Raw genomic sequence first — 55,306 nt, 5'->3', positions numbered from 1 at the left:
AACCAGGGCATCAAGGCCGAGGACATTCCGGTCATGGCCTTCTCGGTCGGCGAGGAAGAGCTTGCCGGTCTCGACACCGCGCCGCTGGTCGGCCATCTCGCCGCCTGGAACTACTTTGAAAGCGTCGATACGCCCGAGAACAAGAAGTTCATCGCCGACTGGCACAAGTTCATCAAGAACGACAAGCGCACCACCAACGACCCGATGGAAGCCCACTACATCGGCTTCAACATGTGGGTGAAGGCGGTCGAGAAGGCCGGCACCACCGATCCGGACAAGGTCATCGACGCCATGATCGGCGTTTCGGTGCCGAACCTGACCGGCGGCTATTCGACGATGATGCCGAACCATCACATCACCAAGCCGGTGCTGATCGGTGAAATCCAGGCCGACGGCCAGTTCGAGACGGTTTCGCGCACGCCAGGCCTGGTGATGGGCGACGAATGGTCCGACTACCTGCCTGACTCCAAGGACCTGATCTCCGATTGGCGCGCGCCTCTGTCGTGCGGCAACTTCAATGTCGCTACCGGCAAATGCGGCGGCAAGGGCACAAACTGATCCTCCCAGGTCTGACCAGGTCTGGACCGTAGGCCCATGACCTAGGACCGCCAGCGTCCGGACGGTTTCCTCCGCCGTCCGGACGCCCAATTCAACCTTCAAAGGTCGCCTGAAGCCGATGAACCTGTTCCGCGCGATTGGCCTGACGCTGTTGTTCCTGCTGGCGACTTTGTCGTCGTCGGGTGCTGGCGAAGCCGAGCTGCGCACCATCATCGCCAAATTCGCGACAGCCAAGGGTTTTTCGGAGACGGGGGCTGTCGTTCACGAGCTGGCGGCTACAGGTGATCCGGCTGTCGAACAGCCACTTGCGGCACTCGCCGACGGCAACCTCTATATCCGCAAAGCCGATTCGCTGGTTTTCGTCGGCAAGGAAGTCGGCGACGGCGTTGAGCTGCTCGACCCGCTGAGCGGTGAAAAGTCGGCGGATGCTGCCAAGGACGACATCACCAAGATCAAGGTCAACAACACGCTGCGCCGCGCCATCCGCGATGCGCTGGGCACGCTGACGCTCGGCGCCAAGGATCCGGCCGTGCGCATCGCCGCCGCCGACACCATGTTCAAGACACCCGACGCCGCAAACATCGGACCGCTCGATACGGCGATCGCCAGTGAGACGGTCGCGAGTGTCAAGGCCCTGCTCGAACAGGCCCGCGCCGCTTCGGTTCTTGTCTCGGATCGTCCGGATGCAGACAAGCTTGCCGCCGTCGCTCTGATCGGTGCGCGTGGCGACCGCGATGCGGTTTCGCTGCTTACCTCGGTCGAGGCGAATTCTTCAGGCGCGGTCAAGGACGCGGCGACGGCGGCTATTCGTAACATCAATTCGACGCTGGCATTCTGGGATGCCGGCCAGAACATCTGGTACGGCATTTCGCTGGGATCGGTGCTGCTGCTGGCGGCGATCGGGCTTGCCATCACCTTCGGCGTCATGGGCGTCATCAACATGGCGCATGGCGAGATGGTCATGCTCGGCGCCTACACGACCTTTGTCGTACAACAGGTGATCCGGACATCCTTTCCCGGCCTGTTCGACTGGTCGCTGGTGATCGCGCTGCCGCTCGCCTTTCTCGTCGCAGCGCTTGTCGGCCTGGCCATCGAGCGCGGCGTCATCCGCTTCCTCTACGGGCGGCCGCTGGAGACATTGCTGGCGACATGGGGCGTCTCGCTGATCCTGCAGCAGGCCGTGCGCTCAATCTTCGGACCGACCAATCAGGAAGTGGGCAATCCCTCCTGGATGTCGGGCTCGTTCAATATCGGTCAGCTCGCAATCACCTGGAACCGTCTGTGGATCCTGGTTTTCGCGCTCACCGTCTTCGCCGTGCTGCTCTATGTGATGAAGCGCACGTCCTGGGGCCTGCAGATGCGCGCCGTCACCGCCAACCGGCGCATGGCCGCCTCGATGGGCATCAGGACGCCTTGGGTCGACGCGCTGACCTTCGCGCTGGGTTCGGGCATTGCCGGTATCGCGGGTGTCGCGCTCAGCCAGATCGACAATGTCTCGCCCAATCTCGGCCGCGGCTACATCATCGACAGCTTCATGGTCGTCGTCTTCGGCGGCGTCGGCAATCTGTGGGGCACGCTGGTCGGCGCCTTCGCGCTCGGCATCGTCAACAAGTTCCTCGAACCCTATGCAGGCGCCGTACTCGGCAAGATCGTCGTGCTTGTGCTGATCATCCTGTTCATCCAGAAGCGCCCGCGCGGCCTGTTCGCGCTCAAGGGCAGGGCGGTGGAAGCATGATCACCGGACGCTTCTTCGCCGCGGGCGCGGACCGCCGCATCGCCATCACGATTCTCACCCTGCTGGCGGTGGCCATCATCGTGCCGCTGCTCAACCTGGCTGTGTCGCCGACCAGTGCATTCTACGTGCCGTCCTACATCGTGGCGCTGACCGGCAAGTATCTCTGCTATGCGCTGCTTGCGCTCGCGCTCGACCTTGTCTGGGGCTATTGCGGCATCCTTTCGCTCGGCCACGGCGCCTTCTTCGCTCTCGGCGGCTATGCGATGGGCATGTATCTGATGCGCCAGATCGGCTCGCGCGGCGTCTATGGCAATCCCATCCTGCCGGACTTCATGGTGTTCCTGAACTACAAGGAATTGCCCTGGTTCTGGTATGGTTTCGACCATTTCTGGTTCGCAGGTCTCATGGTGCTCACGGTGCCCGGCCTGCTTGCCTTCGTCTTCGGCTGGTTCGCCTTCCGCAGCCGTGTCACCGGCGTCTATCTCTCGATCATCACCCAGGCGATGACCTATGCGCTGCTGCTCGCCTTCTTCCGCAACGACATGGGTTTTGGCGGCAACAACGGCCTGACCGATTTCAAGGATATTCTCGGCTTCAACGTGCAGGCCGATGCAACGCGTTCGGCGCTCTTCGCCGCCAGCGCGGTGACGCTCGCGCTCGCCGTGTTCGTCACCTGGGCGATCGTCGGTTCCAAATACGGCAAGCTGTTAATGGCCGTGCGTGACGCCGAGAGCCGCACCCGCTTCCTCGGCTGGCGGGCGGAAAATGTAAAACTGTTCGCCTTCACCATCTCGGCGGTGATGGCCGGGATCGCCGGCGCCCTCTATGTACCGCAGGTCGGCATCATCAATCCCGGCGAATTCGAACCGTCCAATTCGATCGAGGTGGTGATCTGGGCGGCCGTCGGTGGGCGCGGCACCATCGTTGGCCCGATCATCGGCGCTCTGCTGGTCAATGCGGGAAAGTCCTGGTTCACCGGCGTGTTGCCGGAATTCTGGCTGTTTGCGCTCGGCGGCCTGTTCGTCGCCGTCACGCTTTTGCTGCCCAAGGGCATCGTCGGCATGTGGGATTCCTGGCGCGGCAACGCCAGGGCGTTGCGTGCGGCCTCGATTGCCGAGGAATCCGGCACCGATCCTGATCTGCCGCCGCCGCAGAAGATCGTTCGCAGCGCGGCGACAAAGCCGGGCGACTGGTCGTCCAGCCCCGAACCACAGCCGGCGGAGTGAGGGGTCATGAGCAAGTCGCACACGATCCTCTATCTCGACGGCGTCTCGGTTTCCTTCGACGGTTTTCGCGCCATCAACAACCTGTCGCTGGTGCTCGACAAGGGCGAGATGCGCGCCATCATTGGCCCCAATGGCGCCGGCAAGACGACGATGATGGACATCGTCACCGGCAAGACTCGGCCCGACGAGGGCGAGGTGTTCTTCGACGGCCAGGTCGATCTGACCAAGCATGATGAAGCCGAGATCGCCATGATGGGCATCGGCCGCAAATTCCAGAAGCCGACCGTCTTCGAAAGCCACACGATCGAGGAAAATCTGATGCTGGCGCTGAAGGGGCCGCGCTCGATCTTCCCGGCGCTGTTCCATCGCCGCTCAGCCGGCGAAGCGCGGCAGATCGACGACATTCTCGGCATCATCCGGCTTGGTGACAAACGCGACCAACTGGCGGCGAATTTGAGCCATGGACAGAAGCAGTGGCTGGAGATCGGCATGCTTCTGGCACAGGATCCGAAGCTGCTGCTGGTCGACGAGCCGGTCGCCGGTATGACCGACGCGGAGACCGAGGAAACCGCGCGGCTGCTCAAGGAGATTGCGCGCGACCATTCGGTCATCGTCGTCGAGCACGACATGCATTTCGTGCGCGAGCTCGGCGTCAAGGTCACCTGCCTGCATGAGGGCTCGGTGCTCTCCGAAGGCACGCTCGACTTCGTGTCGGCCGACGAACGCGTCGTCGAAGTCTATCTGGGGAGATGAGCATGGTCTGGCGCGTTCAATTCCATCGCTTCGATCTGTCCTTCCTCAGGTTCTGGAGAAGGCGCTGACATGCTCGAAGTTTCGAACGCCACGCTCCACTACGGCGCCGCCCAGGCATTGCGCGGCGTGTCGCTGAAGGCCGGCGCCGGCAAGATCACCTGCGTGCTCGGCCGCAACGGCGTAGGCAAGACCAGTTTGATGAGATCGATCGTCGGCCATCACCGGCTGACGAGCGGAAGCGTTGCCTTCGAGGGGAAGGCGCTCGACCGGAGCGCGGCGTATGACCGCGCCCGGTCGGGCATCGCATTCGTACCGCAGGGCAGGGAGATCTTTCCGCTGCTCACGGTGCGGGAGAACCTCGAATCGGGCTTCGCGCCACTGAAGCGCGCCGACCGCAACGTGCCCGCCCACGTCTTCGAGCTGTTTCCGGTGCTCAAGCAGATGCTCGGCCGTCGTGGCGGTGACCTGTCCGGCGGTCAGCAGCAGCAACTCGCCATCGGCAGGGCTCTGGTGATGCGGCCGAAGCTCCTAGTGCTCGACGAACCCACCGAAGGCATCCAGCCATCGATCATCAAGGATATCGGCCGCGCCATTCGCTATCTGCGCGACCAAGCCGGCATCGCCGTGCTTTTGGTCGAACAATATCTCGATTTCTGCCGCGAGCTTGCCGACGAGGTCAACATCATGGACCGCGGCCTGATCGTCCATACCGGCCCGGCGGAAGATCTCGACCGGGCCGATGTCCGCAAATTCCTGACCGTGTAGAATCTTTGTCTTGACGCAATTCCAGATGGAAAACCGTTTCACACTTTTCCTGGAATTGCTCTAAGCGCGTCGCATCCAAACGGATTCAAAAGACGCGCCTTAGATCTGTCTTTTTTTCGCATGTCGTTGTCCCAAAACCGCTGCGAACTTTGGGCGACATGCACTAGAATCAGCGCTGGACTTCAGGTGACGGTCCGAAGTCTTTCGCAAGCCCAATATTTCTCCGATCCAGTCATCCGTGTCTCTCTGGCGCGCCGGCGGCTGCGTGCTACTCTTTTTCTTGGCTTTTGTGAGTCGGCCGTTTCCGTATCAGTCTGGTTATCGCAGATCGAGGGACGCGGCGAAGGCCGGGCAAGTTCCACGCAAGCAAGCATTCCTAGCTTCCCTCCTGCGATCTGATCGTCGTTCAACACGTTTGGGCACACAGGCTAAGGGACAGCCATGGAACGTTACGTCGAGGACTACCAGAAACGGCGGCTTACCGAGCGCGTCGATATCATCACCGCCATCAACATATTGAGGTCCCAGGGATACGAACGCGACGAACTGATCGCGGAGATCACCAAGGTCTTCTATGTCGACCTCGATGCCTTCAACGAAATCGTCATGGCGGCATAGAAGCCGCGTTCGCCGTTCCAACAATCGTTGTGGTCAGCTCGCCCGCCGGAATGCCGAGGCGGTGACGCGGTTGCGGCCGCCGCGCTTGGCGGCGTAGAGCGCCTTGTCGGCGGCGCTGAGCACCTTGTCGAAGCTGAGGCCATCCTTGGTGCCGAAAGCAAATCCGGCGCTGACCGTGCATGTCAGGGAGCCGGTCTCGGTTTCGATGCGGCACGCGGCGAAGGCAGCCCGTATGGCCTCGGCTGTGGCCTCAACCGTTTCCGGCAATGTCCGCTTCAGCACCAGTGCGAACTCCTCGCCGCCCATACGTGCGGCGACGTCGGCCGGGCGAAGATTGCCGGCCAGTTCCCTGGCGAATACCCTCAGCACCTCGTCGCCAGCGGCGTGACCGAATTCGTCGTTGATGGCCTTGAAGCCGTCGAGGTCGAAGACGACAACAGCGGTGAAAGCGCCGACCGGTGCATTGCCGTGCATGTCGAACAGGGCGCGGCGGTTGAGCAGGCCGGTCAAGGGATCGGTCAGGGCGTTGTGGCGGTGATGCCTGGCCAGACGCCCCTGATTGAGCGCCAGTGACAGCGCTCCGATGCCGGTCATGCTGGCGATGACGATGATGAGGCTCAACTCCTCGGCCCAATTGCTTGGCGCATGCCCAAGGATCAGCTTTCCGTCCCAGGCGAGAACCATGGCGCAGAGAGCGAAGGACGTGGCCGTGGCCGAATAGAGTGCGGTGATGCCTATTGTGAGCGCTGGGGCTTCGTTGCGGCCCTTCCAGTATTCGAGCGCCGTTGCGAACAGAAGCAAGGCGGCAAACAGGTTCTCGAACATGAAGCCGAGACCGTCATAGCCAAGCGCCATGGGAGGCAGTGCAACGGCCAGCGAAATGCTGCCGAACATCGTTCTCGGGATCGGCGAACCGCCGGTCCTGAACTGGTAGGCAGCGCCCAGCATGGCCGAAAAACCAAGCAGGAGCAGGGCAAGCGTCGCGATACCAAGCAGACGCCCGGGCATGTCGATATAGGCGTCATAGGCAAAAATGTCGCCGACCACCAACAGCAGGCTGATCGCCCATGTCAGCAGGAATTTCTCCGAGCGAGCGGTCAGCCACATCCCAAACAGTGTCAGGCCCAGGCAGGTGGCGGAAAAACCGACAGCCAGCAGAAGTGAAGTGTAGTCGAGCGACATGCCCCTCGTTCCTTGCCGGCGGCGATCCCAGCTCTGCGGCTTGGCCAAGCTGAATTCATGCAGCAAGGAGGTATCGATAAGGTTACGACGGCGCCGAAATTGCCACGATTGGACACTTTGCTACGCTCAAAACGCGTATGAGACGTGCCTGGCGTGTGAAACGTCTTGTGCTGGCGCTTCTCAGTCGGCCACTCGCTTCATCAGCGCCATGGCTCCGAATGGCGCGCGCACCTTGCCCTCGGTGATGAAGTAGACGAACACGTCGCGTGGCTGGACCGGTGCGTCCGTCTTGGGGTCCGCGCGCCGCAGGTCGACCGGTTGCTTGCCCTCCGCCCAGGTCCTGGCGCGCGCGGCCCATTCGTCGAGGCCCTTGGGCGTGTAGCAGTCGGCATTGTCGTCGCTGCCAGTCTGCAGCCGCGCATAGATGAAATCGCCGGTGACGTCGGCGATATCAGGATATTTTGCATGGTCGGCATAGACGATTGCCACCTTGTATTTGCGGACCAGCGCGACGAATTCCGGCACGATGAAACTGTCGTTGCGCACCTCGACCGCGTGGCGCAGGGCAACGCCGTCCTGCTTTTCCGGCAGCAATTTGAGAAAGGCTTCGAAATCGTCCGGATCGAACTTTTTCGTCGGTGCGAACTGCCACAGGATCGGCCCGAGCTTTTCACCGAGTGCGGCCACGCCGGAGCCGAGGAAACGCACCATCGATTCGCCGGCCTCGCCGAGCACGCGCCGGTTAGTGACGAAGCGGTTGCCCTTCAGCGCGTAGACGAAACCATCCGGTGCTTCGCTCGCCCATTTGACGAAGGTCGGCTCCTTGAAGCTCGAATAATAGGTGCCGTTGACCTCGATGCTCGGCACCTGCCGGCTGGCGTATTGCAGTTGCTTGGCCTTGGAGAGCTTTTCGGGATAGAAGGACGAATCCCAGGGCTCGAACGTCCAGCCGCCCATGCCGGAGCGGATTGTTCCCGATTTGCTCATAGTCATCCCTCCCAAGTTCAGAAAATCAGGCCGTCGTGATCTCAGCCACTGGCTTGGCCATGTCGACGACCGTCCATCCCGGCCGATAGGGATTGGGCCGGCGGCCCGTTTCCCGAAAACCATAGGCCGTGTAGAGCACAATGTTCCGCTCCATCCGGGCGTTGGTGTAGAGCCGCACCTCGGGCAGGCCCCACAGCCGCGTCTGTTCATCGGCGTGTCTGAGCAGGACGATGCCGAAGCCCTTGCCCTGAAATTCTGGCGCGACAGCGACGGAGAAGATCATCGCATGGTCGTCATGCCGCTCGATGACGATCAGCCCGGCTAACTTACTGTCGCTCTCCAGCAGCCAGACCTCGCCGCGTTCGACCCTCGGCGCGTAATCCTCCGTGACCGGAATCGGCGGTGCGCCGAACAGTGCGGTATAGGTCGCATAGGCGGCTTCCGTCAGCGAAGCGATTGCGGCGAGATCTTCGGGGCGCGCTTCTCTAATTTTCATTTAGAGCTCTTCCAAACGCCCACCGGTTGCCCATTCACTCCGCCGCTTCGCGCTTGCCTCCGGGGCGTCGCTCCAGCAGTTCTTTCAGGAACTGGCCGGTGTAGCTGCGCTTTTCGCGCACGATGGCTTCCGGTGTGCCGGAGGCGACCAGTTCGCCGCCGCCGTCGCCGCCTTCGGGGCCGAGATCGAGCACCCAGTCGGCGGTCTTGATCACCTCGAGATTGTGCTCGATGACCACCACCGTGTTGCCCTGGTCGACCAGTTCATGCAGCACTTCCAGCAGCTTGGCGACGTCGTGGAAGTGTAGGCCGGTTGTCGGCTCGTCGAGGATGTAGAGCGTCTTGCCGGTCGCCTTGCGCGACAGTTCCTTGGCCAGCTTGATGCGCTGCGCCTCGCCGCCCGACAGCGTCGTCGCCTGCTGGCCGATATGGATATAGCCGAGGCCGACCTGCTTCAGCGTGTCGAGCTTGTCGCGCACGCCGGGCACGGCGGCGAAGAAATCGACGCCTTCCTCGACTGTCATGTCGAGCACGTCGGCGATCGATTTGCCCTTGAACAGCACGTCGAGCGTCTCGCGGTTGTAGCGCTTGCCGTGGCAAACGTCGCAAGTGACGTAGACGTCGGGCAGGAAGTGCATCTCGATCTTGATGACGCCGTCGCCCTGGCAGGCTTCGCAGCGGCCCCCCTTGACGTTGAAGGAGAAGCGGCCGGGCTGGTAGCCGCGTGCCTTGGCCTCGGGCAGCCCGGCGAACCAGTCGCGGATCGGTGTGAAGGCGCCGGTGTAGGTGGCCGGGTTCGAACGCGGGGTCCTGCCGATCGGCGACTGGTCGATGTCGATGACCTTGTCGAGGAATTCGAGACCCTCGATGCGGTCGTGGTCGGCCGGATGCTCGCGCGAACCCATGATGCGGCGCGACGCCGCCTTGAACAGCGTCTCGATCAGGAAGGTCGACTTGCCGCCGCCCGACACGCCGGTTACGGCGGTGAAGGTGCCGAGCGGGATTTCGGCAGTGACGTTCTTCAGATTGTTGCCGCGCGCGCCGACGATCTTCAGCCGCCGGTTCTTCTTCGGCTCGCGCCGCACGCCGGGTGTCGCCACTTCGAGCGCGCCCGAAAGATATTTGCCGGTGATCGAATTGGGATTGGCCATCACCTGCTGTGGCGTGCCTTGGGCGATGATCTCGCCGCCATGGATGCCGGCGGCCGGACCCATGTCGACGACATAGTCGGCATGCAGGATGGCGTCTTCGTCATGCTCGACGACAATCACCGTGTTGCCGATGTCGCGCAGGTGCTTCAACGTGTCGAGCAGGCGTGCATTGTCGCGCTGATGCAGGCCGATCGACGGCTCGTCCAGCACGTAGAGCACGCCGGTGAGGCCGGAGCCGATCTGCGAGGCCAGCCGAATGCGCTGGCTCTCGCCGCCCGACAGCGTGCCGGAATTGCGCGACAGCGTCAGGTAGTCGAGCCCGACATCGTTGAGGAAGCGCAGCCGCTCGCGGATCTCCTTGAGCACGCGCACGGCGATCTCGTTCTGCTTGTCGTTGAGCGACGCCGGCAGGTCGGTGAACCACTGGTCGGCCTTGCGGATGGAAAGCTCGGTGACTTCGCCGATGTGCCTGCCCGCGATTTTCACGGCCAGCGACTCGGGCTTCAGCCGATAGCCCTTGCAGACCGGGCATGGCGTGGCCGACATGAAGCGCTCGATCTCCTCGCGCATCCAGGCGGATTCGGTCTCTTTCCAGCGGCGCTCGAGATTGGGGATGACGCCTTCAAAGGTCTTGGTCGTCTTGTAGGAGCGCAACCCGTCATCATACTGGAACGTGATCTCGCGCTCGCCGGTGCCGCGCAGGATGGCTTCCTTTGCCTCTTCGGCCAGATCCTTGAATTTGTCGCCGAGCTTGAAGCCATAGGCCTTGCCCAGCGCTTCCAGCGTCTGCGCGTAATAGGGCGAGGTCGACTTCGCCCACGGGCTGACGGCGCCGTCGCGAAGCGAGACGTTTTCGTCCGGCACGATCAAATTGCCGTCGATGGCGCGCTGGCTGCCGAGACCGTCGCAGGTCGGGCAGGCGCCAAACGGGTTGTTGAACGAGAACAGCCTTGGCTCGATCTCGGGAATGGTGAAGCCCGAGACCGGGCACGCGAATTTTTCCGAGAACAGGATGCGCTCATGCGTCTCGTTCTTCGACTTGTTGACCGAGTCCTCGCCGGTCTGGCTGGCGTCGAGCGGCTTGTCGGCGAATTCGGCGACCGCCAGCCCGTCAGCCAGTTTCAGCGCGGTCTCGATGGAGTCGGCAAGCCGGGTGGCGAGATCGCCGCGCACGACGATGCGGTCGACAACGACGTCGAGGTCATGCTTGTACTTCTTGTCCAGCGCCGGCACGTCGGCGATTTCATAGAAGACGCCGTCGACCTTGACGCGCTGAAAGCCCTTCTTCTGCAGCTCCAGCAATTCCTTGCGGTATTCGCCTTTGCGGCCGCGCACCATCGGCGCGAGGATGAACAGGCGGGTGCCTTCTTCGACCGCCAGCACACGGTCAACCATTTGGCTGACCGTCTGGCTTTCGATCGGCAGGCCGGTGGCCGGCGAATAGGGGATACCGACGCGCGCGAACAGAAGCCGCATGTAGTCGTAGATCTCGGTGACGGTGCCGACCGTCGAACGCGGGTTCTTCGAAGTCGTCTTCTGCTCGATCGAGATGGCAGGCGACAGACCGTCGATCTGGTCGACGTCCGGCTTCTGCATCATTTCGAGGAATTGCCGCGCATAGGCAGACAGGCTTTCGACGTAGCGGCGCTGGCCTTCGGCATAGATGGTGTCGAAGGCAAGTGACGATTTGCCGGAACCAGACAGGCCGGTCATGACGATCAGGCTGTCACGCGGCAGGTCGAGATCGACATTCTTCAAATTGTGTTCGCGCGCCCCGCGAATGGAAAGATATTTATGGTCGGCCATCGCCGGTCGCCGCCTCAGAATCTGGAATTGCCTGGAATGGCGGGTTTTCCCGGCCATCCCCTATGTAGGTATTATTGCCGCCACGTCGAGAGACGCCACAATTCCCGACAAAAGCGTTTAACCGTCTTTCGCGTGAACGGGCAAGCGGAAAGAACAAAGGCCGAACACGCTCCTGACAAAAGCTGTGCAAGAACTGACGTGGACGTAACCTCCCTGCGATCACATTTTTCGGTAACCGGCTATTGATGGTTGACGCCACCGACTCACGGGCGCAGTCTCCGGGCGTCAAACGAAGCCGGCCGTCTTTCGATGGCCTCGCCGCCAGAGGCGGCCTGCGAGACGCCGCAGGCATTCGCGATTTGTGCTTCGGGACGACACGTCGCAACGGACAAGGGAGTGGAGCCATGACGCCACCGGATCGTCCCCTCGGGTTCCAGTTGTCACTGGAGCCGCGGCAGGCATAAGTGCCAGGGTTCAGCGTTTTCGCCACCCGGCAAACCGTGACCTGCCATATCCCACAAAAATCAGAGACTGCTAGTCGGATCGTCGGCTGACGCCGCGGTGCATCCGAAATCAAACGCCGGCAGTACACTCCCGGCAAAATTGGATTTGAGATCCAAAAAAGCCCCGTCCGTTTGCGCAAAGCACGGCGGGGCTGTTTTTGTGTGCGGCGCGGTACGCCGCCACTCGGTATCAATTGCGTGGCGGCTTGATTGCGCCGGCGCCGACATCAACGGTGATGCTGCCGGAAATCCTGACATCCGTGTTGCCGATCTTGAACTGGCCGTTCCCCTTGCTGGGGAATGCGTCGTCGGGTTCGGGCTCGGGAGCCGGCTTGGCGATGCGATAGTCCCCGGTCACGCCAGGCAGGGCGCCTTTCTGCGCCGGCGGCGAACTGTCGCCGGCAAAGGCCGTGCCGTCCATAAGGCCGGCAACAGCGACCACGACAACGGCGATCCTGCGGTGCAATGTTCTGGACGAATGCGTGTCGGTCATCGCTCAATCATAGTGACGTGCCGCCAAAGGGACCAGACCGGCATCGTCAAATCTTCGACAGCCGGCAGGAATCAGATCTCGCCTAAAGCGCATCACGATTGATCGGTTTCAGGCGATGCGCATTCGGCGTCTGTTTTTACGCATGTCGTTCGCCCAAAACACAGACCACTTTTGGGCGACATGCATTGGCCTCACGCGGCCCGTTTGCGCGTATCGAAAACGTGGTCGACAATGCCCCAGGCCTGGGCCTCGCGGGCCGTCATGAAGTGGTCGCGGTCCAATGTGCGTTCGACCTCCTCATAGGTGCGGCCACAATGCTGCGCATAGAGTTCGGCCATCTGCCGCTTTGTCCGGCCGATGCGCTCGGCATGGCGCTGGATGTCGGAGGCCTGGCCCTGGAATCCACCCAGCGGTTGATGCAGCAGGATGGTGGCGTTCGGCAGGGAGATGCGACGTCCCGGCGTGCCTGCCATCAACAGGAACGAGGCCATCGAGGCGGCAAAGCCCATGCACACCGTCGACACCGGGCAGCTGATGTATTGCATCGTGTCGTAGATGGCGAAGCCGCTGGTCACCACGCCGCCGGGCGAGTTGATGTAGAGCGAAATCTCCTTGTCGGGATTGTCGGATTCCAGCGACAGCAGCTGGGCGCAGACCAGCGCCGAGATGTCGTCGTTGATCTCACCGTTGATGAAGACGATGCGCTCGCGCAGCAGCCGCGAGAAAATGTCGAAGGCGCGTTCGCCACGGCTCGATTGCTCGATCACCATCGGCACCAGATTGGCAAGGCCGCTCATTGTCTGTCTCCGTAGCTGCTGTTCGCTCAGGCCGCACGCAGCAAAAGGCGAGGCGTGTTCGCGGCGATTGGCTTTCGTGGCCTGTTTGCGCCGAGCGAAAGCCTGCAGCCGATGCCCGCCATGGCGACCGCGGGCATCGCCGTTCGGGCAAAGCCGCCATGGACGATGCGCAGATGCGTGCCGCCCGAGAGGGTGCGGGCGAGTGTGAAGGTGACTGTGCTGTCGAGCGGATCTTGCCGCGCGCTATCGCCTGGCTGCGGCCGCTCGCGCCAGGAATAGCGCAACAACCGTTCGGGTTCGGCGTCGAGGATTTCGCATTCGATCGCTGCCTCCGGTCCGGCAAAGGCAAAACGGCTGCCGGTCTCAGGCTTGATGTCGTTCGGCATCATCCAGGCGGCGAGCAGCTCCGGCACGGTCAGCGCCCGCCACACCTTTTCCGGCGGTTCCGGCAGGTCGCACTCAAACTCGACCGCATCAGGTGCTACCTCGGAGTCCGCGTGGCTTTGGCCTGTCATTGATCCCATGTTCTTCATTGATCCATGTCCTTCAAAACCGCCTTCAGCCTTTCGATGCGCTCCGGCCAGAAGGTCCGGTAGCGTTCGATCCAGGAAAGCAAGGGGGCAAGCCCTTGCGGATCGGCGCGGTAATAGGCGTTGCGGCCGGCCCGCCGCTCGACCACCAGGCCGGCGCCGCGCAGCACGGCCAGATGCTGCGAAACGGCCGGTTGCGACACCGTCATGCCGCTGCGCAGTTCCGAGACGCTCATCTCGCCAACGGCGAGCTGCTCAAAGACGGCTCGGCGCGTTGGGTCGGCAAGGGCGCGGAAAATCTCTGCTTCGATCATACAAAAGCATAAGTCGATACTTATTGATTTGGCAAGCACTGTTTTACGAGATTGTCGGAAGCCAGCGCCTCACTACCCCGGCAGGCCCATCAAACGTCGCCTCGAAGATTGGCGACGCAAGCACGGCGTGGATGTGAAGCGTTCCGGTGCCGACGTTCTTGAACCCGTGTTTCCCGCTCGCGGGAACGACAAGCGACTGGCCTGATGTCAGGACGTTGTGCTCATCGTCGATCCACATCTCGGCCCTGCCGGCGATAACGGTCAGCACTTCTTCGACGGGATGCCAATGCGTTGGAGCGCCGAGCATGGGTTCGACCCACTGCTCAAATATGCAAAGTTGCGATGCACCATTGATGGCCGACACATGCATACGGGTCTCCACACCTGCTCGCCATTGCTCGCGCTGCTGGTCCTTATGTGCGACGGACTTCATTTGATCGCGCCCGACCCATTCCCGATTTCATGGAAATTTCGGACCAGAACACTACATCTTACTGACAAACATTGACAGAACGTCGCCTGCATCGTAGAACGAAAAGGGAACAAAAACCTTGTGGGAAAAGGCAGCCATAGCAGGCGGCGATTGTCCGCAGCCTGTAAGGTGCTGCGACAAAAATTTGTTTCGGATGAGCGCGGAGAAGTATCATGGCGGGTAGCGTCAACAAGGTCATTCTGGTCGGCAACCTCGGTGCGGACCCCGAAATCCGTCGCCTGAACTCGGGCGAGCCGGTCGTCAACATCCGCATTGCGACGTCGGAAAGCTGGCGCGACAAGAATTCCGGCGAGCGCAAGGAAAAGACCGAGTGGCACAACGTCGTCATCTTCAACGACCAGCTCGCCAAGGTGGCCGAGCAGTATCTGAAGAAGGGGATGAAGGTCTATGTCGAAGGCCAGTTGCAGACGCGCAAATGGCAGGACCAGACCGGTAACGACAAGTATACGACGGAGGTCGTGCTGCAGAAATTCCGCGGCGAGCTGCAGATGCTCGATGCGCGCGGACAGGGCGAGGGCGGTCAGGTCGGCGGCTATGCCGGTGGCGGCAGCAGCCGCGGTTCCGATTTCGGCCAGTCCAGCCCGAGCGAAGGCTTCAATCGTGGCGGCGGCGGTGCCAAGAGCGGCGGTGGCGGCGGTTCGTCGCGCGAGCTGGACGACGAAATCCCGTTCTGAGGACAATCAACCCGGAGAGGCGGCAATGTCGCTGCAACCGCTGCTTGCCGCACCCTCACCAATCCCCTGGCATGCCTTTGCGGCCTTCGCAGCACTGGCGATAGGCGTCACGCAGCTGGCACTGCCGAAGGGAACGTCACGCCATCGCATCGCGGGCTATGTCTGGGCTGCGCTGATGCTGGTGATCGCCGTCTCGAGTTTCTGGATTCATGACATCCGCCTCATCGGCCCTTTCAGTCCGATCCATCTCCTGTCGATCCTGGTGCTGGTCACCGTGCCGCTGGCGGTGTGGCACGCCCGCAATCACCGCGTCGCCAAGCATCGCAAGTCGATGATTGCGCTGTATGTCTTTGCATTGGTCGGCGCCGGCATCTTAACGCTGTTGCCGGGCAGGGTCATGCATGACGTCGTCTTTGGCGTCGCCCGAGCCGGACCATGATCCTGTTTGATTCTTGAGGCGGATGACCTCAAGTGGAAGGAAATCTCAGGTGAAAGCACGCGTTAAGTGGGTCGAAGAGCGCACCTTCGTCGGCGAATCCGGTAGCGGCCACAAGGTGGTGCTCGGAACCGCGCTCGGACCGGAAGGCAAGACACCAGGCCCAAGCCCGATGGAACTGGTGCTGATCGGCACCGGCGGCTGTTCGGCCTATGATGTCGTCCATATTCTCGAGAAGGGCCGCGAGGCGGTCGAGGACTGCGTTGTCGAGCTCGACGCCGATCGGGCCGAAACCGAGCCCAGGGTTTTCACGCGCATCCACATGCATTTCGTCGTCAAGGGCCGGTCGCTCTCCAATGACAAGGTCAAAAGGGCGATCGACCTTTCGATCGAAAAATATTGTTCCGCCTCCGCGATGCTGGCCAAAACCGCCGCTATTACCCACGATTTCGAGGTCATTGATACGGCGGCGAAGTAGGGCCGGCTTCGGCGGCTCGCTGCGCGTCAACCCGCCATCAGCGCCTTGATACCGTCGGCGACGAACTGCACGGCGAGTGCTGCCAGGATGACGCCGAGCAGCCGGGTCAGGATCGAACGGCCGGTCTGGCCGAGGATGCGATCGATGCGTTCCGACAGTACGAACACCAGATAAGTGATGGCGAGGCAGACGAAGATGATGCCGACCAGCGCCGCTTGCGCGGCAAAGCCCTGAAACGAACCAGAGAGCAGCACCGTCGCCGAAATGGCGCCGGGGCCGGCGATCAGCGGGATCGCCAGGGGGAAAGCGGCGATGTTGTGGATCATGTCCTTGGTGATGGCGACGTCGCCGATCTTCTCCTTGCGATCCTGCCGGCGCTCGAACACCATTTCAAAGGCGATGAAGAACAGTAGGAAGCCACCGGCGACGCGGAAAGCCGGCAGCGTGATGCCGAACACCGACAGGATCGAGGCGCCGGCAACGGCAAACAGCGCCATGACCAGGAAACCGATAATCGAGGCGCGGACGGAAACCTGCTGGCGCTCCTCGCGATTCATGCCACGTGTCACGGCGAGGAACAGCGGGGCCAGCCCAGGCGGATCGATGGTCACGAGAATGGTGACGAAGGCGTTGAACAGGCTGTCGAAGCTCGGCATCTCTGACCCCTCCCGCCGGGCCGTGCCCGCACAAGGATATTGGTAGAGCAAAGGTCGGTCGGTGGGAACAGTCGGAGGGATGAAACCGGGGACTTCGGCAACCTTTGTCTTGACGCCATTCCCTAAGGAAAAGCGCTGCGCGCTTTTCCTGGGAAAACTGCTTTAGCCGGCAGCGCCGCAATAGGCCTCGATGCGATAGCCGTCCGGATCGACGACAAAGGCGGCATAGTAGTTTTCGCCATAGTCGGCGCGCAGGCCCGGTGGGCCATTGTCACTGCCGCCTTCACGCAAGGCGCTGGCATGAAAGGCGTCGACACTGGCCCGCGTCGGTGCTGCGAAGCAGAAATGCAGGCCGGATTCTTCCTCTGGTGGCACAGGCCGCGCGGCTTCGTTGACCCATAGCGCGACGCCTTGCACGCCATAACCCAACGAGCCTGGCGACTGGCTGAGGCAGGTGTAGCCGAGCGGCTTCAGCGCAGCATCGTAGAAGCGCTTGGAAGCAGCGGCGTCGCGAACGCCGATCGAGACATGATCGAACATGTGTTTCTCCATTGTTGCAATGTCTTATGACGTCAGGTTGTAGCCATTCGGCGCGCCAGGAATTCGACTTCCAGGCGCCATGTCGCGCCATTGTCGTGGGAGCGCTCGCCGAGCCAGCGGAAGCTGTCCTTTGTGATGCGGGAAAAACTCCAGCGCACCGAAGAGCCGGTGCCATCGGCGCCCACTTGCACGATGGTGTCGCCCTCGGCGCGACCGAGCTGGCGGCTGTAATACTGGTTGCGCGGGTCGCTCCAGAAGATGTGCCAGGCATCCGCGGCGGGGTCATAGAGGCGCAACGTCGTGCCGTAGAACGTCCATTTGCTTAGGGAAGGCGAGGGGCCGGCGTCGCGTGCGGGCAGGATCCACACATCCTGGATCGCCCGGCCTTCCAGCACCCAGCCGAAATGCACCTCGCCACGCCCGGTCAGCACCGTGCCATCCTCAAGATGGCGCGAGGCGTCAAACGTCCAGGCGCCGACGAAGCGGCCGTAAAGGTCCAGTTTCTCGGCAAGTCCGTCGACTGGTCCGGGACTGTGCAAGGCTTCGGCAAACGAGGATTGTTCGTACATGGTTACGGTCTCTTCCTGTCAGGAGACCGGGAGGAGTAGGCCGTGATGGGGTTCTGGGCTTGGGAAAAATTGCTATATTTCGATCATGACAGCGACCACGCATAGTCTCGCATCCGGGGCCGGCTGGCACGTGGCGGATGTGATCTGCACGGCCAGCGCCGGTGACCGGCCGTTCGAGGAAGCACATCAGGATTTCTGTGTCGCCGCGGTCACCAGCGGCACGTTCCGATATCGCGCCCAGCAAGGCACGGCGATGCTGGCGCCTGGCGCGCTCCTGCTCGGCAACCCCGGCACGTGCTACGAATGCGGGCACGAGCACGGCAGCGGCGACCGTTGCCTCTCGTTCCATTTCGGGCCGGCTTACATGGAACGCATCGTGGCTGGTGTGCCGGGCGCCAGGAAGCTGGCCTTCAAGGTGCCGCGCCTGCCGCCATTGCCGGCCTTGGCGTGCTTGCTCGCCGAGGCCGAAACCGCTCGCGAGATGGCCGACATCGACGCCTTCGAGGAACTCGGGCTGCGCATTGCGGGTGCGGTGGCAACAGCCTCTGGCTCCACACCTGTCAGATGCGCGCCAAGCCGTCGCGATCAGAAACGGGTTGCCGAGGCAGTGCGGCGGATCGAAGTCGATGCCGACGGACCGATTTCGCTTTCGGCGCTTGCCGATGAGACGGCGACCAGCCCCTATCATTTCCTGCGCATTTTCCGGCAGGTCGCGGGCATGACGCCCTACCAGTTCCTGCTCAAGACCCGGCTGCACCGGGCGGCGGTGCGGCTGCGCATGTCAGACGATGCGGTCTCGGCGATCGCCTACGACGCCGGCTTCAACGATTTGTCGACGTTCAATCGTCGATTTCGGCGCGTCATGGGTGAGACGCCGGGCCAGTATCGCTCCCGCCGAGCGGGCGCACGCCAAAGCTCGCAGCACAAGCTGCGTTGAGATTCGCCATCGGTTTGGGAATGGCGATCGCAGCCAGTGTCCCGCCCGCGATCAGATCGCCATTGAGACCCCGGGGCCGCCAACCGCTCAGTGCTCGCAAAGGCAGCCACGAGGTCCAATTAGTCGCGCTCTTGGCTTTCGCTTGGGGAAAACGGCCCATTTCAGGCTTTTGCCCTGTGGCGGCGAAAACCGCCTTGGCCATATCGTCGCAATCTGTGGTATCCATTTGAAATTACCATCAAAATTGACACTGGAAAAGTGCTGCGGACGTTGGAGTTTCGGGCTTGCTTCCTATATAAGCAGCAAGTGATTCCTGATTAGATTGTGATCCGATTTGACCGACCAAAAGACACCGCGCGGCGCCGACGGCGGCCCCTCCGGCATCGAGCCGATATCCATCGTCGAGGAGATGCAGCGCTCCTATCTCGATTACGCCATGAGCGTGATCGTCAGCCGCGCGCTGCCGGATGTGCGCGACGGCCTGAAGCCAGTGCATCGCCGCATTCTCTTCGCCTCGCATGAGAGCGGTTACCACTGGAACCGCAAATATGTGAAATCGGCACGCCCGGTCGCCGACGTGATGGGTAAATATCATCCGCATGGCGACGCCTCCATCTATGACGCGTTGGTTCGCATGGCGCAGGACTGGTCGCTGCGCGTACCGCTGATCGACGGGCAAGGCAATTTCGGCTCCATCGACGGCGATCCGCCGGCGGCGATGCGCTATACGGAATCGCGGCTGACCAAGGTCGCGCACGAGCTGCTGGAGGACATCGACAAGGACACCGTCGATTTCCAGGACACCTATGACGCGTCCGGCAGCGAACCCAAGGTTCTGCCGGCACGCTTCCCCAATCTGCTGGTCAACGGCTCCGGCGGCATCGCCGTCGGCATGGCGACCAACATCCCACCGCACAATCTCGGCGAAGTCTGCAACGGCGCGATTGCCATCATCGACAATCCGGCGATCGACCTGCCGGCGCTGATGGAGATCATTCCGGGCCCGGATTTCCCGACCGGCGGCATCGTGCTTGGCCGTTCAGGCATCTACAGCGCCTATTCGACCGGTCGCGGCTCCATCGTCATGCGCGGCAAAGTCAACATCGAGGCGCGCGGCAACGACCGTGAATCGATCATCATCACCGAGGTTCCCTACCAGGTGAACAAGTCGTCGATGATCGAGAAGATGGCCGAACTGGTGCGCGACAAGCGCATCGAGGGCATTTCCGACATCCGCGACGAGAGCGATCGCCAGGGTTACCGCGTCGTCATCGAACTCAAGCGCGACGCCGTCGCCGACGTCATCCTCAACCAGCTTTACCGCTTCACGCCGCTGCAGACCTCCTTCGGCGCCAATATGGTGGCGCTGAACGGCGGCAAGCCGGAACTGCTGACGCTGACCGACATGCTGCGGGCGTTCGTCGCTTTCCGCGAGGAAGTGATCACAAGGCGGACGAAATTCCTGCTGCGCAAGGCGCGCGACCGCGCCCATGTCCTGGTCGGTCTCGCCATCGCCGTCGCCAACATCGATGAAGTGATCAAGCTCATCCGCACCGCGCCGGATCCGCAGACGGCGCGCGAGCAGTTGATGGAGCGGCGCTGGCCGTCCGGAGATGTCGAATCGCTGATCCTTCTGATCGACGATCCGCGCCATCGCATCAATGAAGACGGCACCTACAATCTGTCCGAGGAGCAGGCGCGCGCCATCCTCGAACTGCGCCTGCAGCGGCTGACCGCACTTGGTCGCGACGAGATCGCCGACGAGTTGAACACGATCGGCGCCGAAATCATTGATTATCTGGACATTTTGTCGTCCCGCGCGCGCGTTCAGCAGATCGTCAAGGACGAACTCGCCGCCGTGCGCGACGAGTTCGGCACGCCACGCCGCACCGAGCTCACCGACGGTGGCGCGGACATGGAAGACGAGGACCTGATCCAGCGCGAGGACATGGTCGTGACGGTGAGCCATTCCGGCTACATCAAGCGCGTGCCGCTGTCGCTCTACCGGGCGCAACGCCGCGGCGGCAAGGGCCGCTCCGGCATGTCGACCAAGGAAGAGGATTTCGTCACCCGGCTGTTCGTGGCCAACACGCACACGCCGGTGCTGTTCTTCTCCTCGCGCGGCATCGTCTACAAGGAGAAGGTCTGGCGGCTGCCGATCGGCAATCCGCAGTCGCGCGGCAAGGCGCTGATCAACATGCTGCCGCTGGAGCAGGGCGAGCGTATCACCACCATCATGCCGCTGCCCGAGGACGAGACCATCTGGGGCGAGCTCGACGTGATGTTCGCCACCACGCGTGGCACCGTGCGCCGCAACAAGCTTTCCGACTTCGTCCAGGTCAACCGCAACGGCAAGATCGCCATGAAGCTGGAGGAGGAGGGCGACGAGATTCTTGGCGTCGAGACCTGCACCGACAATGACGACGTGCTCCTGACCGCCAGTTCCGGCCAGTGCATCCGCTTTTCGGTCGGCGACGTGCGCGTCTTCCAGAGCCGCAATTCGGTCGGCGTGCGTGGTATTGCCATGGCCGAGACAGACCGGGTGATTTCCATGGCGGTGATCGAGAATGTTGATGCGCCGCCGGCCGAGCGCGCCGCCTATCTCAAGCGGGCGGCGGCCGAACGGCGCCTTGCCGCCGGCATCGCCGCCGGCGAAGAGGAAGAGATCGCCCTGACCAACGAAGAGGTCGGCGAGGAGACGGAGCTTTCCGACGAACGCTACGAGTTCCTCAAGCAGCACGAACAGTACGTGCTGACGGTGACCGAGTATGGCTACGGCAAGCGCTCGTCGTCCTATGATTTCCGGCTGACTGGACGCGGCGGCAAGGGCATTCGTGCCACCGACGTGTCGAAGGTGGCGGAGATCGGCAGGCTGGTGGCGACCTTCCCGGTCGGCAATGACGACCAAATCATGCTGGTGTCGGATGGCGGCACCGTCATCCGGGTGCCGGTCGACGGCATCCGCTTCGCCAGCCGCGCCACCAAGGGCGTGACCATCTTCAACACGGCTGAAGGTGAAAAGGTGGTCTCGGTCGAGCGGATATCGGAGCCGCAGGCGGACGAGGAAATCGAAGAAAGCGCCGGCGCTGAGATTGATCCGACGGCGGACGCCGGTCCGGACAGCGCTGAGTAAGTCCAGGGCCAGCGCTTGACATAGCAACGCCGGCCCATTGGCCGGCGCGGCGGGAAGTTCAGGCGAAACTTAGTAGTGGCGATATGGCTTGCGGGGGCCGAAACCTTCGAAGCGCTTGGTGTTGGCTTTGATGCGGATGCGCTGAGCCTCCTGATGCAACCCGAATACGGTGGCGATCAGCATGGCGACGGTCATTGCAGTGGCAAGCATGTAGATCAGCATGTGCGTGTTCTCCTGCGCCTAACAACGAACAGATGGGATTTTGGTTTCATCTTATTAAGGTGCAACCTAGTGAACGCTGCGTGAAGGCTTCGTGATCAGCATGTTCATCTGTCGTTCATGCGCCGGAAAAGGTTCACGCCCCGCTCGCCAATCGGATTTGCCTTTGCGAGAGAGGCTCGCTAGAAGCACCAGCCATGACTGAACGCATCGCCCTCTATGCAGGCTCCTTCGACCCGCTGACCAACGGCCATCTCGACGTGCTGAAGGCGTCGCTGGCCGTGGCCGACATCGTCTATGCGGCGATCGGCATCCATCCGGGCAAGCAACCGCTGTTTTCCTTCGAGGAACGGGTGGCGCTGATCGAGAGTGCGACGAAGACATTGTTTGGCCGCGACGGCGCGCGCATCAAGGTCGTCGCCTTCGACGGGCTGGTCATCGACGCGGCCAGGAAGCAGGGCGCCTCGATCATGATCCGTGGCCTGCGCGACGGCACCGACCTCGACTACGAGATGCAGATGGCTGGCATGAACGAGACCATGGCGCCTGAACTGCAGACGGTTTTTCTGCCCGCCAGCCCGTCCGTGCGCACCATTACCGCCACACTTGTCCGCCAGATTGCCTCGATGGGAGGCGACATCCGCCCCTTCGTGCCGGCGGCGGTTGCCGGTGCGCTCACCGCCAAATTCGCGAAATAAAGACTCCGGAGAAAAACCCATGCAGCTGAAAAAGCTTGCCTCGCTCCTCATTGTGCTTGCCGGTCTTGTGACCGCATCGGTCTCGGCTTTCGCTGCCGATCCGGAAAACACCATGATCATCACGCTGAAGGATGGCGACGTCACCATCGCGCTTCGGCCCGATCTCGCGCCCAAGAACGTCGCGCAGATCAAGAAGCTGGTGCGCCAGGGCGCCTATGACAATGTCGCGTTCCACCGCGTCATCGACGGCTTCATGGCGCAGACCGGCGACGTCAAGTTCGGCAACATGAAGAAGGGGTTTAGCGCCGAGGCGGTCGGAACCGGCGGCTCCGATCAGCCCGACCTGCCGGCTGAATTCTCGCAGACCGAGCACTACAAGCGTGGCGTGGTCGGCATGGCCCGCTCACAGGACCCCAACTCCGCCAATTCGCAGTTCTTCATCATGTTCGCGCCGGCACCGCCGCTCGATGGCCAGTACACCATCGTCGGCAACGTCGTCAGCGGCATGGAACTGGTGGATCACATCAAGAAGGGCGACGAAGCGGACAATGGCACGGTCACCGATCCCGACCGGATGATCAAGGTGCGCATCGCCGCAGACAAGTAAAGTTGTCAAATAACTCTGTTTTCTCAAAAGGATATCTGACATGGCCGAGATCAAGGACCGCGAGAACGCGCTCATCATGGAAACGACCAAGGGCAAGGTCGTCATCGAACTTTTCCCCGACCTGGCGCCCGGCCATGTCGCCCGCATCAAGGAACTGGCGCGCGAAGGCGCCTATGATGGCGTGGTCTTCCACCGCGTCATCGAGGGCTTCATGGCGCAGACCGGCGACGTCAAGTTCGGCAATTCGAGCAAGCCTTCCTTCGCGCCGTCGCGCGCTGGTATGGGCGGCTCCGAGAAGCCGGACCTGAAGGCCGAATTCTCCAACGCCAACCATGGCCGCGGCACCTGCTCCATGGCCCGTTCGCAGAACCCGAACTCGGCCAATTCGCAGTTCTTCATCTGCTTCGACGATGCCGCTTTCCTCAACCGTCAGTATACGGTCTGGGGCCAGGTCATCGAAGGCATGGACAATGTCGACAAGATCAAGCGCGGCGAGCCGGTGCCGGACCCCGACAAGATCGTGTCGCTGAAGGTCGCGGCCGACGTCAAGTAAGGTAAACCGACAATGATGGGCGTCGTCTGGTCGCTTCTCGGCATCCTGTCCGGCGCCTTCATTGCCATTCAGGCGCCGATCAATTCGCAGCTGGCGCGCGGCCTGGGTCTCCCGGTCGCGGCGGCTGCGTTTTCGTTCCTATCGGGCGCCGTCGTGCTCGGCATCATCTCCGTCACGGTGGGGAATCTGCAAGGCATCACCCTCGACTGGAAGGCGCCGGCGCCTTGGCTGTTCGTCGCCGGTGGCATGCTCGGCGGCTTCTATGTCACGCTGTCGACAATCCTCACGCCGCGCATCGGCGCCGCTGCCTTGATGGCATTTCTTGTGGCTGGGCAGCTGCTGGCCGGCATGCTCATCGATCGCGTCGGCTTCCTCGGCGTCGCGGTCCGTGAAATTTCGCTCGGCCGTGTCGCCGGCGCGGTGCTGCTGCTGGCCGGAGCGCTGCTCGTCCGGCTCTACTGATGCGCGTCGATCTTTTTGACTTCGACCTGCCGGATGAGCGGATCGCGCTTCGCCCGGCAGAGCCGCGCGACAGCGCCAAGATGCTGGTGGTCAAGCCCGGCGAAGGGCTCGACGATCGGACGGTTGGCGACCTGCCGTCCCTGCTGAGGGCTGGCGACGTGCTGGTGTTCAACGACACCAAGGTCATTCCGGCGCAGCTCAAAGGCATCAGGCGGCGCGGCGAGGCACAGGCTCAGGTCGAAGCCACGCTGCATATGCGCATGGCGCCGGACCGCTGGCTGGCCTTCATGCGGCCGGGCAAGCGCATTGCCGCCGGCGACCGCATCCATTTCGGCCATGACGGCAATTCCTGTTTCCTCGGCCAGCTTGACGCCACCGTGATCGAGAAGGGCGACGGCGGCGAGGCGCTGCTCGGCTTCGACCTGTCGGGACCCTTTCTGGACGAGGCGCTGCATGCGGTCGGCCACATTCCGCTGCCGCCCTATATCGCCTCGAAGCGCGATGACGACGAACGCGACCGGGCCGACTACCAGACCATCTATGCGAGAGAGGAGGGCGCCGTTGCAGCACCCACGGCAGGTCTGCATTTCACGCCGGAGCTTTTTGCGGCACTCGACGCCAAGGGTGTCGAGCGCCGCTTCGTCACCCTGCATGTCGGCGCCGGCACGTTCCTGCCGGTGAAGGCAGACGACACCGCAGACCACAAGATGCATGCCGAGACCGGTTCGGTCAGCGAGGAAACCGCCGACGCGCTCAATGCCGCGAGGGCGAGAGGCGGGCGCATCGTCGCCGTCGGCACGACATCACTGCGCCTGCTGGAGAGTGCCGCGCTGGCAGATGGCACGCTCGCCGCGTGGTCCGGCCCGACCGACATCTTCATCACGCCCGGCTACCGCTTTCGCACCGCCGACATGCTGATGACCAATTTCCACCTGCCCCGCTCGACCCTGTTCATGCTGGTTTCGGCCTTCAGTGGCCTCGACACGATGCGTGCGGCCTATGCGCATGCCATCGAGAACCATTACAGGTTCTACTCCTATGGAGACGCAAGTCTGCTTTATCGAGCGGAGATGAGCGATGGACGATGATCTGCAAGCCTTTGATCGCGAAAGCCTGATCGCGGAAGTGAAAAAATTGCGAGCCGGCATTCGCCAGCATCGCGACGCCACCGGCCATGACCTCTGCTGGCATCATCCGGACCTGTGGGACTTGTTGCCGGAAAAGGCCGAGCCATCGATCGCCGTGCCGCCCTGGCCCAGATTCATGCGCGGCTGCATCCAATACCGCCAGTCGCTCGACAAACAGGCACCTGGCGCCCTGGTTCACGACAAGGAATTCAATGGCTAAGCCGTTCAGCTTCAAGGTCCTGGCGACGGACGGCAAGGCGCGGCGCGGCGTGATCGACATGCCGCGTGGCGAAATTCGCACGCCGGCCTTCATGCCGGTCGGCACCGGTGGCACGGTCAAGGCCATGTATATGGACCAGGTGCGCGGCGTTGGCGCCGACATCATCCTTGGCAACACCTATCATCTGATGCTTCGGCCCGGCGCCGAGCGCGTCGCGCGGCTCGGCGGGCTGCACGAATTCGCCCGCTGGCCGCATCCGATCCTGACCGACAGCGGTGGTTTTCAGGTGATGTCGCTGTCGAAACTGAGAAAGTTGACCGAAAAGGGCGTCACCTTCCGCTCGCATATCGATGGCGCAGCCTACGAGATGTCGCCGGAACGCTCGATCGAGATCCAGGGGTTGCTGGATTCCGATATCCAGATGCAGCTCGACGAGTGCACGGCGCTGCCGGCCGAGATGAAGGAGATCGAGCGCGCCATGGAGCTGTCGCTGCGGTGGGCCGAGCGCTGCAAGACGGCGTTTGGCGACCAGCCGGGCAAGGCGATGTTCGGCATCGTGCAAGGCGGCGACAATGCAGAGCTCAGGGTGCGTTCGGCGCAGGCGCTGAGCGCGATGGAACTGAGGGGCTATGCGGTTGGCGGCCTGGCCGTCGGCGAACCGCAGGCGGTGATGCTCGAGATGCTCGACATCACCTGTCCGGAACTGCCGGCGGACAAGCCGCGCTATCTCATGGGCGTCGGCACGCCGGACGACATCCTGAAATCGGTGGCGCGCGGCATCGACATGTTCGACTGTGTGATGCCGACGCGGGCCGGCCGGCACGGCCTTGCCTATACCAGGCGTGGCAAGGTCAATTTGCGAAACGCCCGCCATGCCGACGATCCGCGCCCGCTTGATGAGGAAAGCGATTGCCCGGCGGCACGGGACTATTCACGCGCCTATCTGCACCATCTTGTGCGCTCGCAAGAGGCGCTCGGCGCCATGCTCCTGACCTGGAACAATCTTTCCTACTATCAAAAGCTGATGCAGGACATCCGCGCTGCGATCGAGGCCAAGGCCTTCGAGGCACGCGCGGCCGAGATCACTGAAGGCTGGGCAAGGGGCGATATCCCCGTCGTGTGACGTTCAAGTGCTGAGCGAATTCGAGGCGCGCAGGCTGCAGCCGGTGATCTGGAAGGTGCCATCGGGCTGTTGCTGCAACGTGTAGACCGCCTCGTAGTCCTTGCCGTCGGGGCCGACGATCAGCACCTGCTGGACGATCGAGGTCGGGCTTGTCTCCTCGACCTTGCCGAAGGAGTAGGTCTGCGGCTTGCGCACCGGCGGATAGCCGTTGGTCACCATGTTCATGAAGGTGTCGACGGTCGGGAAGATCTGCTTCACGTTGGGTGCTGCGAAGCTGTAGGCGGTGGCGCCGTCATCGGCGATGAAGGCTTTCAACTGGCCGTCGATGGCGGCTTGCGCCGCCTTGACCTCGGCATCGCCGGCAAACGCCGAAGTGGCCAGGATGAGCGGAACGAACGCGAATGCGAAAAACATGCGGCGCATGGCCTGTCTCCGTTGTCCCTCGAAGGCTGCCTCTCCAAAGAATACGTTCCAGAGGCATCCTAACATACGCTTGGCGGCGCTTCACGGTTTCAGCGATGGCGAATATTCGTCTCACCTCAATGGATTCCGAGCATCGCGCAGCATGGCGGTGGCGGAGCCGCGGCAAGCCGTAGCCCAGGACCGTGCCGGCTTAGCATTCATTCCAACGCTTGAAAGCCCGCCTCCAGTCTGCCAGAAGGGCCGCTTGGACTTGGACGTTTAGCGGGACGAAGCCATGAAGGCGTTTTTCGTGCAAATCAAATGCGAGCTCGGCAAATCCTACGAGGTTGCCAGCGCGCTTGCCGATGCCGAGATCGCCTCGGAGATCTACTCCACCGCCGGCAATTACGATCTGCTCGCCAAATTCTACGTCGACGACGAGGAAGATGTCGGTCATTTCGTCAACGAAAAGGTGCAGATTCTTCCCGGCATCAAGGACACCTTCACCGTCGTCACGTTCCGCGCCTTCTAAAGCCCGTTCCATCCCGACAGAATCGGGATGGGGCTCTATCTCTTTGTTTGAGCATGATCTCTGGACAAGCGGTTTCCGTTTGTCCGACAAATCCGGACCCACTTTTCGGGATCATGCTCCAGCCGCCGGACGCACCTGCCCGGGCACAAGGCAATGCCTGACCAAGGTCATATTCCTGCTGCCTCAATTTTGGGCAGCCGCAACATACTGATCGTCCATATCCCTCAAATCACCGATTGCGCTTGATTTTCTCCGGCGACGCCAGTGAAATGGCGCCACAGGGGAGTATGCGATTGGCAGCGTTCGATGAAATGCTTCCGGAAGTCTCCGGATTGAGAAGACCGTATTCGGCTTATGATCGCTGGCTGAAGGAGCAGGATCCGGCCAGGCTTACCGAGAAGATGCAGGACGCCGAACGCGTCTTCCGCAAGACCGGCATCACCTTCGCCGTCTATGGTGAGCAAGAAGCCTCCGAACGGCTGATCCCGTTCGACATCGTTCCCCGCATCATCTCGGGCAATGAATGGCGGCGCCTGACGCAAGGCATCGAGCAGCGCGTGCAGGCGCTGAATGCCTTCCTCGACGATATCTACCATCGCCAGGAGATTCTGCGGGCAGGGCGCGTTCCCAGGGAATTGATCGCCAAGAACGAGGCGTTTCTGCCGGAAATGATCGGGGTCAGGCCGCCGGCCGGCGTCTACACCCACATCATTGGCGTCGACATCGTCCGCATCAGCGAGGACGAATTCTACGTGCTGGAGGACAATGCGCGCACGCCTTCCGGTGTCTCCTACATGCTGGAGAACCGCGAGACGATGATGCAGCTGTTCCCCGAGCTGTTCCAGAAGATCAAGGTGCGGCCGGTGGAGAACTATCCGCAGCTTCTGCGGCAGTCGCTGGCGGCGGTGCGGCCGCAAAGCACCAAGGGCACGCCGACCATTGCCGTGCTTACGCCCGGCAGTTTCAACTCCGCCTATTTCGAACACGCCTTCCTTGCCGACCAGATGGGCGTGCAACTGGTCGAGGGCCAGGATCTGCGCGTTGTCGACGGCCATGTCGCGATGCGCACGACGGAAGGCTACAAGCAGATCGATGTGCTTTACCGCCGCGTCGATGATTCTTTCCTCGACCCACTGACCTTCCGGCCGGATTCGGCGCTGGGCATACCCGGGATCATGGATGTCTACCGCGCCGGCAACATCACCATCGCCAATGCGCCGGGCACCGGCATCGCCGACGACAAGGCGATCTATTCCTACATGCCCGAGATCGTCGAATTCTACACCGGCCGCAAGGCGATCCTCGGCAACATCCCGACCTGGCGCTGCTCGGAGCCGGACAGCCTGAAATACGTGCTCGAGCATATCGACGAGCTGGTGATCAAGGAGGTCCACGGTTCCGGCGGCTACGGCATGCTGGTCGGGCCGGCCGCGACCAAGAAGGAATGCGAGGATTTTTCCAAGAAACTTGCGGCAAAACCGTCGAACTACATCGCCCAGCCGACGCTGGCGCTGTCGACTTGCCCGATCCTGACCGACAAGGGCCTGGCGCCGCGCCACGTCGATCTGCGGCCCTATGTGCTGGTTTCCGACCGCATCCAGATCGTGCCCGGCGGGCTGACGCGCGTCGCGCTCAAGGAGGGTTCGCTGGTCGTCAATTCCTCGCAGGGCGGCGGCACCAAGGATACGTGGGTGCTGGATGATTGATTTTCACTTGAAGGGTTTTGGATGCTTTTAGGCCGCACCGCCAACGGGCTTTACTGGATGAACCGCTACATCGAGCGGGCTGAAAACATGGCGCGCCTTGTTGATGCCGGCCTGCGCATGGCGCTGACCCGCACCCAGAGCGCCTCGGAGGAATGGAATTCGGTGCTGCTCAGCGCTGGCTCGGACGTCGCCTTCACGCAGAAATACCAGGACTATACCGCAGCCAATGTCGCCGACTTCCTGTTGCGCGACACGTCGAACCCGTCGAGCACGATGGCGGCGATCGAGACGGCCCGCAACAATGCCCGCATGGTGCGCACCGCGCTGACGCGTGAGACCTGGGAAAGCATCAACGAAGCCTGGATGTCGTTGAAGCGGATGCTGGCAAGGCCAATCGACGAACGCGACCTGCCGAGCGTGCTCGATGCGATCAAGCGCGAGACGGCGCTGATCCGCGGCTCGTTCTACGGCACCATGCTGCGCAACGAGATCTTCGACTTCTCTCAACTCGGCACCTATGTCGAGCGCGCCGACAACACGGCGCGCATTCTCGACGTGAAATACTACGTGCTGTTGCCGTCGATCTCCTGGGTAGGCTCGACGCTCGACAATTATCAGTGGGAATCGATCCTGCGCTCGGTGTCGGCGCACCGCTCCTATCGCTGGGTTTACGAGGCCGACTACAAGCCGACCAACATTGCCGACTATCTGATCCTCAATGTCCGCATGCCGCGTTCGCTGACCTTCTGCTATCGCTTCCTGGCCGAACATCTGAAATTCCTCGGCGACGACTACGGCGAACGCCATGCATGCCATGCGACCGCCGACAAGACGCAAGCCATGCTGCGAGCCGGGTCGATCAAGGACATATTCGACGCCGGCTTGCATGAATTCCTGGCCAATTTCATTCGTGAGAACACCAGACTAGGCGACGAGATCGCACAAGATTACCGGTTCAATTGAGCATGGCCCCGAAAAATGGGAGCCGGTTTTCGGACGAGATCATGCTCACAAGCGGAAAAAAAGCATGCGGCTGAAGATCACTCACCGGACGGAATACCGCTACGATGCGCCGGTGCAGTACCTGCTGCAGCGGTTGCGGCTGCTTCCGGTCAGCGGATCGACGCAGACCGTTCTGTCCTGGGCGCTGGCCATCGAAGGCGCGCGCGAAGAGGTTCGCTTTGTCGACCATTTCGGCAACGACACACGGCTGCTGAGCGTCGAGGGCGAGCGCGACTTCATCACGGTGGAAGCGGCCGGCGAAGTGGTGACGCGCGACACCGCAGGCGTCTCCGGACCACACCAGGGCTTTACACCGCTGTGGCTGTACAGCCATGAAACGCCGTTGACGGCGATCGGCGATGGTATTCGCGAACTCGCCGCGTCGGTCGGCAAGGGCACGGACATCGAGCGGCTGCATCGGTTGATGGCGATGATCGGCGAACGCGTCACTTATACGCCCGGCACCACCAATGCGGCGACGCCGGCAGAGGAAGCGTTGGCGCTCAAGACCGGTGTCTGCCAGGACCACACCCATATCTTTGCCGCCGCCGCGCGCGCCATGGGGTTTCCGGCCCGCTATGTCAGCGGCTACCTGATGCTGGATTCGACCATCGAGCAGGCGGCAAGCCATGCCTGGGCCGAAGCGCATGTTACGGGTCTCGGCTGGGTTGCTTTCGATGCCGCTAACGGCATTTCGCCCGATGAGCGCTATGTAAAGGTGGCCACTGGCCGCGACTACCGGGACGCGACACCGGTGTCGGGAATTCGGCTGGGACAGGCGGAAGAACAGCTTGCGGTCACCGTCACGGTGGAGCAGTAATCCCCCGAGATTGCCGCCGGAGCAATTGCAGGAAAAGTGTGAAGCGGTTTCCCGGGAAAAGCGCGTAGCGCTTTCCCCAGGGAATTGCGTCAAAACAAGGAGATGGAGCGGTTCGGCGTTTCCGTGAAACGATGAATCGCTCTAGAAGAGATTCCATGACTTATTGCGTCGGCCTGAAGATCGATCGCGGGCTCGTGTTCATGTCGGACACGCGCACCAATGCCGGCATGGATTCGATTTCCACCTTCCGCAAGATGCATGTCTGGGAGCAGCCGGGCGAGCGCGTCATCGTTCTGATGTCGGCCGGTAACCTGGCGACGACGCAGGCTGTGGTCAGCCTGCTTGATGAACGCACCAAGGCAATTGCCGATCGTCACGCCACGCTTTTGGAAACGCCGTCGATGTATCAGACCGTGCGGCTCGTCGGCGATACGGTCAAGGAGGTCATCGCCAGTTCGTCGCCCGCGGGCGAGAAGGCTGACTCCTACTTCAATGCCTCGTTCATCCTCGGCGGCCAGATCAAGGGCAGCGAGCCGCGCCTGTTCATGATCTATCCCGAAGGCAATTTCATCGAATCGACTGACGACACGCCGTTCTTCCAGATCGGCGAGACCAAATATGGCAAGCCGATCATCATCCGCGCCTACGAAAAGACGATGAGCCTCGCCGAGACGGTGAAGCTGCTCCTGGTGTCGTTCGATTCGACACTGAAGTCGAACCTGTCGGTCGGCTTGCCGCTCGACCTGCTCTTCCTGGAGAAGGATGCTTTTAAGATCGGGCTGAAGAAACGGATCGGCCAGGACGACCAGTACTACCGCACGATCTCGGATGGCTGGTCGAGTGCGCTGAAGACAGCGTTTGCCAGCCTGCCCGATTTCCCGGGGTAGGGCGTGCGGCATTCGCCGGCACTTGCATATAATTCACATGTTAAATAAAATCGAGCCTTGAAGAGCCGGCCGTGACGGGCTGCGGCGAGAAATCCTGTCGGGAGGACGCGATGGACAACGATGATTTCCGGCAATGGTCGCGGCGCGCCGCCGACTGGGGCGCCGATTACCGCAGCACGCTGCGAGACCGCCCGGTGCGGCCGCTGGTCGAGCCGGGCGACATCCTCAGGAGCATAGAAGCTTCGCCGCCCGAAGACGCCGAACCGATGGACAGGATTTTCGCCGATTTCGAAGAGAAGATTCTGCCGGGCATGACGCATTGGCAGCATCCGCGCTTCTTCGCCTATTTCCCGGCCAATGCGGCGCCAGTATCGGTGGTGGCGGAATATCTGGTCTCGGCGATGGCCGCGCAGTGCATGCTTTGGCAGACATCGCCGGCGGCGACGGAGCTCGAAACGCGCACGGTCGACTGGATGCGCCAGGCGCTCGGCCTGCCGGAAGGTTTCTCGGGCGTTATCCAGGATTCGGCCTCGTCGGCGACGCTGGCTGCAGTGCTGACCATGCGCGAGCGGGCGCTCGACTGGCAAGGCAACAAAAAGGGAATGGCAGGACAGGCGCGGTTGCGCATCTATTCCTCCGACCAGGTGCACACCTCGATCGACCGGGCGATCTGGGTCTCGGGCATCGGCGAGGACAATCTTGTGCGCATTCCGGTCGACGGTCGCTTTCGCGCCATGGACACGGCAGCGCTCGAGGCGGCAATCGTTGCTGACCGGGAAGCCGGCATGCTGCCGGCCGGCATCATCGCTTGCGTCGGCGGCACCAGCACGGGTGGCACCGACGACATCGCCGCGGTTGCCGAAGTGGCGCGGCGGCATGGCCTCTATCTTCACGTCGACGCGGCCTGGGCCGGATCGGCGATGATTTGCCCCGAATATCGCCATTTCTGGGCGGGTGTCGAAGCAGCCGATTCTGTCGTCTTCAACCCGCACAAATGGCTAGGTGCGCAGTTCGATTGCTCGATCCAGTTCCTGCGTGATCCCGAAAGCCATGTGCGGACGCTGGCCATCAAGCCGGATTATCTGAAAACTCACGGCCATGACGGCATCATCAACTATTCCGAATGGTCGGTGCCGCTCGGCAGGCGCTTCCGCGCGTTGAAATTGTGGTTCCTGCTGCGCGCCCATGGGCTGGAAAGCCTGCGCAGGATGATCCGCAACCATGTCGCCTGGAGCGTAGGCCTTGCCGCGCGGCTGGCAAAGGAGCCGGACTTCGAGATCGTCAGCGAACCGATGCTATCGCTGTTTTCCTTCCGGCACAGGGCCGCAACCGGCGCCGATGCGGACGAGCACAATCTGCGGCTGGTCAATGCGATCAACGACGACGGCCGCATTTACCTGACGCAGACGAGAGTCGATGGGCGGGTGGCAATCCGCTTCCAGGTCGGACAGTTCGAGGCGACAGCCGGCGATGTCGATGTTGCCTTCTCCGTCATCACCCACATTGCGCGCGGCCTGGCCTGATCGGGCCAAACTGGAGTGCGCTGGCATTTTCCTTTGCAATCATGTGGGTTTCATTAGCCGGCTTATGCCTTTTCATTGGTTTCGTTTTCGACTATAGACAAGAAAAACGAATACGGGAGGTTGCCAATGTATCTGTCGCCCCGCCATGCCGAAATCATCCAGATGGCCAAGGATCATGGTCGCGTGCTGGTCGACGATCTGGCCACCCACTTCAATGTGACGCCGCAGACCATACGCAAGGATCTCAACGACCTGTGCGATCAGCGGTTGCTTTCGCGCGTTCATGGCGGTGCATTGTTCCCGTCCGGCATCGAGAACATGGAGTATGAGGCCAGGCGCAAGATCGCCGCCGACGAGAAGGAGGCGATCGGCCAGGCGGCAGCCAGGCTGATCCCCGACAATGCCTCGCTGTTCATCAACATCGGCACCACGACGGAGGCGGTCAGCAAGGCATTGCTCGATCACAACGGGCTTATGGTCATCACCAATAACATCAATGTTGCCAATAGGATGCGCATATATCCGTCGATCGAGGTGGTGATCGCAGGTGGGGTTGTGCGCGGCTCCGATGGCGGCGTGGTCGGTGAAGCGGCGGTCGATTTCATCCGGCAGTTCAAAGTCGACTATGCCGTGATCGGCGCCTCGGCCATCGACCATGACGGCGCCTTGCTCGACTTCGATTTCCGTGAGGTCAAGGTGGCGCAGGCGATTATCGCCAATGCAAGGCATGTCATCCTGGTTTCCGATCAGACCAAATTCGAGCGAACGGCGCCGGTGCGCATCGGCCACCTGTCGCAGGTCAACACCTTCATCACCGACCGCTGCGATATCCCGTCGGTGCGCAAGATCTGCCAGGAAGCCGAGGTTCAGCTGATTGAGACATCGCTCGGCTGAGAGCGTTTCACGGCCTTCTCACGGGCTTGTGATATTTCGTTTGACATTCGTTATCATTTCGAAATAATTCCGACACGGTTTCGTAAAATGCCAAAAATGGTGCAATGCGAAATCGTTGGAGGAATTTGTGGACGCATCTCCGATCCGTGACATTTTCGTCATAGGTGGCGGCATCAATGGGTGCGGCATTGCCCGCGATGCTGTCGGGCGTGGCTTTTCCGTCTTTCTCGCCGAGATGAACGATCTCGCCAGCGGGACCTCCTCAGGGTCGACCAAATTGATCCATGGCGGTCTGCGCTATCTCGAATTCTACGAATTCCGCCTGGTGCGCGAGGCGCTGATGGAGCGCGAGGTTCTGTGGAAGAACGCGCCGCATATCATCTGGCCGATGCGCTTCGTGTTGCCCTATGCCAAGGGTCTGCGCCCGGCCTGGCTGATCAGGCTAGGCCTTTTTCTCTACGACCACATTGGCGGGCGCAAATTGCTGCCGGCGACCAGGACGCTGGACATGGCTAACGATCCGGCCGGCAAGCCCTTAAAGCCGCTGTTCAAAAAGGCCTTCGAATATTCGGATGGCTGGGTCAACGATGCGCGGCTGGTGGCGCTGAATGCGCGTGATGCTGCCGATCGCGGCGCAACCGTCCGCACCCGCACGAAAGTGGTCGGCGCGCGCCGCGAAAACGGGTTGTGGACGATCAAGATCGAGAACCTGCAAACCGGCGAGACCGAAGAGATCAAAGCAAAGCTGCTGGTCAACGCAGCTGGACCGTGGGTCGATCACGTGCTTTCCGGCGTCGTCGGACTCAACGACGTGCACAATGTCCGCCTCGTGCAGGGCAGCCACATCGTCATTTCCAAGAAGTTCGACGATCCTCGCGCCTATTTCTTCCAGAACAAGGATGGCCGCATCATCTTCGCCATTCCCTACGAGGAAGAGTTCACGCTCATCGGCACCACCGACCGGGATTATCCCGGCGACCCGCATGACGTGAAAATCAGCGACACCGAGATCGATTACCTTTGTGCTGCGGCAAGCGAATATTTCGCGCAGCCGGTCAAGCGCTCGGACATTGTCTGGACCTATTCGGCCGTCCGTCCGCTCTATGACGACGGCGCCTCCAAAGCGCAGGAAGCGACGCGCGACTATGTGATCAAGGCCGATGGTGGCGAGGGTGCCGCGCCGATCGTCAATGCTTTTGGCGGCAAGATAACCACCTATCGCCGGCTGTCGGAATCGATGCTGGAAAAGATCGAGGGCTTTCTCGGCAAGCGCGGCAAGCCGTGGACGGCAAGCGCCCCGCTGCCGGGCGGAGATTTCCCGGCCACCGGTTTCGATGCGCAAGTGGCGAAGCTGAAGTCAGCCTACCAGTTCCTCGACGCACGCCTGGCCCGCAGGCTGACCCGGCTATACGGGACGCGTGCACAGGTTCTGCTGGGCCTGGCCAAATCGAATGCCGATCTCGGCCGCAATTTTGGTGCCGATCTCTACGAGGCCGAGATACGCTACCTCGTTGAAAACGAATGGGCCGTCACCGCCGAGGATGTGCTATGGCGCAGGACCAAGCGCGGCCTGCATCTTGGCCGCGAGCAAGTGGCATCGCTCGATGAATTCATGCGCGGCATAAGCCGGCGACATGTCGCGGCTGCCGAATGAAGAGGTTTGAGCTGATGCGGAAGGCCTGGGAGGAGGCGTCATGCTGGAACTGAGAAACGTCACCAAGTCGGTCGGTGCGGCGGAGCATATCCGCGACGTGTCGCTGACGCTTCAGCACGGCTCGCTCAACGTCCTGCTCGGGCCCACACTCTCCGGCAAGACCAGCCTGATGCGGCTGATGGCCGGCCTCGATGTACCGACCTCCGGCTCGGTCTGGTTCGACGGCCAGAATGTCACCGGCGTGCCGGTGCAGAAGCGCAAGATCGCCATGGTCTACCAGCAGTTCATCAACTATCCGGCGATGACCGTCTATGAGAACATTGCCTCGCCGCTGCGGGTGGCCGGCACCGATCAAGCCAAGATCGACAAGGAAGTGCGCAATGCCGCGGCCCTACTCAAGCTGACGCCCTATCTCGACCGTACGCCGCTCAGCCTGTCGGGCGGGCAGCAGCAGCGCACGGCACTGGCACGCGCCATCGTCAAGAATGCCAGCCTCGTGCTGCTCGACGAGCCACTCGCCAATCTCGACTACAAATTGCGCGAGGAATTGCGCGCCGAGCTGCCGAAGATCTTCGCCGCCGCCGGCACCATCTTCGTCTATGCCACGACCGAGCCGCACGAAGCGCTACTGCTCGGCGGCAATACGGCGACACTTTCTGAAGGACGCATCACGCAGTTCGGACCGACCATCGACGTGTTCCGCAAACCGGCCGATCTGGTGACGGCGAGGACCTTCGCCGATCCGCCGCTGAACACCATCGTGCTCGCCAAGAAGGGCGCGGATTTCCTGCTCGACGGCGGCGTGAAACTACCGGTGCCGGCCGAGCTCTCAGGCATTGCCGATGCGAACTACACAATCGGCTTCCAGCCGCATCATTTGTCGCTCGAGCGGCCCAATGCCTTGGCCGTGCCGGTGCGGGCGAAGGTCACGATTACCGAAATCACCGGATCGGAGAGCTTCATTCATCTCGACTTCGCCGACGTGCGCTGGGTCATGCTGACCCACGGCATCCGCCATTTCGAGCCCGACGAGGTGGTCGAGGTGTTCATCGATCCGCGCCACATCATGGTTTTCGACGAGCACGGCCGCGCCGTCGGCGCGCCGAAGCTGGCGGCATAGGAGAGCGATATGGCGCGTATCGACGTCAATCATGTCAGGCATTCCTATCTGCCGAACCCGCGGAAGGATGCCGATTTCGCGCTGCGCGAAGTGCATCATACGTTCGAAGACGGCGGCGCCTATGCGCTGCTCGGACCTTCCGGTTGCGGCAAGACCACGCTGCTCAACATCATTTCGGGCCTGCTTCATCCCTCGCATGGACAGTTGCTGTTCAATGGCAGGGACGTGACCAATCTGTCGACGCAGGAGCGCAACATCGCGCAGGTGTTCCAGTTCCCGGTCATCTACGACACCATGACCGTCTACGACAATCTGGCCTTCCCGCTGCGCAACCGCGGCGTGCCGGAAGCCGATGTCGACCGCAAGGTGCGCGAGACGCTGGAAATGATCGACCTGGCGTCCTGGGCAAAGAAGAAGGCGAGGGGGCTGACGGCCGACCAGAAGCAGAAGATTTCGCTCGGACGCGGTCTGGTGCGCTCCGACGTCAACGCCATCCTGTTCGACGAGCCGCTGACCGTCATCGACCCACACATGAAGTGGGTGCTGCGCTCGCAGCTGAAGCAGCTGCACCGCCGCTTCGGCTACACCATGGTCTATGTCACCCACGACCAGACCGAGGCGCTGACCTTCGCCGACCAGGTTGTGGTGATGTATGATGGCGGCATCGTGCAGATCGGTACGCCGGCGGAACTGTTCGAGCGGCCGCGCCACACTTTTGTCGGCTATTTCATCGGCTCGCCCGGCATGAACGTCATGCCGGTGGCAATCGACGGCACGATGGCGACGCTCGGGTCGCAGCGGATCGAACTGCCGGGCGCGCCGAAGGCCGGCAGTGGCGCCATCGAGCTTGGCATCCGTCCCGAATATGTGCGGCTCGGCCGCGACGGCATGGCCGTTTCGATCAGCAAGATCGAGGATGTCGGCCGTCACAAGGTGGTGCGCGCCAAGCTGGAAGGCCGCGACATCGCGGCTGTCATCGGCGAGGACGAGACCGTGCCCGCCGAACCTAAGGTGCGGTTTGATCCGGCCGGCATCAACATCTATGCCGATTCCTGGCGCGTCGAGATGGGGGCATAGATGGAAAAGACCTGGAACAACAAGGCCTGGTTCCTGGTGCTGCCAGTTCTGGTGCTGGTAGCGTTCTCGGCCGTCATTCCGCTGATGACGGTCGTCAACTATTCGGTGCAGGACACGTTCGGCAACAATGTCTTCTTCTGGGCCGGCACCGAGTGGTTCGAGGAACTGCTGTCCTCAAGCCGCTTCTGGGAGGCGATGGTCCGCAACCTGATCTTCTCCTTCATCATTCTCGCCATCGAGGTGCCACTCGGCATCTTCATCGCACTCAACATGCCGAAGAAGGGCTGGGGCGTGCCGGTCTGCCTGGTGCTGATGTCGCTGCCGCTGCTGATCCCGTGGAACGTCGTCGGCACCATCTGGCAGGTCTTCGGCCGCAACGACATCGGCCTGCTCGGCTACTACGTCAACGCGCTCGGCATCGACTACAACTACGTCCAGGATTCCTACGATGCCTGGGTCACTATCATCATCATGGATGTCTGGCACTGGACCAGCCTCGTCGTGCTGCTGTGCTACGCCGGCCTGGTTTCCATCCCCGACGCCTTCTACCAGGCGGCCAAGATCGATGGCGCCTCGCGCTGGGCGGTGTTCCGCTACATCCAGCTGCCGAAGATGCAGCGCGTGCTTTTGATCGCCGTGCTGCTGCGCTTCATGGACAGTTTCATGATCTACACCGAGCCCTTCGTCGTCACCGGCGGCGGTCCCGGCAATTCGACGACGTTCCTGTCGATCGATCTCGTCAAGACGGCGCTCGGCCAGTTCGACCTCGGCCCGGCCGCGGCGATGTCCCTGGTCTACTTCCTCATCATCCTGTTGTTGTCGTGGGTGTTCTACACCGTGATGACCAATTACGACGCGGAGCGCTGAGATGAGCGGCGCCAACGAAAGAGCGAACAGAGTGAGCGAGACGACAGCTTCGGGGGAATTGGCCAGCACGCTGTCGCAGGATGAGGTCGCCCGGCTGATGCGGCGTCGCGGCGAGGAATCGCGCTGGTGGTGGATCGTGCCGACGATCTACATCATCGTTCTCCTGCTGCCGATCTACTGGCTCATCAACATGAGCTTCAAGACCAATGCCGAGATCGTCTCGTCGCTGACGCTCTATCCGCACGCGCCGACGATCGCCAATTACGTCACCATCTTCACCGATGCATCCTGGTATTCGGGCTACATCAACTCGATCACCTATGTGGTGATGAACATGGTGATTTCGGTGGCCGCGGCGCTGCCGGCGGCCTACGCCTTCTCGCGCTATCGCTTCCTCGGCGACAAGCATTTGTTCTTCTGGCTTTTGACCAACCGCATGGCGCCGCCGGCGGTGTTCGCACTGCCGTTCTTCCAGCTCTATTCGGCCTTCGGCCTGATCGACACCCATATCGCGGTCGCGCTGGCGCACTGCCTGTTCAACGTGCCGCTGGCGGTGTGGATCCTCGAAGGCTTCATGTCGGGCGTGCCGAAGGAAATCGACGAGACCGCCTATATCGACGGCTATTCGTTCCCGCGTTTCTTCGTCAAGATCTTCATGCCGCTCATCGCCAGCGGCATCGGTGTCGCCTGCTTCTTCTGCTTCATGTTCTCATGGGTCGAACTGCTGATCGCCCGCACGCTGACTACGACCGACGCCAAGCCGATCGCCGCCACCATGACCCGCACGGTTTCCGCCGCCGGCATGGATTGGGGCCTGCTCGCCGCAGCCGGCGTGCTGACGCTGATCCCCGGCGCACTCGTCATCTGGTTCGTCCGCAACTATATCGCCAAGGGCTTCGCCCTGGGGAGGGTATAACAATGAACTTCGACCTCTCCTGGATGGCGTGGACGTGGCCGACGGCGGCCTTCTTCGCAACCATTCTGCTGCTGCTGTGCGGCATGGCGGCATGGGAATACGCCTCGCCGGGCGGCAATCCGCGCGTGGGCATCCTGCGCTTCGAGACGACGCGCGGCGACCGTCTTTTCCTGTCGCTGCTTGGCAGCGCCTTTATCCATCTCGCTTGGCTGGGTCTTGTCGGATCCAACCTGTGGTGGGCTCTCGCTCTCTCCGTGGTCTACGCCGTCGGCGTGTTCCGCTACGTATAGAGGGGGAAACTGTTGGAGCGGCAGCGTGCCGGCCGCCGCTCCAGATCGCACTTGAAACCTGAAACAGTGGAGGAAACTAATGCGACGGCAATTTTTAACATCAACGACTGCCCTTGTCCTATTGCTCGGCGTGGGCAATGCCTATGCCGGGATGGACGAAGCAAAAGCCTTTCTGGACAAGGAGATAGGCCCGCTTTCGACGCTTTCGCGCGCCGACCAGGAAGCCGAAATGCAGTGGTTTATCGACGCAGCCAAGCCGTTTGCCGGCATGGACATCAAGGTCGTCTCGGAAACCATCGCCACGCACCAGTATGAATCGCAGGTGCTGGCGCCGGCCTTTACCGCTATCACCGGCATCAAGGTCACGCACGACGTCATCCAGGAAGGCGACGTCGTCGAGAAGATCCAGACCCAGATGCAGACCGGCCAGAACCTCTATGACGGCTGGGTCAACGATTCCGATCTGATCGGCACCCACTGGCGCTACCAGCAGGTGCGCAACCTGACCGACTGGATGGCGGGCGACGGCAAGGATGTCACCAACCCGAACCTCGACCTGAAGGACTTCATCGGCACGTCGTTCACGACGGCACCCGACAAGAAGCTCTATCAGCTTCCCGACCAGCAGTTCGCCAACCTCTACTGGTTCCGTTACGACTGGTTCAACGACGAGAAGAACAAGGCTGACTTCAAGGCCAAGTACGGCTACGAGCTCGGCGTTCCGGTCAACTGGTCGGCCTATGAGGACATCGCCGAATTCTTTACCGGCCGCGAGATCGACGGCAAGAAGGTCTATGGCCACATGGACTACGGCAAGAAGGACCCGTCGCTCGGCTGGCGGTTCACCGACGCCTGGCTGTCGATGGCCGGCAACGGCGACAAGGGCATTCCGAACGGTCTGCCGGTCGACGAATGGGGCATCAAGGTCGACGAGAATTCGCGGCCCGTCGGCTCCTGCACGGCACGCGGCGGCGACACCAATGGCCCGGCTGCCGTCTACTCGATCCAGAAATATCTCGACTGGCTGAAAGCCTATGCACCGGCGGAAGCCCAGGGCATGACTTTCTCTGAGTCCGGACCGGTTCCGGCGCAGGGCGCCGTTGCCCAGCAGATCTTCTGGTACACCGCCTTCACTGCCTCGATGGTCGACGCAGGCGCCAAGGCAGTGTTGAACGACGACGGCACGCCGAAATGGCGCATGGCGCCGTCGCCGCATGGCGTCTACTGGAAGGACGGCATGAAGCTCGGCTATCAGGACGTCGGTTCCTGGACGCTGATGAAGTCGACGCCGACCGACCGCGCCAAGGCCGCCTGGCTCTACGCGCAGTTCGTGACCTCGAAGACCGTGGATGTGAAGAAGAGCCATGTCGGCCTGACCTTCATCCGCGAGAGCACGATCCACGACAAGAGCTTTACCGAGCGGGCGCCGAAACTCGGCGGCTTGATCGAGTTCTATCGTTCTCCGGCTCGCGTCCAGTGGTCGCCGACCGGCACCAACGTGCCTGACTATCCGAAGCTGGCACAGCTCTGGTGGCAGGCGATCGGCGATGCGTCGTCGGGTGCCAAGACCGCGCAGGAAGCGATGGACTCGCTCTGCGGCGAGCAGGAAAAGGTCATGACCCGCATCGAGAAGTCGGGCGTCCAGGGCGATATCGGCCCGAAGATGGCCGAAGAGCATGACCTCGCCTACTGGAACGCCGACGCGGTCAAGAAGGGCAATCTCGCGCCTCAGCTCAAGATCGAGAACGAGAAAGAAAAGCCGATCACCATCAACTACGACGAACTGGTGAAGAGCTGGCAGAAATAAGACTGTCCTATGCGGGCGTTCGCGCCCGTGTGAAAATTGGGGAGGCGGCATGTTGCCGTCTCCCCTGTTTGTATCAAGGCGGAGGACTTCTGGATGAGCGGTTTTGTGCTGGCAATCGACCAAGGTACGACATCGACCCGGGCGATCTTGTTCGACGGCCAGATGAAGGTCGTGGGCAGCGGGCAGAAGGAATTCACCCAGCATTACCCGGCCTCCGGCTGGGTTGAGCACGATCCGGAGGAAATCTGGGCGAGCGTCGTGACTACGGTGAAGGCTGCGCTGAAGAAAGCCGGCCGCGCCGCTTCGGATGTCGCTGCCATCGGCATCACCAATCAGCGCGAAACCGTCGTCATCTGGGATAGAGCGACCGGCAAGCCGATCCATAATGCCATCGTCTGGCAGGACCGGCGCACCGCGCCGCTCTGCCAAAAATTGAAGAAGCAGGGGCTGGAGAAGAAATTCACCAAAAAGACCGGCCTGCTGCTCGACCCCTATTTCTCAGGCACCAAGATCGCATGGACGCTCGACAAGGTGAAAGGAGCGAGGCGGCGCGCCGAGAAGGGCGAATTGCTGGCCGGCACCATCGACAGCTTCCTGATCTGGCGCCTGACCGGCGGCAAGGTTCATGCCACGGACGCCACCAACGCCTCGCGCACGCTGGTCTACAACATCGCAGAGAATGCCTGGGACAACGAGTTGTTGTCGATACTCGACATCCCGGCAAAAATGCTTCCCGAGGTAAAAGACTGTGCCGATGACTATGGAATCACGGAGAAAAATCTCTTCGGCGCCGAGATAAGAATCCTCGGCGTTGCCGGCGACCAGCATGCCGCGACCATTGGCCAAGCTTGCTTCGAGCCGGGCATGATGAAGTCGACCTACGGCACCGGTTGTTTTGCGCTGCTCAACACGGGCAGCGACCTGGTGCGCTCGAAGAACCGGCTGCTGACCACCATAGCCTATCGGCTGAATGGCAAGACAACCTATGCGCTGGAAGGCTCGATCTTCATCGCCGGGGCTGCGGTGCAATGGCTGCGCGATGGCATCAAGGTGATCGGCAAGGCCGAGCAGAGCGGCAGATTGGCGGCCGAGGCTGATCCAACGCAGAATGTCTATCTGGTGCCGGCCTTCGTCGGGCTCGGCGCACCGCATTGGGATGCCGAGGCACGCGGCGCCATTTTCGGGCTGACGCGCAATTCCGGTCCTGCGGAATTTGCACGTGCCGCGCTGGAATCCGTCGCCTACCAGACGCGCGACCTGCTCGATGCCATGCGCAAGGACTGGAAGGGTGCTTCGGCCAAGACCGTGCTTCGGGTCGATGGCGGCATGGTGGCGTCGGATTGGACTATGCAGCGCCTGGCCGACATCCTCGATGCGCCGGTCGACCGTCCGACCATTCTGGAGACGACGGCGCTCGGCGCCGCATGGCTGGCCGGCTCGAAGGCAGGCGTCTGGCCGGATGCCAAGAAGTTTGCCAGAAGCTGGGCGCTCGAACGGCGCTTCCAACCGGACATGGAGAGCTCCATGCGCTCCGCCAAACTGGCAGGCTGGCGCGATGCTGTGCGCAGGACCCTGAGTGTGCAATAAGCAGCCACATCAGATAGGGCGAGGGGAATGAAGCCGGACTGGTATCCTGCTTGGCGCGACGAAGCTCTCCAGCAGCTGAATGCCAAGAATGACCGCTTGCAGAAAGAATTCCGCCTCGGCAGCTGGTCACGCTATGACTATGACATGACGACCGGAAAACTCCTGTTCTCCAAGGATGGGGCGATCAAGGTGATCGCAGAGATCCAGATTGCCGGCTCCACGAGCGCCAGGGCAGACAACTGGCTCTGGGCCTGGGCAAATTCAAATTTACCCGACGAACTCCTCAGCGATTCAAAGCTGGCTCGATCCTTCGGCGAGAAGAACAGCATTGACGAGCTGGCTCAGGCTTACGTGACGGATACCAACGATGATCTGGAAGCGCTCGGTTGGGAATTGACCGGTGCAACGGTTCGAATTTGCGATTCCCTTGGAGCGTACCGATCACCTCGTGGTGAAGGCGGTGCGCTTTATCTCATCGTCAAGAACGTCAGCTGGGCAGGCTGAAGCCGAGAAAGGCCTGCGCCACTTCCGGCACAGGCCTTCTCAAATCCGTCAGCTACTTGCACTCATCCGCGGATCAATAGGGGGAACGGCATTCCCGACGCGGGCCGTAATTCGGTTGGAACGTGTTGTCCGAGGAGCGGTAGCTGCGATAGTGGTCGTAGCACCACTGCACATGCGAGTTGCCTTCGTAGACACGATTGTTCTCGCTGTTGATGATGGCGCCGGTGATCAGGGCGCCCGTCGCGAAGGCCGCCAGCGGGAACCAGTTGTCGCCATGGCGACGATAGCCGCGATGGTACTCACGATAGCCACGATGACCATTCCAGTAGGCGCCGCCGTCATTGTTTCGGGCAAAGTTACGACGGACGCCGAAGTTGCGGTTGCCATGGCGGTTATGGCGCCATTGGAAATTCCGATCACCGTTGCGGGCTTCAACGTTCAGGATATTGGATGAGGCCTCCGGTGCCTGCGGCACGAACATCTGCGCCGCATTGGCCGGCATGGCAGCCGCGGCGAACGAAACTGATAGAGCGGCCGCCAGCGTACCCGATACGAACTTGTTCATTGTCTTCTCCTTCGAAAGGGTGATTGACGTCCCTTGTGGTTGGAGAACGGGCGAGCCGGGCGATTGTTCCGGGCAAAAATATCAAGTTGCTGATTTGTAATATTTCTTTGGCCTGGCAATGGCACCAGGGATCGTTGGTTTGGCGGCTCTGGACGGACCTCGATGTCCTGGTCGACCTGCCAGGCAGGCGACATGGCGTTGTCGGGACAAGCTTGGCTTGCCGATGCTCTTTTTCCGGTTGACCGGTCGAGGCACTCTCCCTATGTTCCGCGCAATTTCGAGGGCCGCCTTTCGCGCCCGCGGGAGCGCGTAGCTCAGCCGGTAGAGCAACTGACTTTTAATCAGTAGGTCTCGGGTTCGAACCCCGACGCGCTCACCAAATAAGAAAAATCAACATACTAAACAGAAAAACCTACGTGGTGCTTTGGCGCTGGGAGCTTCCGGGTTCATAGGGTTCAAACACAAGCTCGCCACCCGTGAGGCGAAGGGCTAAGTTTCCGACGTTGGGAGATTCAGGCTTTTCTCTCGTCCATCACGTGGCAGGCAGCCGCGTCGGCGAGGATGTTCTCATTCGTTGAAAACTCAAGAGTTCGATAATATCAGCCTACCGCTCGGGTGTGTGTGTTGGCGCCGGATCGAGCAGTGTAGTCTCATCAGTCTGTTGGGTCGGATTAGCTGCCGGCAGCTCACCGTCTGGTGTTAGCTTGTCGACTGCTTCGGGCAAATCTTTCGTGATCCTGGCAATCAACTCATCGCGCGACAGACCGGTCTGCATCGAAAGAGACGTGAGGGTGTCCTCGTCTATTGCCGCCTCCACTTCTTTCGGTTCAATCGGCTCGTTGGCTCCGGTACCCACCCACGAATCTACCTTCGATCCCACTCCTGCATTCCTGAATCGGTCGAGGATGTCCCCAAGCGCCGTCCCAGATACACCCTTGGACAGCTGATCCATGAGCCCGCCTTGCGGGTTGTTCGGATCGCGATTTCCCGCGCCGCGGATCAAGTCGCCCATCTTGTCGCGATTTTGGTAGGCCAGAATGCCGAGCATTGCGACAGCAAGTTTTCCCAGATTTGCCATTGGTTTCCTCCCTTGGGTCACAGAGAGAAGGTCCCGTGCTCGCAAAGGTTCCGCCCCGTTCGATTCCGGTAGACTTAATGCGCCCGCGCTAGCCCGTCTCGTCCCGAAATCCTGCAGCGAGGCATGCCGCAAGCCCGCTTCGCCCCGTAGGTGCTTCACACGGGCCGATCAGCCCCGGCTTCACCCATTGCGTTGCCGGTCGCTTCGTTCCCTTCGGCGCCGTGCCTGCGTGGTCCTGGACGCGCTTCCAGAGCCTCGCGCAATTCCCGGTTCAAGGTGATGAAGGACGAGCCGACACAGCGTCCAGCACCTCGCTCTGCCATAAGCGCAAAGGCTGGCTTGCCTCCTCCCGCTCGACGCCGAGCAAATCGAACTCGCCGATCGCATAGCTGCAGAATAGCGAAGTCGGAGGGGCCGGCTGCGTTCAGCATCATGATTTCGCCGTCGATGATTGCGCGCTCTCGACGCTTAGCTCACCAGCTGCCTTGGCCAGGTCAAACGTCCAGTCGAGCCCGCGCCGGGTGAAAATGCGTGTCCCTTCCTTGTCGATGATAATCTGCGAGCGAACTTGACCTCGTGAGTCCAGTAGTCACCCTCGCGAGGCTTCTCCACCAAGGTCGGCATCAACGGCTCGAACATCAAACGCATGCACTCACCCACGCCCGGCGATTCAATTAGCATGCGCTGAAATAGTTCCGGAAATACAAAAACCCGCTGCCAATCCCCACAAAAGGAGCGGCAACGGGCTGAGTGCTTTGGAGGGCAATTGAGCCCGCCCTAATATTAGATCGGGAAGGCTCGCTTGTCGTTAGGCGATTGCCTGTCGTCGACGGCTGGGGATTACCTGTGGAAAACTCCTACACCAGCCTGCGTGCTGCTGGACGCTTCGTGCTGGTGCCAGGCGATAGCAAGGCTGACGCTATCAAGATTAAGTTTTCGCCGTTCACGAGGCTGTCGATACTCCTTCCGTTCAAGGAAGCGTATACAAAGGAAAGGCAGCCTCGGCCGGGAAGCATGAAATCATGGGGTTCGACAATTATGCACGGCACATCCTTCAGCACCTTGCCGCAGTCACGCGTTGCGTCCAGTTCCGCGCCTTCAATATCCATCTTAAGCATCAGCAATCTCGTCCTGGGCAATTTGGCAAGAAGGCTTTGTAGGGTGACCGACGGAACACCTCGCCCGTCAGATACGGCCCGTGCCCACGAAGGTCGCTCGCTGTTGACAAGTGCAACCTCTCCTTCGTGGCTCCAGAGCGCGCCGTAGACAGGCATGATCTGCTCCAGACCGGCGCAGTTCGATATCAACACTTCATAAGCTTGGCGGTCCGGTTCAATAGCCATCACTATGGCATCAGGATACTGGTCTCTAAGGAAAATCGACGAGTAGCCAACATTCGCGCCCGCATCCACGACAACGGGTATGAAGCCCCTTTGCCTCCATGCTGTCGCGAGCCGGTTAAGCGCGCTTTGGCCTGCTTTTCCGATTTCATATTCGCAATGCCCAAAAACCTGGGAGATGACAAACAAGTCACTGTCGGTAGGCCTGATCAGCAATTCATGATTGCCACAGCGAACTCTCATCGCCGATCCGATTCCCAATGCGCGGCGAAGCAGTACCGAAACCGATTTCTTCCAGCCGATGGCGCGCACGAGGCCATCGATATGATAGAGCTTCGAGTAGTAGCTCAATTCCCAAACCTCGACGCAGCAACGCCCGGTAGCGGCTATTTATGCGTTATTGCTAATATAATTGAAACACATCCAAATGGACGAAGCGGTCGCCGTCGGCCGCAATTCAATTAGCATGAGCTGAAATAGTTGCCGGAACTTTTTCCTTGAGCCGCTGTTCGGTGATTATGACCAAGCTATCAGATCTCGGGCCGCCCAAGATCGGCAGGCCACATGACGGCGAGCCCGCGCATGAACGTGACAATTTCATAGTTTGCTCGGTCTGCGGCCAGTTAATGGACATGCGAGATTTTCGGCAGGTCGCATATCATGCAGATCTGACGCACAAGCCGCTTGAGATGGACGCGTGAAGTAGCGAACGGTTGGGGTCACAAAGCCGGGCCGTTGCGCCATTGGTTAGCGAGGACTAATATGCTGACTTGTTCGCGGTCGAGAGGGCCGCCTGCATGTCGGATCGAACCTCTTTAGCGCCTACTACAATCGTGCCCGACGCGATGCCGATCCCCCTTTGCCTTGGCATTGCCCCTGACGGGCTCTGGGTAGAAACGTTCCAAACCGATCAGGATGTCCGCCAGTATTGGCGAGGCTATGCCCTTGCGGGCGCGGTCTGCGCCGTTTTGCTGATCATCGAGCTTCTGGCAATTCACCTACTGCTTTGAGCTAGCAGCGCCACGCGAACTGGGAGCGACGATGCCCGAGCGGAGACTGAAATGGCAAAGGACCATTTCAGATTGAACATGTTCGTCAACCGATGGGAGGACTTCGATGATTAAAGATACTTACTCGCGTGGTTTGATCCTTGGCCTGGCTGCCCTCGTGGTCACCTCGTCATTTGCGCAGGCAGCAGGCGACATCACCGCTGGCCGGAAAGTCATGGTGCAATGCCAAGCGTGCCACGGCAAGGATGGCCTCAGCAGACAGTCTTACACGCCCAATATCGCCGGGCAGAAGTACGAATATCTCCTCCACGCGCTGATGGCTTACAAGGCCGGAGAGCGCAAGAGTAAAATGATGTCGACGGTCACCAAGAACCTGAGCCAGGAAGACATCGCCAATGCTGCGGCTTACTATGCCGCGATCAAGATCATCGTCGAAGTTCCGAAGGAGTAGGCGCTGCTGCGCAGACAGGCATCTAAAACGGCCAGGCCAGCGCCAGCACGACGCCAGCGGACAGGGTGAGGGCGAGCCAGGCGGCGATCATTCCAACTTCGACAGCAGCAGCAGAACTTCGCCTACGGCCTCGCCATTCGGTGATGGCTTCAGGGTGTTTAGCTGATAGCCGCAATGGCGACAGTGGTGCAGGCGCTGACCAGCATCGCGGCTTAAATTGAGTAGATCGTGGTCCGAACCCATCGGGCTCACCATTGTTTCAGGGTCCATTCAACTCCGTGGCTGCAATCCTACAGTCGCCGACCGGTATTGGCGTCGAATAGATGAGCGCAGGCGCGGTCGATCTCGATGCGCACCTGCTCGCCCTGCTTCAGCACGAGCCGCTCGCGGAAAAGGCAGGAGATCTCTTCGCCACCGCAATCCACCTTGGCAAAGATTTCCGACCCCGTCGCTTCCAGAAGCGTGATCTTGCCTGGGATGCCCTGGGCCGTCGCACGGATATGTTCCGGGCGGATGCCGTAGACCAAGTCGCCCCCTGAAGCGTGCGCCGGGTGGATGCCTTCCGGCAGAGGCAGCGTCAGTCCGCTGGTACTGCGGAACACGCCTTCCTCGATACGGCCGGCAATGAAGTTCATGGCGGGCGAGCCGATGAAGCCGGCAACGAAGAGATTGGCCGGGTGGTCGTAAAGGTCGAGCGGCGCGCCGATCTGCTCGACAAGACCGTCGTGCAGCACGACGATCTTGTCGGCCATGGTCATGGCCTCGATCTGGTCATGCGTGACATAGATGGTTGTGGTGCCCAGCCGCTGGTGCAGCGCCTTGATCTCCCCGCGCATCTGGACGCGCAATTTGGCGTCCAGATTGGACAGCGGTTCATCGAACAGAAAAACCTGCGGGTCGCGCACGATCGCACGGCCCATGGCGACGCGCTGGCGCTGGCCGCCGGAAAGCTGGCGCGGGTAGCGGTCAAGCAGCTTGTCCAGGCCGAGAATGCCGGCGGCCCTGCCGACGCGGCTGGCGGTGTCGGCTGGATCGGCTTTCTTGATCTTCAGGGCAAAGCCCATGTTGTCGGCCACCGTCATATGCGGATAGAGCGCGTAGTTCTGGAACACCATGGCGATGTTCCGGTCCCGTGCCCGCAGATTGTTGACGATGCGGTCGCCAATGGCGATTTTGCCGCCCGAGATCGTTTCAAGTCCGGCGATCATGCGCAGCAGTGTCGACTTACCGCAGCCCGACGGGCCGACCAGGATGACGAACTCGCCATCGGCGATATCGACGCTGACGTCGTGAATGATCTTGGCGGCTCCGAAGGCCTTCTGCACGTTGTTGATTGTGACCGATGCCATTGGGTTTCCTCGTAAAAAGTGTGATGTCGGACCGTGCCTCAACCGCCCTTGACGGCGCCGGCGGTCAGTCCCGCGACGATCTGCCTTTGTGCGAACATGGTCAGGACCAGCACCGGTAACGTGACCACAAGTGCTGCGGCGGCGAGCGGCCCCCAGCTCACCTGCTCGTAGGAGAGCATGTTGTAGACCGCGACCGGCAGCGTGCGCGTCTCACGGCTGGCGAGCACTACGCCGAAGACGAAATTGTTCCATGAGAAGATGACAGACAGGATGAAGGCGACGACGATGCCCGGCTTGGCGATGGGCAACGCGACCAGCCGGAACACCTGCCAGGAGCTGGCGCCATCGATGTTGGCCGCCTCTTCCAGTTCCATCGGCGTGGTCTCGAAATAGCCGATCATCACCCAGACCACGATTGGCACGGTCACCACCAGATGGATGATGATCTGCGGCCATAGGGTGCCGAGAATCCCGACCCATTGGAACAGCAGGAACAGCGGGATGAGATAGGAAAGCCCGGGTGTCATGCGGGCGATCATGATGACGACCGCCGACCGTTCGGCCTTGAGCCGTGCGATGCCATAGCCGGCCGGCACACCGATCAGCAGCGCCAGCAGCGTCGCCGTGCCCGTCACCAGAACCGAATTCCAGAGATAGAGCAGGAAATTGTTCTCCTCGAACACCTTTGCATAGTTCGACCAGGCGAGGTGTTCGGGGATCAGGATCGGCGGATAGGCGCCGTTGTCGATCTCGAATTTCAGCGACAGCGAAATCATCCAGAGGAAGAACAGGATCGCCGGCGAGACAAAGACCAGAGCCGCGAAAAACAGCCCGATCTGGTTGAGCAGCCGTGAACTCATCTATTTCCCCTCCACGCCGATCCACTGGGAGCGCTGGCGCAACATCAGCAGGATGAAGGACAGGGCGACAATGACGATGAAGAAAATCACGGCCATGGCCGAGCCATAGCCGATGTCGTAGTAGGAGAAGGCGGTGTTGTAGAGGTAGATGTTGATCGTCTCCGAGGCCGTGCCTGGGCCGCCCTGGGTCATGGCGTAGATAATGTCGAAGCTCTTCAGCGCATCGATGGTGCGGATAATGACCGCGATCATCAGGAACGGCGCGATCATCGGCAGAGTGAGGTAGCGGAATTGCTGCCAGGCATTGGCGCCGTCGATTTCGGCGCTCTCGAACGGCTCGCGCGGCACGGATGCCAGGCCGCCCAGCACGATCAGCATCACCAGCGGCGTCCACTGCCATGTCTCGACCGCAACCAGCGAAGGGATGACCGTGTTGGCGTTGAAGATCCATTCCTGCGGCGGGATGCCGACCAGCGACAGAAGGTAGTTGAGGACGCCGAGCTGGGGATGGAACATCATCGTCCAGACCAGCGCCACGGCGACGGGCGTTGCCATCATTGGCATCACGAAGACGCCTCGCAAGAGGCCGCGCAGCGGGAATCTGGCGTCGAAGATCAGGGCGGCGACAGTGCCGAGGATCATCGGCGCGGCAACCGAGAGGAAGGTGTAGGTCAAGGTATGGAAGAGCGATTCCCAGAAGCGTTGATCGACAGCCAGCCGCAGATAGTTCTCCATCCCGGCAAAGCTTCGCGACTGGCCGAGCGTCCAGCGGTTGACGCTCATCCACAGCGTGAAGGCCCAGGGAAAGACGATCACGGCGCCGACGACGATGAGCGCCGGAATGACGAAGGGCCAATAGTTGGGAGCCAGCCGGATCGCCTGGCTCCCTTCGATGGCTTGCGTCGTCACCCCGGTGCGTTCTGGGGTGGTGGCGGACATCAGCCTTGCTCGCTCCTGTCGAGGACCGGCTGGAATTGTTCGGTGGCTTTCTTCAGCTCTTGTGCCGGATCAGCACCGGCGATCAGGTTGGTCAGCGCGACACCATAGATGTCGCGGAACTCGGTGACCGGGATGATGACCGGCAGCGACAGTCGGCTGACATTGCCGGAGCCGACCACCGCATCGAGCCAGCTCGCCGGCATGGTGACGCCTTCGCGCACCTTTGGATCTTCAAGCACCGATTTGCGGAACGGTACGCCGGCGCCTGCCTGCAGCAAGCGTGCGCCCATGGCCGGCGACACGGCCCACTGACAGAACAGATAGGCGGCCTCCTTCTTCTCGCTGGCGGCCGTCACGCCGATGCCGTCGCCAAAGGTGCCTGCGGCATGCGCCTTGGGGCCCTTGGGCATGACGCCGTAGCCGACCTTGCCGACCACCCGCGACTTTTCCGGATTTTCCATCGGCGGGGCAAAACCCACGCCGTCGAACCACATGCCGATCTTGCCTTGCAGGAAGGCGGACTGCGCTTCAGCCCAGTTGAAGCCGGTGACGCCTGGAGGCGCGGACTTGGTCATCAGCCGCTGGTAGAGGCCGGCGGCCTCGATCGCCTCGGGCGATTCCGTACGCAGCTTCCCCTGGCCGTCGAGTGGCGTCATGTCGTAGCCGAGCATGAGTGACGTCCACACCGGCGTGTTGGCGTTCTTGATGCCGCGGGCGACGAAACCGTAGGTGTTGGTCGAGGGGTCCGTCAGCGCTTCGGCGGCGGCCACCAACTGCTCGAACGTTTCGGGATATTTCAGACCCTTGGCCTCGAACAGCTCCTTGTTCCAGTAGAGGATCCAGTAATCGACCGAAAAAGGCAGCGAGCGCAGCACGCCCTTGCCGTCCTTGGCGAACAGCATGCCGGCATCGGCGAAATCGCTTTCGACCAGTCCCGGATCGGTCAGCGTGGGGTCGGCGAGATAGCCGGCGATGTCGGCCAGCCAGCCGCCTTTTTCGAACTGCCGCTTCTGCACGTGGTAGCTCAGATGCACGACGTCGAAGCTCGGCTTGCCGGAGCTCAGCTCGATCACCGTCTTCTGGCGCTGCTGCTGTTCGGGCGTTGCCTCTGCATTGACCTTGATCCCAGTCAGCTCCTCGAACTCGGCGAGATATTTTATAAGGGTGTCGCTGCGCGGACTTTTGACCAGATTGACGTCGAGTGTCGTACCGGCAAAACGTTTCCAGTCGACACCGGCGGCAAAGCCCGGGCGAACGCCTGCAAGTCCGGCGGCGGCAAGTGCCGCAGTTCCCTGGAGGAGTTGCCTCCTGGTTGGGTTGAACAGATTGGACGACATTTCTTCCTCCCGGTTGCTGTCGTTGTGGATTGCGCCGCGACCGCGGCGCGGCTCATGCTTCCTCAGATTTGCAGCGCCAGCCGGCGCGCCTTGTCGATATGCAGGCTGATCGCCTCGACCGCTTTCTGCGGCTCGCGGCTCTCCATGGCTTCGATGACCGCGAGGTGCTCGCGCATGACCGGCACGACGCGCCCGTCGATGCGGAAGCGCTCCTGATGGATCAGCCGGATCTTCACCGAGTTGACCAGATAGGCCTTGGCGATGATCTCGTTGCCCAGCGCATCGATGAAGGTGTCGTGCATCGCCCAGTCGATGTTCTGGGCCCTGGCTTCCATTTCGGGCGTCGGCGCCTGCGACAGAGCTTGCGCCAGCATCTCCTCATGCTCGCGCCGCAGGCGAGCAAGTTCGTCATCGGAAGCGCTGGCGGTGAACAGCGCCACCGCTTCGCGCTCCATGAACAGGCGGAACTGAAAAGCCTCGCGGATCAGGCTGATGTCGATATGGGCGATCTGCATGCCGCGCTGCGGGATCGTCGTCAGAAGTCCTTCGGCCTCGAGACGCGGCACGATTTCGCGAATGGCACCGAGCGGCAATCCGGTGAAGGCAACCAGTTCGCGTTGCGACACGAACTGGCCCGGCAGCAGGTCGCGGGCCAGCAAATGCCGCGTGAAGCTGGCATAGGCTTTTTCCCTAAGGGTGGTCGGTTCGCTGCCGTCTTCCATTTCAGCGCGCTTCCTTTGCCAGTCAGGCCGCTTCCGTCGCAAACAGCCTGTCATAGGCGACCGCAAGCTGCTGTTGCCCCTGCGAAGTGATCGGCTCCAGCGGCGGACGGACCGCCAGCCAGCGCTCGTCGCCGGTCTTGCGCGCCACCATGACCTTCACCGCCGGCGTGACCGGATATTTGAGCAATTCGAGCACGAAGGCTTCGACGCGGGCATCGTCGCGTCCATCGGCCATGGCGCGAACCTCGCCCGTTGCGAAATTGGCCATGCCGGAGATTGCGCCTTGAGCACCAATTCGCACCGCTCGTGCCAGATGCCGCTCGTCACCGATCAGGATCACCAGATCACGATGAGCCCCGAGCAGTGCCGCGCTGTAGTCCCAGTCTCCACCGGAATCCTTGACACCGGCGACCACGTCCGGAAAGGCCGTGCGCAACCGGCCGATCAGGCCAAGCGAGAGCTGCACCATCGTGACCGAGGGAATGTTGTAGAGGAGCACGCCACGGGCGAGGGGACCAAGCGCGGCAAAGACAGCGGAAAACCAACCGAAAAGACCATCTTCACCGACATTCTTGAAGTAGCTCGGCGGCGCGAGGAGAATGTTGCGGGCGCCGTGTTGCAAGGCATGCCGGGCCTGGTCGGCGGCGTCTTCGGCTGCATCGACCAGCACACCGGCAACAAGCTGATGCGGCAGAATCCCGGCGGCCAGCATGGCTTCGGTCACCGCCCGCCGCTCCACGGCACCCACCGAAGCGCCTTCGCCGGTGGTGCCGAAAAGCGTCACGCTACCGCATCCCTCGGCCAGACAGCTCCGGGCCTGGGCGACCATGGGGGAGATGGCGATCAGCCCGGAGGCATCAAAAGGCGTGGTGAGGGCGGCTGAAAGGCCAAAGCGTGATGTCACCGGCAAGTCTCCGACAAGAAGTTCGCAGGCAATGATATCTCACTAACATGTCAGTTGTAAATCAGGTTGGCCAAATTTCTTTGCGATGAGGCGCTCGCACACGGCCCCCTAGCCGGAACTGCCTTTTCGAGCCCGCAGGAGCTTGCAGCCCGGCCCAAGAGACGAGCGCGCAATGTTGATTGGCGATGCGATTGTCGAGGCGGGCGGCCGCAAGAACCTCAGAATCCCGTCCATCGCGATAGTGGTGAGTAGGTGATGAGTGCGAATCCCGTCGCGCTCACCATCGTTTCACAATCAGCGCAGGTATTCGTCGAGATCTCGTGGC

At 61.5% G+C, this 55,306-nt stretch carries 60 protein-coding genes and 1 tRNA gene (2 of these 61 cut by a window edge); 36 read left to right on the top strand and 25 right to left on the bottom strand.

The genetic code is table 11. From position 1 onward, the window contains the following. The 6 genes from urtA to AC1D10_RS26790 all read left to right on the top strand — a co-directional run. Positions 1-558 carry the 3' portion of an urea ABC transporter substrate-binding protein gene (gene urtA, locus AC1D10_RS26815; protein WP_477277392.1) on the top strand. Its footprint begins 723 nt before the window's first position, so 558 of the gene's 1,281 nt are visible here — the last part of the coding sequence; the start codon falls outside the window, past its left edge; it ends in the stop codon at positions 556-558. A 118-nt stretch (positions 559-676) separates the two neighbouring features. Then, complete coding sequence (gene urtB / locus AC1D10_RS26810) at positions 677-2,293, top strand: urea ABC transporter permease subunit UrtB (RefSeq protein WP_477277225.1); 1,617 nt, start codon at positions 677-679, stop codon at positions 2,291-2,293. Continuing rightward, positions 2,290-3,519: an urea ABC transporter permease subunit UrtC gene (gene urtC, locus AC1D10_RS26805; RefSeq protein WP_477277223.1), complete on the top strand. Its 1,230-nt coding sequence runs from the start codon at positions 2,290-2,292 to the stop codon at positions 3,517-3,519. The genes urtB and urtC overlap by 4 nt, the downstream gene beginning before the upstream one ends. 6 nt (positions 3,520-3,525) lie before the next feature. Further along, entirely contained in the window at positions 3,526-4,272 is a 747-nt protein-coding gene (gene urtD, locus AC1D10_RS26800; protein ID WP_477277221.1) for an urea ABC transporter ATP-binding protein UrtD, read from the top strand. A gap of 69 nt (positions 4,273-4,341) precedes the next feature. Next, positions 4,342-5,037 carry an urea ABC transporter ATP-binding subunit UrtE gene (gene urtE, locus AC1D10_RS26795; protein WP_056576776.1) on the top strand — a complete coding sequence of 232 codons (696 nt, stop codon included), beginning with the start codon at positions 4,342-4,344 and terminating at the stop codon, positions 5,035-5,037. Positions 5,038-5,478: 441 nt separating this feature from the next. Beyond that, entirely contained in the window at positions 5,479-5,655 is a 177-nt protein-coding gene (locus AC1D10_RS26790; RefSeq protein ID WP_477277219.1) for a hypothetical protein, read from the top strand. 33 nt (positions 5,656-5,688) lie between these two features. Here AC1D10_RS26790 and AC1D10_RS26785 read toward each other — a convergent pair whose 3' ends face one another. The 9 genes from AC1D10_RS26785 to AC1D10_RS26745 form a co-directional block, all read right to left on the bottom strand. Continuing rightward, on the bottom strand, positions 5,689-6,837 hold the full coding sequence (locus AC1D10_RS26785; RefSeq protein ID WP_477277217.1) for a GGDEF domain-containing protein: 1,149 nt from the start codon (positions 6,835-6,837) through the stop codon (positions 5,689-5,691). Between the two features lie 180 nt (positions 6,838-7,017). Further along, the gene (locus AC1D10_RS26780; protein ID WP_477277215.1) at positions 7,018-7,824 is read right to left on the bottom strand and encodes a DUF72 domain-containing protein; all 807 of its coding nucleotides are present in this window, start codon (positions 7,822-7,824) and stop codon (positions 7,018-7,020) included. Between the two features lie 25 nt (positions 7,825-7,849). Further along, entirely contained in the window at positions 7,850-8,320 is a 471-nt protein-coding gene (locus tag AC1D10_RS26775) for a GNAT family N-acetyltransferase (RefSeq protein WP_477277213.1), read from the bottom strand. 34 nt (positions 8,321-8,354) lie between these two features. Then, positions 8,355-11,276, bottom strand: a complete 2,922-nt coding sequence (gene uvrA, locus AC1D10_RS26770) for an excinuclease ABC subunit UvrA (RefSeq protein WP_477277211.1) — start codon at positions 11,274-11,276, stop codon at positions 8,355-8,357. A 693-nt stretch (positions 11,277-11,969) separates the two neighbouring features. Next, positions 11,970-12,272: a hypothetical protein gene (locus AC1D10_RS26765; RefSeq protein WP_477277209.1), complete on the bottom strand. Its 303-nt coding sequence runs from the start codon at positions 12,270-12,272 to the stop codon at positions 11,970-11,972. 191 nt (positions 12,273-12,463) lie between these two features. After that, positions 12,464-13,069 (bottom strand): ATP-dependent Clp protease proteolytic subunit, encoded by a 606-nt coding sequence (locus AC1D10_RS26760; protein WP_477277207.1) that lies wholly within the window; start codon positions 13,067-13,069, stop codon positions 12,464-12,466. 26 nt (positions 13,070-13,095) lie between these two features. After that, complete coding sequence (locus AC1D10_RS26755) at positions 13,096-13,584, bottom strand: SRPBCC family protein (protein ID WP_477277205.1); 489 nt, start codon at positions 13,582-13,584, stop codon at positions 13,096-13,098. A 14-nt stretch (positions 13,585-13,598) separates the two neighbouring features. Continuing rightward, the gene (locus AC1D10_RS26750; protein ID WP_477277203.1) at positions 13,599-13,913 is read right to left on the bottom strand and encodes an ArsR/SmtB family transcription factor; all 315 of its coding nucleotides are present in this window, start codon (positions 13,911-13,913) and stop codon (positions 13,599-13,601) included. 43 nt (positions 13,914-13,956) lie between these two features. Further along, on the bottom strand, positions 13,957-14,346 hold the full coding sequence (locus AC1D10_RS26745) for a cupin domain-containing protein (RefSeq protein WP_477277201.1): 390 nt from the start codon (positions 14,344-14,346) through the stop codon (positions 13,957-13,959). A gap of 212 nt (positions 14,347-14,558) precedes the next feature. Here AC1D10_RS26745 and AC1D10_RS26740 point away from each other — a divergent pair, with 212 nt between their 5' ends. Genes AC1D10_RS26740 through AC1D10_RS26730 form a run of 3 tightly spaced genes read left to right on the top strand, consistent with a single transcriptional unit; the run spans position 14,559 to position 15,994 of the window. Continuing rightward, positions 14,559-15,080: a single-stranded DNA-binding protein gene (locus tag AC1D10_RS26740; protein WP_379022846.1), complete on the top strand. Its 522-nt coding sequence runs from the start codon at positions 14,559-14,561 to the stop codon at positions 15,078-15,080. Between the two features lie 25 nt (positions 15,081-15,105). Then, positions 15,106-15,519, top strand: a complete 414-nt coding sequence (locus tag AC1D10_RS26735) for a DUF2306 domain-containing protein (protein WP_477277198.1) — start codon at positions 15,106-15,108, stop codon at positions 15,517-15,519. Between the two features lie 49 nt (positions 15,520-15,568). After that, a complete protein-coding gene (locus AC1D10_RS26730) occupies positions 15,569-15,994 on the top strand; it encodes an OsmC family protein (RefSeq protein ID WP_477277196.1) in 426 nt (141 codons plus the stop codon). 26 nt (positions 15,995-16,020) lie between these two features. Here AC1D10_RS26730 and AC1D10_RS26725 read toward each other — a convergent pair whose 3' ends face one another. The 3 genes from AC1D10_RS26725 to AC1D10_RS26715 form a co-directional block, all read right to left on the bottom strand. After that, on the bottom strand, positions 16,021-16,650 hold the full coding sequence (locus AC1D10_RS26725) for a MarC family protein (protein ID WP_023670949.1): 630 nt from the start codon (positions 16,648-16,650) through the stop codon (positions 16,021-16,023). Positions 16,651-16,812: 162 nt separating this feature from the next. Continuing rightward, positions 16,813-17,190 (bottom strand): VOC family protein, encoded by a 378-nt coding sequence (locus AC1D10_RS26720; protein ID WP_477277194.1) that lies wholly within the window; start codon positions 17,188-17,190, stop codon positions 16,813-16,815. Positions 17,191-17,222: 32 nt separating this feature from the next. After that, a complete protein-coding gene (locus AC1D10_RS26715) occupies positions 17,223-17,759 on the bottom strand; it encodes a hypothetical protein (protein ID WP_477277192.1) in 537 nt (178 codons plus the stop codon). 85 nt (positions 17,760-17,844) lie between these two features. Here AC1D10_RS26715 and AC1D10_RS26710 point away from each other — a divergent pair, with 85 nt between their 5' ends. Together AC1D10_RS26710 and gyrA are read left to right on the top strand one after the other, a co-directional pair. Further along, on the top strand, positions 17,845-18,696 hold the full coding sequence (locus AC1D10_RS26710; protein WP_477277190.1) for a helix-turn-helix transcriptional regulator: 852 nt from the start codon (positions 17,845-17,847) through the stop codon (positions 18,694-18,696). 334 nt (positions 18,697-19,030) lie between these two features. After that, positions 19,031-21,829: a DNA gyrase subunit A gene (gene gyrA, locus AC1D10_RS26705; RefSeq protein WP_477277189.1), complete on the top strand. Its 2,799-nt coding sequence runs from the start codon at positions 19,031-19,033 to the stop codon at positions 21,827-21,829. 69 nt (positions 21,830-21,898) lie between these two features. Here gyrA and AC1D10_RS26700 read toward each other — a convergent pair whose 3' ends face one another. Then, on the bottom strand, positions 21,899-22,051 hold the full coding sequence (locus tag AC1D10_RS26700; RefSeq protein WP_095085054.1) for a hypothetical protein: 153 nt from the start codon (positions 22,049-22,051) through the stop codon (positions 21,899-21,901). Positions 22,052-22,245: 194 nt separating this feature from the next. Here AC1D10_RS26700 and coaD point away from each other — a divergent pair, with 194 nt between their 5' ends. From coaD to tgt, 7 genes are all read left to right on the top strand, one after another. Then, positions 22,246-22,746: a pantetheine-phosphate adenylyltransferase gene (gene coaD / locus AC1D10_RS26695; protein ID WP_477277187.1), complete on the top strand. Its 501-nt coding sequence runs from the start codon at positions 22,246-22,248 to the stop codon at positions 22,744-22,746. A gap of 112 nt (positions 22,747-22,858) precedes the next feature. Continuing rightward, positions 22,859-23,353, top strand: coding sequence for a peptidylprolyl isomerase (locus AC1D10_RS26690; RefSeq protein ID WP_477277390.1), 495 nt, complete (start codon positions 22,859-22,861; stop codon positions 23,351-23,353). A 40-nt stretch (positions 23,354-23,393) separates the two neighbouring features. Continuing rightward, positions 23,394-23,906 carry a peptidylprolyl isomerase gene (locus tag AC1D10_RS26685; protein ID WP_195174493.1) on the top strand — a complete coding sequence of 171 codons (513 nt, stop codon included), beginning with the start codon at positions 23,394-23,396 and terminating at the stop codon, positions 23,904-23,906. Between the two features lie 12 nt (positions 23,907-23,918). Further along, positions 23,919-24,368 (top strand): DMT family transporter, encoded by a 450-nt coding sequence (locus tag AC1D10_RS26680; RefSeq protein ID WP_477277185.1) that lies wholly within the window; start codon positions 23,919-23,921, stop codon positions 24,366-24,368. After that, positions 24,368-25,456: a tRNA preQ1(34) S-adenosylmethionine ribosyltransferase-isomerase QueA gene (gene queA / locus AC1D10_RS26675; protein WP_477277183.1), complete on the top strand. Its 1,089-nt coding sequence runs from the start codon at positions 24,368-24,370 to the stop codon at positions 25,454-25,456. Before AC1D10_RS26680 ends, queA begins: the two co-directional genes overlap by 1 nt. Then, positions 25,446-25,715 carry a hypothetical protein gene (locus AC1D10_RS26670; protein ID WP_477277181.1) on the top strand — a complete coding sequence of 90 codons (270 nt, stop codon included), beginning with the start codon at positions 25,446-25,448 and terminating at the stop codon, positions 25,713-25,715. Before queA ends, AC1D10_RS26670 begins: the two co-directional genes overlap by 11 nt. Then, complete coding sequence (gene tgt / locus AC1D10_RS26665) at positions 25,708-26,838, top strand: tRNA guanosine(34) transglycosylase Tgt (protein ID WP_477277179.1); 1,131 nt, start codon at positions 25,708-25,710, stop codon at positions 26,836-26,838. Before AC1D10_RS26670 ends, tgt begins: the two co-directional genes overlap by 8 nt. Positions 26,839-26,841: 3 nt before the next feature. Here tgt and AC1D10_RS26660 read toward each other — a convergent pair whose 3' ends face one another. Further along, positions 26,842-27,261, bottom strand: coding sequence for a DUF4864 domain-containing protein (locus AC1D10_RS26660; protein WP_477277177.1), 420 nt, complete (start codon positions 27,259-27,261; stop codon positions 26,842-26,844). Positions 27,262-27,535: 274 nt separating this feature from the next. On the opposite strand from AC1D10_RS26660, the gene AC1D10_RS26655 reads away from it, so the two are divergent. From AC1D10_RS26655 to AC1D10_RS26580, 16 genes are all read left to right on the top strand, one after another. Beyond that, positions 27,536-27,772, top strand: a complete 237-nt coding sequence (locus AC1D10_RS26655) for an Lrp/AsnC family transcriptional regulator (RefSeq protein ID WP_010909609.1) — start codon at positions 27,536-27,538, stop codon at positions 27,770-27,772. A gap of 293 nt (positions 27,773-28,065) precedes the next feature. Further along, entirely contained in the window at positions 28,066-29,478 is a 1,413-nt protein-coding gene (locus AC1D10_RS26650) for a circularly permuted type 2 ATP-grasp protein (protein ID WP_167392123.1), read from the top strand. Between the two features lie 21 nt (positions 29,479-29,499). Then, positions 29,500-30,441 (top strand): alpha-E domain-containing protein, encoded by a 942-nt coding sequence (locus AC1D10_RS26645; RefSeq protein ID WP_379104255.1) that lies wholly within the window; start codon positions 29,500-29,502, stop codon positions 30,439-30,441. 64 nt (positions 30,442-30,505) lie between these two features. Then, positions 30,506-31,300 carry a transglutaminase family protein gene (locus AC1D10_RS26640; RefSeq protein ID WP_477277175.1) on the top strand — a complete coding sequence of 265 codons (795 nt, stop codon included), beginning with the start codon at positions 30,506-30,508 and terminating at the stop codon, positions 31,298-31,300. Positions 31,301-31,455: 155 nt separating this feature from the next. Beyond that, entirely contained in the window at positions 31,456-32,187 is a 732-nt protein-coding gene (locus tag AC1D10_RS26635) for a proteasome-type protease (protein ID WP_477277173.1), read from the top strand. Between the two features lie 110 nt (positions 32,188-32,297). Then, the gene (locus tag AC1D10_RS26630; RefSeq protein WP_477277171.1) at positions 32,298-33,710 is read left to right on the top strand and encodes a pyridoxal phosphate-dependent decarboxylase family protein; all 1,413 of its coding nucleotides are present in this window, start codon (positions 32,298-32,300) and stop codon (positions 33,708-33,710) included. A 126-nt stretch (positions 33,711-33,836) separates the two neighbouring features. Continuing rightward, complete coding sequence (locus AC1D10_RS26625) at positions 33,837-34,604, top strand: DeoR/GlpR family DNA-binding transcription regulator (protein ID WP_379104259.1); 768 nt, start codon at positions 33,837-33,839, stop codon at positions 34,602-34,604. A 127-nt stretch (positions 34,605-34,731) separates the two neighbouring features. Continuing rightward, complete coding sequence (gene glpD, locus AC1D10_RS26620; RefSeq protein ID WP_477277168.1) at positions 34,732-36,258, top strand: glycerol-3-phosphate dehydrogenase; 1,527 nt, start codon at positions 34,732-34,734, stop codon at positions 36,256-36,258. 40 nt (positions 36,259-36,298) lie between these two features. Further along, positions 36,299-37,378, top strand: coding sequence for an ABC transporter ATP-binding protein (locus tag AC1D10_RS26615; protein WP_477277166.1), 1,080 nt, complete (start codon positions 36,299-36,301; stop codon positions 37,376-37,378). 9 nt (positions 37,379-37,387) lie between these two features. After that, the gene (locus AC1D10_RS26610; protein ID WP_477277164.1) at positions 37,388-38,455 is read left to right on the top strand and encodes an ABC transporter ATP-binding protein; all 1,068 of its coding nucleotides are present in this window, start codon (positions 37,388-37,390) and stop codon (positions 38,453-38,455) included. Beyond that, a complete protein-coding gene (locus tag AC1D10_RS26605) occupies positions 38,456-39,322 on the top strand; it encodes a carbohydrate ABC transporter permease (RefSeq protein WP_477277162.1) in 867 nt (288 codons plus the stop codon). Position 39,323: 1 nt separating this feature from the next. Then, complete coding sequence (locus tag AC1D10_RS26600) at positions 39,324-40,238, top strand: carbohydrate ABC transporter permease (protein ID WP_477277160.1); 915 nt, start codon at positions 39,324-39,326, stop codon at positions 40,236-40,238. 2 nt (positions 40,239-40,240) lie between these two features. Next, on the top strand, positions 40,241-40,528 hold the full coding sequence (locus AC1D10_RS26595; protein ID WP_477277158.1) for a DUF2160 domain-containing protein: 288 nt from the start codon (positions 40,241-40,243) through the stop codon (positions 40,526-40,528). A 79-nt stretch (positions 40,529-40,607) separates the two neighbouring features. Beyond that, the gene (locus AC1D10_RS26590) at positions 40,608-42,335 is read left to right on the top strand and encodes an ABC transporter substrate-binding protein (RefSeq protein WP_477277156.1); all 1,728 of its coding nucleotides are present in this window, start codon (positions 40,608-40,610) and stop codon (positions 42,333-42,335) included. 93 nt (positions 42,336-42,428) lie between these two features. Then, the gene (gene glpK / locus AC1D10_RS26585) at positions 42,429-43,922 is read left to right on the top strand and encodes a glycerol kinase GlpK (RefSeq protein WP_477277154.1); all 1,494 of its coding nucleotides are present in this window, start codon (positions 42,429-42,431) and stop codon (positions 43,920-43,922) included. Positions 43,923-43,949: 27 nt separating this feature from the next. Beyond that, the gene (locus AC1D10_RS26580; RefSeq protein WP_477277152.1) at positions 43,950-44,426 is read left to right on the top strand and encodes a DUF6882 domain-containing protein; all 477 of its coding nucleotides are present in this window, start codon (positions 43,950-43,952) and stop codon (positions 44,424-44,426) included. Positions 44,427-44,499: 73 nt separating this feature from the next. On the opposite strand, the gene AC1D10_RS26575 is transcribed toward AC1D10_RS26580, so the two are convergent. Further along, on the bottom strand, positions 44,500-44,991 hold the full coding sequence (locus AC1D10_RS26575; RefSeq protein ID WP_477277150.1) for a BA14K family protein: 492 nt from the start codon (positions 44,989-44,991) through the stop codon (positions 44,500-44,502). A gap of 303 nt (positions 44,992-45,294) precedes the next feature. On the opposite strand from AC1D10_RS26575, the gene AC1D10_RS26570 reads away from it, so the two are divergent. Further along, positions 45,295-45,370 (top strand) — tRNA-Lys (locus AC1D10_RS26570). A gap of 225 nt (positions 45,371-45,595) precedes the next feature. On the opposite strand, the gene AC1D10_RS26565 is transcribed toward AC1D10_RS26570, so the two are convergent. Both AC1D10_RS26565 and AC1D10_RS26560 read right to left on the bottom strand, forming a co-directional pair. Continuing rightward, positions 45,596-46,069 (bottom strand): YidB family protein, encoded by a 474-nt coding sequence (locus tag AC1D10_RS26565; RefSeq protein ID WP_477277148.1) that lies wholly within the window; start codon positions 46,067-46,069, stop codon positions 45,596-45,598. An 857-nt stretch (positions 46,070-46,926) separates the two neighbouring features. After that, on the bottom strand, positions 46,927-47,760 hold the full coding sequence (locus tag AC1D10_RS26560; protein WP_477277146.1) for an FkbM family methyltransferase: 834 nt from the start codon (positions 47,758-47,760) through the stop codon (positions 46,927-46,929). Between the two features lie 765 nt (positions 47,761-48,525). Here AC1D10_RS26560 and AC1D10_RS26555 point away from each other — a divergent pair. After that, positions 48,526-48,870 carry a c-type cytochrome gene (locus tag AC1D10_RS26555; RefSeq protein WP_477277144.1) on the top strand — a complete coding sequence of 115 codons (345 nt, stop codon included), beginning with the start codon at positions 48,526-48,528 and terminating at the stop codon, positions 48,868-48,870. A gap of 87 nt (positions 48,871-48,957) precedes the next feature. Here AC1D10_RS26555 and AC1D10_RS26550 read toward each other — a convergent pair whose 3' ends face one another. From AC1D10_RS26550 to AC1D10_RS26515, 8 genes are all read right to left on the bottom strand, one after another. After that, a complete protein-coding gene (locus AC1D10_RS26550) occupies positions 48,958-49,140 on the bottom strand; it encodes a hypothetical protein (RefSeq protein WP_477277142.1) in 183 nt (60 codons plus the stop codon). 20 nt (positions 49,141-49,160) lie between these two features. Beyond that, a complete protein-coding gene (locus AC1D10_RS26545) occupies positions 49,161-50,219 on the bottom strand; it encodes an ABC transporter ATP-binding protein (RefSeq protein WP_477277140.1) in 1,059 nt (352 codons plus the stop codon). Positions 50,220-50,257: 38 nt separating this feature from the next. After that, on the bottom strand, positions 50,258-51,079 hold the full coding sequence (locus AC1D10_RS26540; protein ID WP_056587473.1) for a carbohydrate ABC transporter permease: 822 nt from the start codon (positions 51,077-51,079) through the stop codon (positions 50,258-50,260). After that, positions 51,080-52,018: a carbohydrate ABC transporter permease gene (locus tag AC1D10_RS26535; protein WP_477277138.1), complete on the bottom strand. Its 939-nt coding sequence runs from the start codon at positions 52,016-52,018 to the stop codon at positions 51,080-51,082. It abuts the gene before it with no gap. Continuing rightward, entirely contained in the window at positions 52,018-53,355 is a 1,338-nt protein-coding gene (locus tag AC1D10_RS26530; protein WP_477277137.1) for an ABC transporter substrate-binding protein, read from the bottom strand. Before AC1D10_RS26530 ends, AC1D10_RS26535 begins: the two co-directional genes overlap by 1 nt. A gap of 62 nt (positions 53,356-53,417) precedes the next feature. Next, positions 53,418-54,077, bottom strand: a complete 660-nt coding sequence (locus AC1D10_RS26525) for a GntR family transcriptional regulator (RefSeq protein WP_379104346.1) — start codon at positions 54,075-54,077, stop codon at positions 53,418-53,420. A 22-nt stretch (positions 54,078-54,099) separates the two neighbouring features. Further along, on the bottom strand, positions 54,100-54,981 hold the full coding sequence (locus tag AC1D10_RS26520; protein WP_477277135.1) for a dihydrodipicolinate synthase family protein: 882 nt from the start codon (positions 54,979-54,981) through the stop codon (positions 54,100-54,102). 324 nt (positions 54,982-55,305) lie between these two features. Continuing rightward, a protein-coding gene (locus AC1D10_RS26515) for a hypothetical protein (RefSeq protein ID WP_477277133.1) crosses the window boundary here: on the bottom strand, position 55,306 shows a 1-nt sliver of it. It continues 779 nt past the right edge of the window; only 1 of the gene's 780 nt is visible here; its start codon lies off the right edge, out of view; the stop codon is cut by the window's right edge — 1 of its three bases falls inside, at position 55,306.

It is taken from the genome of Mesorhizobium sp. P2_A8, from assembly GCF_056404935.1.
This window is presented reverse-complemented; position numbering and strand designations above follow the sequence as displayed.

Coding starts and splice junctions, on each gene's coding strand:
- AC1D10_RS26580 (WP_477277152.1), top strand. CDS start 43,950: ATGAAGCCGGACTGGTATCCTGCTTGGCGCGACGAAGCTCTCCAGCAG.
- AC1D10_RS26655 (WP_010909609.1), top strand. CDS start 27,536: ATGAAGGCGTTTTTCGTGCAAATCAAATGCGAGCTCGGCAAATCCTAC.
- AC1D10_RS26640 (WP_477277175.1), top strand. CDS start 30,506: ATGCGGCTGAAGATCACTCACCGGACGGAATACCGCTACGATGCGCCG.
- AC1D10_RS26525 (WP_379104346.1), bottom strand. CDS start 54,077: ATGGAAGACGGCAGCGAACCGACCACCCTTAGGGAAAAAGCCTATGCC.
- urtC (WP_477277223.1), top strand. CDS start 2,290: ATGATCACCGGACGCTTCTTCGCCGCGGGCGCGGACCGCCGCATCGCC.
- AC1D10_RS26555 (WP_477277144.1), top strand. CDS start 48,526: ATGATTAAAGATACTTACTCGCGTGGTTTGATCCTTGGCCTGGCTGCC.
- AC1D10_RS26670 (WP_477277181.1), top strand. CDS start 25,446: ATGGACGATGATCTGCAAGCCTTTGATCGCGAAAGCCTGATCGCGGAA.
- AC1D10_RS26760 (WP_477277207.1), bottom strand. CDS start 13,069: ATGAGCGGCCTTGCCAATCTGGTGCCGATGGTGATCGAGCAATCGAGC.
- coaD (WP_477277187.1), top strand. CDS start 22,246: ATGACTGAACGCATCGCCCTCTATGCAGGCTCCTTCGACCCGCTGACC.
- AC1D10_RS26600 (WP_477277160.1), top strand. CDS start 39,324: ATGAGCGGCGCCAACGAAAGAGCGAACAGAGTGAGCGAGACGACAGCT.
- AC1D10_RS26765 (WP_477277209.1), bottom strand. CDS start 12,272: ATGACCGACACGCATTCGTCCAGAACATTGCACCGCAGGATCGCCGTT.
- AC1D10_RS26535 (WP_477277138.1), bottom strand. CDS start 52,018: ATGTCCGCCACCACCCCAGAACGCACCGGGGTGACGACGCAAGCCATC.
- AC1D10_RS26725 (WP_023670949.1), bottom strand. CDS start 16,650: ATGCCGAGCTTCGACAGCCTGTTCAACGCCTTCGTCACCATTCTCGTG.
- AC1D10_RS26680 (WP_477277185.1), top strand. CDS start 23,919: ATGATGGGCGTCGTCTGGTCGCTTCTCGGCATCCTGTCCGGCGCCTTC.
- AC1D10_RS26745 (WP_477277201.1), bottom strand. CDS start 14,346: ATGAAGTCCGTCGCACATAAGGACCAGCAGCGCGAGCAATGGCGAGCA.
- tgt (WP_477277179.1), top strand. CDS start 25,708: ATGGCTAAGCCGTTCAGCTTCAAGGTCCTGGCGACGGACGGCAAGGCG.
- AC1D10_RS26775 (WP_477277213.1), bottom strand. CDS start 8,320: ATGAAAATTAGAGAAGCGCGCCCCGAAGATCTCGCCGCAATCGCTTCG.
- AC1D10_RS26685 (WP_195174493.1), top strand. CDS start 23,394: ATGGCCGAGATCAAGGACCGCGAGAACGCGCTCATCATGGAAACGACC.
- AC1D10_RS26590 (WP_477277156.1), top strand. CDS start 40,608: ATGCGACGGCAATTTTTAACATCAACGACTGCCCTTGTCCTATTGCTC.
- AC1D10_RS26755 (WP_477277205.1), bottom strand. CDS start 13,584: ATGACAGGCCAAAGCCACGCGGACTCCGAGGTAGCACCTGATGCGGTC.
- AC1D10_RS26605 (WP_477277162.1), top strand. CDS start 38,456: ATGGAAAAGACCTGGAACAACAAGGCCTGGTTCCTGGTGCTGCCAGTT.
- urtE (WP_056576776.1), top strand. CDS start 4,342: ATGCTCGAAGTTTCGAACGCCACGCTCCACTACGGCGCCGCCCAGGCA.
- AC1D10_RS26625 (WP_379104259.1), top strand. CDS start 33,837: ATGTATCTGTCGCCCCGCCATGCCGAAATCATCCAGATGGCCAAGGAT.
- AC1D10_RS26715 (WP_477277192.1), bottom strand. CDS start 17,759: ATGTACGAACAATCCTCGTTTGCCGAAGCCTTGCACAGTCCCGGACCA.
- AC1D10_RS26720 (WP_477277194.1), bottom strand. CDS start 17,190: ATGTTCGATCATGTCTCGATCGGCGTTCGCGACGCCGCTGCTTCCAAG.
- AC1D10_RS26615 (WP_477277166.1), top strand. CDS start 36,299: ATGCTGGAACTGAGAAACGTCACCAAGTCGGTCGGTGCGGCGGAGCAT.
- AC1D10_RS26595 (WP_477277158.1), top strand. CDS start 40,241: ATGAACTTCGACCTCTCCTGGATGGCGTGGACGTGGCCGACGGCGGCC.
- AC1D10_RS26545 (WP_477277140.1), bottom strand. CDS start 50,219: ATGGCATCGGTCACAATCAACAACGTGCAGAAGGCCTTCGGAGCCGCC.
- AC1D10_RS26540 (WP_056587473.1), bottom strand. CDS start 51,079: ATGAGTTCACGGCTGCTCAACCAGATCGGGCTGTTTTTCGCGGCTCTG.
- AC1D10_RS26700 (WP_095085054.1), bottom strand. CDS start 22,051: ATGCTGATCTACATGCTTGCCACTGCAATGACCGTCGCCATGCTGATC.
- AC1D10_RS26565 (WP_477277148.1), bottom strand. CDS start 46,069: ATGGCAAATCTGGGAAAACTTGCTGTCGCAATGCTCGGCATTCTGGCC.
- AC1D10_RS26530 (WP_477277137.1), bottom strand. CDS start 53,355: ATGTCGTCCAATCTGTTCAACCCAACCAGGAGGCAACTCCTCCAGGGA.
- queA (WP_477277183.1), top strand. CDS start 24,368: ATGCGCGTCGATCTTTTTGACTTCGACCTGCCGGATGAGCGGATCGCG.
- AC1D10_RS26780 (WP_477277215.1), bottom strand. CDS start 7,824: ATGAGCAAATCGGGAACAATCCGCTCCGGCATGGGCGGCTGGACGTTC.
- AC1D10_RS26785 (WP_477277217.1), bottom strand. CDS start 6,837: ATGTCGCTCGACTACACTTCACTTCTGCTGGCTGTCGGTTTTTCCGCC.
- AC1D10_RS26735 (WP_477277198.1), top strand. CDS start 15,106: ATGTCGCTGCAACCGCTGCTTGCCGCACCCTCACCAATCCCCTGGCAT.
- urtB (WP_477277225.1), top strand. CDS start 677: ATGAACCTGTTCCGCGCGATTGGCCTGACGCTGTTGTTCCTGCTGGCG.
- AC1D10_RS26710 (WP_477277190.1), top strand. CDS start 17,845: ATGACAGCGACCACGCATAGTCTCGCATCCGGGGCCGGCTGGCACGTG.
- AC1D10_RS26690 (WP_477277390.1), top strand. CDS start 22,859: ATGATCATCACGCTGAAGGATGGCGACGTCACCATCGCGCTTCGGCCC.
- AC1D10_RS26635 (WP_477277173.1), top strand. CDS start 31,456: ATGACTTATTGCGTCGGCCTGAAGATCGATCGCGGGCTCGTGTTCATG.
- AC1D10_RS26550 (WP_477277142.1), bottom strand. CDS start 49,140: ATGGACCCTGAAACAATGGTGAGCCCGATGGGTTCGGACCACGATCTA.
- AC1D10_RS26575 (WP_477277150.1), bottom strand. CDS start 44,991: ATGAACAAGTTCGTATCGGGTACGCTGGCGGCCGCTCTATCAGTTTCG.
- AC1D10_RS26660 (WP_477277177.1), bottom strand. CDS start 27,261: ATGCGCCGCATGTTTTTCGCATTCGCGTTCGTTCCGCTCATCCTGGCC.
- AC1D10_RS26645 (WP_379104255.1), top strand. CDS start 29,500: ATGCTTTTAGGCCGCACCGCCAACGGGCTTTACTGGATGAACCGCTAC.
- AC1D10_RS26610 (WP_477277164.1), top strand. CDS start 37,388: ATGGCGCGTATCGACGTCAATCATGTCAGGCATTCCTATCTGCCGAAC.
- AC1D10_RS26790 (WP_477277219.1), top strand. CDS start 5,479: ATGGAACGTTACGTCGAGGACTACCAGAAACGGCGGCTTACCGAGCGC.
- urtD (WP_477277221.1), top strand. CDS start 3,526: ATGAGCAAGTCGCACACGATCCTCTATCTCGACGGCGTCTCGGTTTCC.
- uvrA (WP_477277211.1), bottom strand. CDS start 11,276: ATGGCCGACCATAAATATCTTTCCATTCGCGGGGCGCGCGAACACAAT.
- AC1D10_RS26750 (WP_477277203.1), bottom strand. CDS start 13,913: ATGATCGAAGCAGAGATTTTCCGCGCCCTTGCCGACCCAACGCGCCGA.
- AC1D10_RS26630 (WP_477277171.1), top strand. CDS start 32,298: ATGGACAACGATGATTTCCGGCAATGGTCGCGGCGCGCCGCCGACTGG.
- glpK (WP_477277154.1), top strand. CDS start 42,429: ATGAGCGGTTTTGTGCTGGCAATCGACCAAGGTACGACATCGACCCGG.
- AC1D10_RS26740 (WP_379022846.1), top strand. CDS start 14,559: ATGGCGGGTAGCGTCAACAAGGTCATTCTGGTCGGCAACCTCGGTGCG.